The 57,671-nt window shown below is 70.0% G+C and carries 48 protein-coding genes (1 of these 48 cut by a window edge); 35 read left to right on the top strand and 13 right to left on the bottom strand.

What is annotated here, in order from left to right; genetic code table 11:
* The 5 genes from AOP78_RS02745 to AOP78_RS02765 form a co-directional block, all read left to right on the top strand.
* A protein-coding gene (locus AOP78_RS02745; protein WP_152659374.1) for an FUSC family protein crosses the window boundary here: on the top strand, positions 1 to 40 show its 3' portion. Its footprint begins 926 nt before the window's first position; 40 of the gene's 966 nt are visible here — the last part of the coding sequence; its start codon lies off the left edge, out of view; the stop codon is at positions 38 to 40.
* A 10-nt stretch (positions 41 to 50) separates the two neighbouring features.
* Complete coding sequence (locus AOP78_RS02750) at positions 51 to 668, top strand: GNAT family N-acetyltransferase (RefSeq protein WP_062201230.1); 618 nt, start codon at positions 51 to 53, stop codon at positions 666 to 668.
* Between the two features lie 110 nt (positions 669 to 778).
* Positions 779 to 1,387 carry a TetR/AcrR family transcriptional regulator gene (locus AOP78_RS02755; RefSeq protein ID WP_152659375.1) on the top strand — a complete coding sequence of 203 codons (609 nt, stop codon included), beginning with the start codon at positions 779 to 781 and terminating at the stop codon, positions 1,385 to 1,387.
* A gap of 4 nt (positions 1,388 to 1,391) precedes the next feature.
* The gene (locus AOP78_RS02760; protein WP_062201237.1) at positions 1,392 to 3,122 is read left to right on the top strand and encodes an ABC transporter ATP-binding protein; all 1,731 of its coding nucleotides are present in this window, start codon (positions 1,392 to 1,394) and stop codon (positions 3,120 to 3,122) included.
* Positions 3,119 to 5,104, top strand: coding sequence for an ABC transporter ATP-binding protein (locus AOP78_RS02765; protein ID WP_083979725.1), 1,986 nt, complete (start codon positions 3,119 to 3,121; stop codon positions 5,102 to 5,104). Before AOP78_RS02760 ends, AOP78_RS02765 begins: the two co-directional genes overlap by 4 nt.
* A 111-nt stretch (positions 5,105 to 5,215) precedes the next feature.
* Here AOP78_RS02765 and AOP78_RS02770 read toward each other — a convergent pair whose 3' ends face one another.
* From AOP78_RS02770 to AOP78_RS02780, 3 genes are all read right to left on the bottom strand, one after another.
* Positions 5,216 to 6,262 (bottom strand): DUF389 domain-containing protein, encoded by a 1,047-nt coding sequence (locus tag AOP78_RS02770; RefSeq protein WP_152659376.1) that lies wholly within the window; start codon positions 6,260 to 6,262, stop codon positions 5,216 to 5,218.
* Positions 6,263 to 6,347: 85 nt separating this feature from the next.
* On the bottom strand, positions 6,348 to 6,665 hold the full coding sequence (locus AOP78_RS02775) for an SHOCT domain-containing protein (RefSeq protein ID WP_062201238.1): 318 nt from the start codon (positions 6,663 to 6,665) through the stop codon (positions 6,348 to 6,350).
* A gap of 3 nt (positions 6,666 to 6,668) precedes the next feature.
* Positions 6,669 to 7,106, bottom strand: coding sequence for a DUF6325 family protein (locus AOP78_RS02780; RefSeq protein ID WP_062201239.1), 438 nt, complete (start codon positions 7,104 to 7,106; stop codon positions 6,669 to 6,671).
* A gap of 289 nt (positions 7,107 to 7,395) precedes the next feature.
* Here AOP78_RS02780 and rho point away from each other — a divergent pair, with 289 nt between their 5' ends.
* Positions 7,396 to 9,240, top strand: a complete 1,845-nt coding sequence (rho, locus tag AOP78_RS02785) for a transcription termination factor Rho (protein WP_062201240.1) — start codon at positions 7,396 to 7,398, stop codon at positions 9,238 to 9,240.
* A gap of 154 nt (positions 9,241 to 9,394) precedes the next feature.
* Here rho and AOP78_RS15165 read toward each other — a convergent pair whose 3' ends face one another.
* Positions 9,395 to 9,958 carry an endonuclease domain-containing protein gene (locus tag AOP78_RS15165; RefSeq protein WP_160297584.1) on the bottom strand — a complete coding sequence of 188 codons (564 nt, stop codon included), beginning with the start codon at positions 9,956 to 9,958 and terminating at the stop codon, positions 9,395 to 9,397.
* A gap of 699 nt (positions 9,959 to 10,657) precedes the next feature.
* Here AOP78_RS15165 and rpmE point away from each other — a divergent pair.
* From rpmE to AOP78_RS02895, 21 genes are all read left to right on the top strand, one after another.
* Positions 10,658 to 10,864, top strand: coding sequence for a 50S ribosomal protein L31 (gene rpmE, locus AOP78_RS02795; protein WP_062201244.1), 207 nt, complete (start codon positions 10,658 to 10,660; stop codon positions 10,862 to 10,864).
* Between the two features lie 19 nt (positions 10,865 to 10,883).
* Complete coding sequence (gene prfA / locus AOP78_RS02800; protein WP_062201248.1) at positions 10,884 to 11,969, top strand: peptide chain release factor 1; 1,086 nt, start codon at positions 10,884 to 10,886, stop codon at positions 11,967 to 11,969.
* A gap of 2 nt (positions 11,970 to 11,971) precedes the next feature.
* A complete protein-coding gene (prmC, locus tag AOP78_RS02805) occupies positions 11,972 to 12,868 on the top strand; it encodes a peptide chain release factor N(5)-glutamine methyltransferase (protein ID WP_062201253.1) in 897 nt (298 codons plus the stop codon).
* 29 nt (positions 12,869 to 12,897) lie between these two features.
* Positions 12,898 to 13,614: an L-threonylcarbamoyladenylate synthase gene (locus AOP78_RS02810; protein WP_062201256.1), complete on the top strand. Its 717-nt coding sequence runs from the start codon at positions 12,898 to 12,900 to the stop codon at positions 13,612 to 13,614.
* On the top strand, positions 13,611 to 14,903 hold the full coding sequence (locus AOP78_RS02815) for an MraY family glycosyltransferase (protein WP_083979729.1): 1,293 nt from the start codon (positions 13,611 to 13,613) through the stop codon (positions 14,901 to 14,903). Before AOP78_RS02810 ends, AOP78_RS02815 begins: the two co-directional genes overlap by 4 nt.
* Positions 14,900 to 15,331 (top strand): Cg1360 family ATP-synthase-associated protein, encoded by a 432-nt coding sequence (locus tag AOP78_RS02820; protein ID WP_062201259.1) that lies wholly within the window; start codon positions 14,900 to 14,902, stop codon positions 15,329 to 15,331. The genes AOP78_RS02815 and AOP78_RS02820 overlap by 4 nt, the downstream gene beginning before the upstream one ends.
* Before the next feature lie 75 nt (positions 15,332 to 15,406).
* Positions 15,407 to 16,204, top strand: coding sequence for a F0F1 ATP synthase subunit A (gene atpB, locus AOP78_RS02825; protein WP_062201265.1), 798 nt, complete (start codon positions 15,407 to 15,409; stop codon positions 16,202 to 16,204).
* A 39-nt stretch (positions 16,205 to 16,243) separates the two neighbouring features.
* Entirely contained in the window at positions 16,244 to 16,477 is a 234-nt protein-coding gene (gene atpE / locus AOP78_RS02830) for an ATP synthase F0 subunit C (protein WP_062201269.1), read from the top strand.
* 2 nt (positions 16,478 to 16,479) lie between these two features.
* Positions 16,480 to 17,037, top strand: coding sequence for a F0F1 ATP synthase subunit B (locus AOP78_RS02835; protein ID WP_066730227.1), 558 nt, complete (start codon positions 16,480 to 16,482; stop codon positions 17,035 to 17,037).
* A gap of 3 nt (positions 17,038 to 17,040) precedes the next feature.
* Positions 17,041 to 17,859, top strand: coding sequence for a F0F1 ATP synthase subunit delta (locus tag AOP78_RS02840; RefSeq protein ID WP_062201272.1), 819 nt, complete (start codon positions 17,041 to 17,043; stop codon positions 17,857 to 17,859).
* A gap of 44 nt (positions 17,860 to 17,903) precedes the next feature.
* On the top strand, positions 17,904 to 19,538 hold the full coding sequence (gene atpA, locus AOP78_RS02845; RefSeq protein WP_062201276.1) for a F0F1 ATP synthase subunit alpha: 1,635 nt from the start codon (positions 17,904 to 17,906) through the stop codon (positions 19,536 to 19,538).
* A gap of 5 nt (positions 19,539 to 19,543) precedes the next feature.
* The gene (locus AOP78_RS02850) at positions 19,544 to 20,440 is read left to right on the top strand and encodes a F0F1 ATP synthase subunit gamma (protein WP_062201280.1); all 897 of its coding nucleotides are present in this window, start codon (positions 19,544 to 19,546) and stop codon (positions 20,438 to 20,440) included.
* Between the two features lie 17 nt (positions 20,441 to 20,457).
* Entirely contained in the window at positions 20,458 to 21,963 is a 1,506-nt protein-coding gene (gene atpD / locus AOP78_RS02855) for a F0F1 ATP synthase subunit beta (RefSeq protein WP_062201284.1), read from the top strand.
* Positions 21,964 to 21,966: 3 nt separating this feature from the next.
* Positions 21,967 to 22,239, top strand: coding sequence for a F0F1 ATP synthase subunit epsilon (locus tag AOP78_RS02860; RefSeq protein ID WP_062201288.1), 273 nt, complete (start codon positions 21,967 to 21,969; stop codon positions 22,237 to 22,239).
* 5 nt (positions 22,240 to 22,244) lie between these two features.
* Entirely contained in the window at positions 22,245 to 22,940 is a 696-nt protein-coding gene (gene nucS / locus AOP78_RS02865; RefSeq protein ID WP_062201291.1) for an endonuclease NucS, read from the top strand.
* Between the two features lie 45 nt (positions 22,941 to 22,985).
* On the top strand, positions 22,986 to 24,275 hold the full coding sequence (locus AOP78_RS02870) for an MFS transporter (RefSeq protein WP_062201293.1): 1,290 nt from the start codon (positions 22,986 to 22,988) through the stop codon (positions 24,273 to 24,275).
* A gap of 59 nt (positions 24,276 to 24,334) precedes the next feature.
* A complete protein-coding gene (locus AOP78_RS02875) occupies positions 24,335 to 25,090 on the top strand; it encodes a MerR family transcriptional regulator (protein WP_160297585.1) in 756 nt (251 codons plus the stop codon).
* A gap of 57 nt (positions 25,091 to 25,147) precedes the next feature.
* Positions 25,148 to 26,596, top strand: coding sequence for a GH1 family beta-glucosidase (locus AOP78_RS02880; protein ID WP_062201299.1), 1,449 nt, complete (start codon positions 25,148 to 25,150; stop codon positions 26,594 to 26,596).
* A 30-nt stretch (positions 26,597 to 26,626) separates the two neighbouring features.
* Positions 26,627 to 26,938, top strand: a complete 312-nt coding sequence (locus tag AOP78_RS02885) for an Rv1322 family protein (protein ID WP_062201303.1) — start codon at positions 26,627 to 26,629, stop codon at positions 26,936 to 26,938.
* Entirely contained in the window at positions 26,919 to 27,695 is a 777-nt protein-coding gene (locus AOP78_RS02890) for an alpha/beta hydrolase (RefSeq protein ID WP_439645005.1), read from the top strand. The genes AOP78_RS02885 and AOP78_RS02890 overlap by 20 nt, the downstream gene beginning before the upstream one ends.
* Before the next feature lie 110 nt (positions 27,696 to 27,805).
* Positions 27,806 to 28,567 carry an alpha/beta fold hydrolase gene (locus AOP78_RS02895; protein WP_160297586.1) on the top strand — a complete coding sequence of 254 codons (762 nt, stop codon included), beginning with the start codon at positions 27,806 to 27,808 and terminating at the stop codon, positions 28,565 to 28,567.
* A gap of 89 nt (positions 28,568 to 28,656) precedes the next feature.
* Here the strand turns inward: AOP78_RS02895 and AOP78_RS02900 are convergent, their stop codons facing one another.
* Both AOP78_RS02900 and AOP78_RS02905 read right to left on the bottom strand, forming a co-directional pair.
* Positions 28,657 to 29,058: a hypothetical protein gene (locus AOP78_RS02900; protein ID WP_062201311.1), complete on the bottom strand. Its 402-nt coding sequence runs from the start codon at positions 29,056 to 29,058 to the stop codon at positions 28,657 to 28,659.
* 5 nt (positions 29,059 to 29,063) lie between these two features.
* The gene (locus AOP78_RS02905) at positions 29,064 to 31,931 is read right to left on the bottom strand and encodes an SPFH domain-containing protein (protein WP_062201317.1); all 2,868 of its coding nucleotides are present in this window, start codon (positions 31,929 to 31,931) and stop codon (positions 29,064 to 29,066) included.
* 167 nt (positions 31,932 to 32,098) lie between these two features.
* On the opposite strand from AOP78_RS02905, the gene AOP78_RS02910 reads away from it, so the two are divergent.
* The 3 genes from AOP78_RS02910 to AOP78_RS02920 are packed head-to-tail and all read left to right on the top strand — an operon-like array spanning position 32,099 to position 35,060.
* Positions 32,099 to 33,139 (top strand): hypothetical protein, encoded by a 1,041-nt coding sequence (locus tag AOP78_RS02910; RefSeq protein ID WP_062201321.1) that lies wholly within the window; start codon positions 32,099 to 32,101, stop codon positions 33,137 to 33,139.
* Positions 33,136 to 34,113, top strand: a complete 978-nt coding sequence (locus AOP78_RS02915; protein ID WP_062201323.1) for a DUF8094 domain-containing protein — start codon at positions 33,136 to 33,138, stop codon at positions 34,111 to 34,113. The genes AOP78_RS02910 and AOP78_RS02915 overlap by 4 nt, the downstream gene beginning before the upstream one ends.
* A gap of 17 nt (positions 34,114 to 34,130) precedes the next feature.
* Positions 34,131 to 35,060 carry a co-chaperone YbbN gene (locus tag AOP78_RS02920; RefSeq protein ID WP_062201327.1) on the top strand — a complete coding sequence of 310 codons (930 nt, stop codon included), beginning with the start codon at positions 34,131 to 34,133 and terminating at the stop codon, positions 35,058 to 35,060.
* A 78-nt stretch (positions 35,061 to 35,138) separates the two neighbouring features.
* Here AOP78_RS02920 and glgB read toward each other — a convergent pair whose 3' ends face one another.
* From glgB to AOP78_RS02935, 3 genes are all read right to left on the bottom strand, one after another.
* Complete coding sequence (gene glgB, locus AOP78_RS02925) at positions 35,139 to 37,304, bottom strand: 1,4-alpha-glucan branching protein GlgB (RefSeq protein ID WP_062201330.1); 2,166 nt, start codon at positions 37,302 to 37,304, stop codon at positions 35,139 to 35,141.
* A gap of 147 nt (positions 37,305 to 37,451) precedes the next feature.
* Positions 37,452 to 39,449, bottom strand: coding sequence for an alpha-1,4-glucan--maltose-1-phosphate maltosyltransferase (locus AOP78_RS02930; protein ID WP_062201334.1), 1,998 nt, complete (start codon positions 39,447 to 39,449; stop codon positions 37,452 to 37,454).
* A gap of 71 nt (positions 39,450 to 39,520) precedes the next feature.
* On the bottom strand, positions 39,521 to 40,537 hold the full coding sequence (locus AOP78_RS02935) for a LacI family DNA-binding transcriptional regulator (protein ID WP_062201338.1): 1,017 nt from the start codon (positions 40,535 to 40,537) through the stop codon (positions 39,521 to 39,523).
* 196 nt (positions 40,538 to 40,733) lie between these two features.
* Between AOP78_RS02935 and AOP78_RS02940 the strand changes: the two genes are divergently transcribed.
* From AOP78_RS02940 to AOP78_RS02960, 5 genes are all read left to right on the top strand, one after another.
* A complete protein-coding gene (locus AOP78_RS02940; RefSeq protein ID WP_062201342.1) occupies positions 40,734 to 42,758 on the top strand; it encodes a beta-galactosidase in 2,025 nt (674 codons plus the stop codon).
* A 152-nt stretch (positions 42,759 to 42,910) separates the two neighbouring features.
* Positions 42,911 to 44,188 (top strand): sugar ABC transporter substrate-binding protein, encoded by a 1,278-nt coding sequence (locus tag AOP78_RS02945; protein WP_062201345.1) that lies wholly within the window; start codon positions 42,911 to 42,913, stop codon positions 44,186 to 44,188.
* Between the two features lie 90 nt (positions 44,189 to 44,278).
* Entirely contained in the window at positions 44,279 to 45,877 is a 1,599-nt protein-coding gene (locus AOP78_RS02950) for an ABC transporter permease subunit (protein ID WP_152659378.1), read from the top strand.
* Entirely contained in the window at positions 45,877 to 46,770 is an 894-nt protein-coding gene (locus tag AOP78_RS02955; RefSeq protein ID WP_062201352.1) for a sugar ABC transporter permease, read from the top strand. The genes AOP78_RS02950 and AOP78_RS02955 overlap by 1 nt, the downstream gene beginning before the upstream one ends.
* Positions 46,771 to 46,863: 93 nt before the next feature.
* Entirely contained in the window at positions 46,864 to 49,338 is a 2,475-nt protein-coding gene (locus AOP78_RS02960; RefSeq protein WP_062201355.1) for a glycosyl hydrolase 53 family protein, read from the top strand.
* 91 nt (positions 49,339 to 49,429) lie between these two features.
* Here AOP78_RS02960 and glgX read toward each other — a convergent pair whose 3' ends face one another.
* From glgX to AOP78_RS02980, 4 genes are all read right to left on the bottom strand, one after another.
* A complete protein-coding gene (gene glgX, locus AOP78_RS02965; RefSeq protein ID WP_062201358.1) occupies positions 49,430 to 51,586 on the bottom strand; it encodes a glycogen debranching protein GlgX in 2,157 nt (718 codons plus the stop codon).
* Positions 51,587 to 51,669: 83 nt separating this feature from the next.
* Positions 51,670 to 53,886 (bottom strand): glycoside hydrolase family 3 C-terminal domain-containing protein, encoded by a 2,217-nt coding sequence (locus tag AOP78_RS02970; protein ID WP_062201361.1) that lies wholly within the window; start codon positions 53,884 to 53,886, stop codon positions 51,670 to 51,672.
* 95 nt (positions 53,887 to 53,981) lie between these two features.
* Positions 53,982 to 54,560 (bottom strand): TetR/AcrR family transcriptional regulator, encoded by a 579-nt coding sequence (locus AOP78_RS02975; protein WP_174442370.1) that lies wholly within the window; start codon positions 54,558 to 54,560, stop codon positions 53,982 to 53,984.
* A 64-nt stretch (positions 54,561 to 54,624) separates the two neighbouring features.
* Entirely contained in the window at positions 54,625 to 57,399 is a 2,775-nt protein-coding gene (locus AOP78_RS02980) for an alpha-L-rhamnosidase (RefSeq protein ID WP_062201364.1), read from the bottom strand.
* Positions 57,400 to 57,671: the final 272 nt, after the last annotated feature.

The raw sequence follows: 57,671 nt of genomic DNA on the forward strand, positions 1-57,671 counted from the left end.
CGACCGGCGTGAGGAGGCCGAGGAGCTCGCTCGCGAGTAGCGTCTGCCTCGTGGGCATCCGGCCGGTCTCCGACGGCGATCACGCACAGATCGCGCGCATCTGCCTGCTCACCGGGCGGCAGGGGGAGGATGCGACGGGCGTCTTCTGCGACGACACCGTGCTGTCGGACGTCTACGCGACGCCGTACCTTCACGGTCCAGGTGGGTTCTGCCTGGTGTGGGAGGCGGACGGTGCGGCAGGGGAGGCGGAGGCACGCGGCTACGTGCTCGGCACCTCGGACACCGAGTCGTTTCAGCGTTGGTTCGTGGAGGAGTGGTGGCCCGAGCGGGCGCCGCTGCATCAGCCGTGCCACGTTCCGGACGCCTGGCTGCTGTCCGCGGCGGCGGATCCCGAGCGGATGCTCGTGCCGCGGCTCGGCGAGTTCCCCGCGCACCTGCACATCGACCTCCTCCCGGACCAGCAGGGCAGGGGAGCAGGCCGCGCGCTCATCGAGGCCGCGTGCGGTCTGCTCACGATGAGGGACGTGCCCGGGGTGCACCTCGTGGCGGAGACCGCGAACGAGAACGCTCAGGCCTTCTACCCGCGTGTGGGCTTCGACGCGGTGGCCAGGGACGATGCGACGGTCACCTGGGGGCGCAGGCTGACGGACCTTCGATTTGCGAAGTGAGTGCTCACTCACTTAGTGTGAGCGGGTAGACGGCCTCAGGGCCGAGGGTGTTGCGACGGGGCGACGCGGCGCCGCGCCGCGCCGACCGGCAGGAAGGCGAGGTGAGCGGTGTGAACGACGCGTCAGCCCGGACCCCGACGTCGGGCCGTGCCCCTCGCATGTCGCCCGAGGCCCGCCGAGCCCAGATCCTCGACGCGGCGCTCCCGCTCGTCCTCGAGCGCGGCGGCGAGGTGACTACGCGCGAGATCGCCGACGCTGCCGGGATCGCCGAGGGCACGATCTTCCGGGTGTTCGACGACAAGAACGCTCTCATCGACGCCATGGTCGACAGGGTCATGGATCCGGCGGTGACGCTCGAGGCGCTCGACCACGTCGATCCGGAGGCGGCGCTCGCGGACAAGGTCGCTCAGATCGTGGCGCTCCTCCACGACCGCGTGAAGCGCGTCGTGTCCCTCATGACCGCGCTCGGACCGCGCGACCACGCGCGTCACCACGGCAAGGACGAGGGGCGAGGCCCGCTGGGGGAGGCCACGGGCGTCGTCGAGTCGCTCCTGGCGCCCCACGCGGACGAGCTTCGCGTCGATCCCGCGACAGCAGTCGACTATCTGCGCATCCTGGTGTTCGGGACCTCGATGCCGTTCATCCGTTCGGCCCGAGAGATCTCGGCCGACGAGCTCACGGACTTCATCCTCCGTGGGATCTCCCGGGAAGGGGAATGAGTACATGCTCTGGAAGCTGCTGAAGCAGTCGATACGGCCGTACCTGGGCCTGCTGACGGGAGTGATCCTGTTCCAGCTCGCCCAGTCGATCGCCAACCTGTACCTGCCGAGCCTCAACGCCGACATCATCGACAACGGCGTGGCCGTCGGGGACCTCGACCACATCTACAGCGTCGGCGGGATCATGCTCGCGCTGACGCTCGTGCAGGTGGCGTGCGCGATCAGCGCGACGTACTTCGGCGCGAAGCTCGCCATGCGCGTGGGCCGCGACCTGCGCCGCCGCATCTTCATGAGGGCCGGCGAGTTCTCCGAGGCCGAGGTCCAGCGATTCGGCGCGCCGTCGCTCATCACCCGCACGTCGAACGACGTCCAGCAGGTCCAGATGCTCGTGGTCATGGGCGCGACCATGCTGGTCAGCGCTCCCTTCATGGCGATCGGCGGCATCATCATGGCCGTCCACCAGGACGCGGGCCTGTCCTGGATCATGGTGGTCGCGATCCCCGTGCTGCTGATCGCGGTGATGGCGATCGTGACGCGCATGGTGCCGCATTTCCAGCGCATGCAGAAGCGCATCGACCGCGTGAACCAGGTGCTGCGCGAGCAGCTCACCGGCATCCGCGTCGTCCGCGCATTCGTGCGTGAGCCGGTCGAGACAAGGCGGTTCGCCGGCGCCAACGACGATGTCACCGAGTCCGCGCTCAAGGCCGGACGCCTCATGGCGGGCATGTTCCCGCTCGTGTTCGTGGTCCTGAACCTCAGCTCGGTCGCGGTGATCTGGTTCGGAGCGGACCGCGTGAACAGCGGCCAGATGGAGGTCGGCGCGCTCACCGCCTTCCTCACCTACCTCATCCAGATCCTCATGTCGGTGATGATGGCGACCTTCCTGTTCGTCATGCTGCCCCGCGCGACCGTGTCCGCGGACCGCATCGGCGAGGTGCTCGAGACGGAGTCGACAGTCGTGGAGCGGGACGATGCGGTGTCGGACTTCCCGACCCCGGGCGAGCTCGTCTTCGACGGCGTCGACTTCAAGTACCCGGGCGCGGAGCAGCCGGTCCTCGGCGGCATCACCTTCGTCGCCGAGCCCGGCACGACGACCGCGGTCATCGGCTCGACGGGCGCGGGCAAGTCGACGCTCGTCGGGCTCGTCCCGCGCCTCTACGACGCGACGGTCGGCACGGTGCGCGTGTCCGGCGTCGACGTGCGCGAGGCCGGGCTCGAGGCACTGTGGTCCAGGCTCGGCATCGTCCCGCAGCGGCCCTACCTGTTCTCCGGGACGGTCGCCTCGAACCTCCGCTACGGCGCGCCCGACGCGACTGACGAGGAGCTGTGGCACGCGCTCGAGGTGGCGCAGGGCGCCGACTTCGTGCGCGCGATGCCCGACGGGCTCGACACCGAGGTCGCGCAGGGCGGCACGTCCGTGTCCGGAGGTCAGCGACAGCGCCTCGCGATCGCGAGAGCCCTGGTGAGGAAGCCCGACATCCTCGTCTTCGACGACTCGTTCTCGGCGCTCGACACCGCGACGGACGCCAAGCTCAGGGCGGCGCTCGCGAAGGAGTTCGCCGACACCACGGTGCTCGTCGTCGCGCAGCGCGTGTCGTCGATCGTCGACGCCGACCAGATCCTCGTCCTCGAGGACGGGCGGATCATCGACCGCGGCACGCACTCCGAGCTCCTCGAGAGCTCGGAGACCTACCAGGAGATCGTCAGCACGCAGCTGCGAGTGGAGGCGGCATGAGCACCGAGACCAGGAACCGTCCCCCGCAGCGCCGGGGCGGCCCCGGCCCGATGGGCCACATGGGCGGCGGCGCTCCCGCCGAGAAGGCGAACGACTTCAAGGGATCCCTGCGGCGCGTCGCCGGGATGCTCAGCCCCGAGAAGGGCCTCGTCTACTTCGTGATCTTCCTCGGCGCGGCCTCCGTCGCGCTCAACGTCATGGGGCCCAAGATCCTGGGCAACGCGACGACCCTCGTCTTCGAGGGGCTCATGGGCGGCACTGGCGTCGACTTCGACCGCATCCACACGATCCTGACCTGGCTGATCGTCATCTACCTGTGCGCGGCGGCGCTCCAGTTCATCCAGGGCTACATCCTCAACGGCATCACGCAGCGCACCGTGTACCGCCTGCGCGAGCAGGTCGAGGCCAAGATCCACCGCCTGCCGCTCAGCTACGTTGACCGCCACCAGCGCGGCGAGCTGCTGTCGCGCGTGACCAACGACATCGACAACGTGTCGCAGACGCTCCAGCAGACGCTCAGCCAGCTGTTCACGTCGCTGCTCACCGTGGTCGGCGTGCTCGCGATGATGATCTACATCTCGCCGTGGCTCGCGCTCGTCGCGATCGTCTCGATCCCGCTCACGCTCGGCATCGTCATGCAGGTCGCGAAGCGCTCGCAGCCGAAGTTCGTCGAGCAGTGGAAGTACACGGGCGAGCTCAACGGTCAGATCGAGGAGGGCTACACGGGCCACGCGCTCGTCAAGGTCTTCGGCCGCCAGAAGGAGACGCAGGAGGAGTTCGCGCGCAAGAACGAGGAGCTGTACGAGGCGAGCTTCGGCGCGCAGTTCATCTCCGGCATCATCATGCCGTCGACGATGTTCGTCGGGAACCTGGTGTACGTGGCCGTCGCCGTCGTCGGTGGCGTCATGGTCACGAACGGCTCGCTGCCGCTGGGCGATGTCCAGGCCTTCATCCAGTACTCGCGACAGTTCCAGCAGCCGCTCACGCAGCTCGGGTCGATGGCCAACCTGCTCCAGTCGGGCGTGGCGAGCGCCGAGCGCGTGTTCGAGCTGCTCGACGCGGACGAGCAGAGCCCCGACGAGGACCCCGCGCTGTCGCCCGACGACAACCACGGGCGCCTCGTGTTCGAGGACGTCACGTTCCGCTACGTCGAGGACAAGCCGCTGATCGACAACCTGGACCTCACGGTCGAGCCGGGACGCACGGTCGCGATCGTCGGGCCCACGGGTGCCGGCAAGACGACGCTCGTGAACCTCATCATGCGGTTCTACGAGCTGAACGGCGGCCGCATCACGCTCGACGGCGTGGACATCGCGAAGATGACCCGCGACGACCTGCGCTCGCGCACCGGCATGGTGCTCCAGGACGCATGGCTGTTCGGCGGCACGATCCGCGACAACATCGCGTACGGGCGCGAGGGAGCGACCGAGGAGGAGATCCTCGACGCCGCCAAGGCCGCCTACGTGGACCGATTCGTGCACTCGCTGCCCGACGGCTATGACACGGTGCTCGACGACGACGCGACCAACGTGTCGGTCGGCGAGCGGCAGCTCATCACGATCGCCCGCGCGTTCGTGTCGCAGCCGCAGGTGCTGATCCTCGACGAGGCCACGAGCTCCGTCGACACCCGCACCGAGCTGCTCGTGCAGCACGCGATGGAGAAGCTGCGCCGCGACCGCACGGCCTTCGTCATCGCGCACCGCCTGTCCACCATCCGCGACGCCGACCTCATCCTGGTGATGGAGAACGGCTCGATCGTCGAGAAGGGCAGCCACGACGAGCTGCTCACGCTCAAGGGAGCCTACGCACGCCTGTACGAGGCGCAGTTCTCCGCGCCGATCGAGGATGTCGAGCCCCCGATCGACCCGATCAACCCCGAGACCGGCGAGCTCGCGACCGTGTTCGACGACGCGTCGGTGCCGCACCCGGAAGCGCCGCAGCACGCGGGCGAGGACCTGGACGATCCCGACGTCGACCGCTGAGCCGGTGACCAGGGACGCCGACGACGCGTGAGGCCCCGCCCCGATCGCAAGGTCGAGGCGGGGCCTCACGCGTTCCCGGCCCCCGCATCGTCCGGGTGCCGGGGCGCACCGCTAGAACGAGTCGCGCGCGCCGTCCGAGTCGAACGTGTAGGACGGCACGAACTCGAGGATGATCGTGTCGACGTCGAGCCCCGCGTCGGCCATGGCCGCGTAGACCGCGTCCACGTCCGGCAGCGGGGGAGTGCCCTTGACCAGCACGTGCACCATGCTGTTCTCCCGGGCGGTGACGGAGACGATCGTCCACTTGGAGTCGGCCGCGACGGCCTCCACGTACTGGCGGATCTGCGTGATCCGCGAGTTGTTCTGGATCGCGTGCGCCGTGGACCACGTGAGGGGACCGCTCACGACGAGCACGAGCGCGGCCATCGTCAGGTAGGTGCGCGCGCGGCGGCGGCGCTCCGCCTCCTTGTCCTCGGACGCCTCGAGCCTGAGCCGCGAGTACCCGAAGACGCCCATGATGAGCGCCCCTGTCGCGAGGATCGCGGCGACGTTCGTGCTGAACAGCAGCACCGCGCCGAAGGCCTGGGCGGGCTCGCCTGACTCGAGCGCGAGCCCCGCCGCGCACAGCGGCGGGACCAGGGAGATGGCGATCGCCACGCCGGGCAGGGTGTCGGAGATGTCGGAGCGGATCAGCGCGATCGAGCCGACGACGCCGACGGCGAGCGCCGCGAACAGATCGATGAGCCCCGGGGAGACGCGTCCCGCGATCTGCGCGTTGGTCTCCGCGGTCATCGGGGACTGCACGAGGAGCCCGAGCACGAAGCCGACGCCGAACGCCGCGGTCGCGCCGGCGATCATGATGACGACTGATCGGACCAGGTTGCGATGGTCGCCGAGGACCGTGGCCAGCATCGTCCCCTGGATGGGGCGCATCAACGGGGCCACGATCATCGCGCCGATGACGGTCGCCGTCGAGTCCGCGGCGATGCCCGCCGTGGCGATCGCGCTCGCGAGCAGCAGGAGAAGCCAGAAGCGCGTATGCATCGCGCGCACCTTGGCCGTCTCGCCGTCGAAGAACACGGCGTCCCGCATGTAATGGACGGTGTTGAGCCGCCCCGACCACTTCGTCTCACGCACCTGCTCGGCCCACGCGGTCATCGCGCCCCTCCGCGCCGGGACGCCTTCGTGGCGTCCCTCTCACGCGCGAGAATCAGCGTACTGCCACTGCCGCCGCGCGGGCGGGTCAGCCGAGCAGCTTGGCCTTCGCCGCAGCGAACTCCGCATCGTCGAGCAGCCCTGCCGACCTCATCTCCCCGAGCTTGGCCAGCTGGGTCATCATGTCGTCGCCGCCGGACGATGCCGCGGTCACCTGGGGTGCAGGCGCGGCCGCCTGCACGGGCTGGGCCTGCACGGGCTGCGCGTAGACCGGTGCGGCGCTCTGGCGCGCACGGTTCGCCTGCCGGCGCGCCACGTTGCCGGACACCGCTGTCGCGGTGCCCGAGATGACGGCGGTCCGTGCCATGGTCCCGATCAGTCCGGGACGTCCTCCACGCATCGGCATGTCCTACTCCTCACCTTCCGCCGCGGCGACCGCCGCGAGCACCTCGTCAGCCACGACGCCCGGGATGCGCATCGTGTCGAGCAGCACGCCGCCGGCGCCGGTGATGGCGTCGCGCAGCGGCACGACCCACGTGTGCTCGAAGCACAGGATCGCGGCGGCCGCTCCGGGCGGCAGCTCATCGACGAGCTCGTCCACGTCCTCGTCGGAGATCAGGCCGTCGATCTCGGAGACGATGCGGTGCAGGTCGGCGAGCGCCTCGTCGGGGGCCTCCTCGAGCTCGACGATGGTCGCGACGCCTTCGTCGTCCTTGCGGGCCAGCACCACGTCGACGATGCGGATGGTGCCGGTGCCGACGAGCCGCTCGAGCTCCGGGAGGATCGAGCCGTCGAACGTCCCGTGCTCGAAGCCGATGACGACGATCTCGATGGGTCCGAGTCCCATGACGTTCCCCTATCCGGGACGCTCTTCGCGGCATCCCCCTGTCTGCGAGGCTAGGACGCGCGGAGCGCGCCAGCAACAGATGTCGGACACGCAGGGGACAGAGTGATTGTGTGGGCCCGAAGTGGGTGCTAACCTGAGCGTGCTTCCCCCGGATCGGCGCGTATCGCCCCGGCGGACAGCAATCCACGTGTGAGGCGTCCGTCCTTCGTTGACGCATCCGTGTACGTACCCGCGTGGATCGTCTCGCACTCCCTGAGCCAAGCGTGCTCGTGCGAGGGAAGGAAAGTTTGTGACCGACACGACGACGGCCAGCGACAACACCGCGGCCCTCTCTGCGATGAAGCTTCCCCAGCTTCAGGCGCTCGCAGCCGAGCTCGGGGTCTCCGGTACCGCGCGCATGCGCAAGTCGGACCTCGTCGAGGCCATCCGCAACGGCGGCGTGGTGCCTGCCAAGGCCGAGAAGAAGGCCCCGGCCAAGAGCTCGGACGCCCCGACCTCCGAGGCCAAGGACGACGCGCCTAAGAAGACCTCCTCGCGCCGCGCGACCGCGAAGGCGGGCTCGCCCAAGGCCGAGGGTGACGCCCCCGCGAAGGACAGCGCGCAGCCGAAGGGCGAGTCGCCGTCCAAGGAGCAGGCGATCGCCGAGCTCAAGCTCGACCTGCCGACCCGCGACGCGGCCCCCGCATCGTCCGGCGACGCCGGCTCGGAGAGCGCCGACGAGCGCGCCCGCCGCGCCAAGGAGGCCGTCTCGCTCGCGGCCGGCAGCGAGGCCGAGGGCGGCGAGCGCCGCCAGCAGGGCGGCAACGGCGGCGGCAACCGCAACCAGCAGAACAACCAGGACGACGACGGCGAGCGCGGCAACCGCAGGCGCCGCGGCCGTGGACGTGGACGTGGCCGTGGTCGCGACCGCGAGGGCGGCGAGGTCAACGAGGGCGGAGGCAACGCCCCGCGTCAGCAGCAGGACGAGGACGCCCCGCGCGAGGGTGAGGAGATCACCCCGGTCGGCGGCATCGTCGACGTCCTCGACAGCTACGCGTTCATCCGCACCACCGGCTACCTTCCCGGCAAGGCCGACGTCTACGTCTCGCAGAACCAGGTCCGCAAGTACGGCCTGCGCCGCGGTGACGCCGTCGCCGGAACCGCGCGTCCGCCCCGCCCGGGCGAGCGCGGCCAGCGCCAGAAGTTCTCGGCGCTCGCGTCGATCACCCAGGTGAACGGCCAGACGCCCGAGGAGGCGAAGGGCCGTCCCGTGTTCGGCGACCTCACGCCGCTGTACCCGCAGCAGCGCCTGCACCTCGAGACCGAGCCGCGGAACATGACGAACCGCGTGATCGACCTCGTCGCGCCGATCGGCAAGGGCCAGCGAGGCCTCATCGTCTCGCCGCCCAAGGCCGGTAAGACCCTCGTGCTGCAGTCGATCGCCAATGCGATCTCCACGAACAACCCCGAGGTCCACCTCATGGTCGTGCTCGTCGACGAGCGCCCCGAGGAGGTCACGGACATGCAGCGCACGGTGCGCGGCGAGGTCATCGCCTCGACGTTCGACCGTCCCGCGTCCGACCACACGGCCGTCGCCGAGCTCGCGATCGAGCGCGCCAAGCGCCTGACCGAGATGGGCCAGGACGTCGTCGTGCTGCTCGACTCGATCACCCGCCTGGGCCGCGCGTACAACATCGCCGCCCCCGCGTCGGGCCGCATCCTCTCCGGTGGTGTCGACTCGTCGGCGCTCTACCCCCCGAAGCGCTTCTTCGGCGCCGCGCGCAACATCGAGCACGGCGGCTCCCTGACCATCCTGGCGACCGCGCTGGTCGAGACCGGCTCGAAGGCCGACGAGGTCATCTTCGAGGAGTTCAAGGGCACCGGAAACATGGAGCTCAAGCTCTCCCGCACGCTCGCCGACCGCCGCATCTTCCCGGCCGTCGACGTCAACGCGTCGGGCACGCGCCGCGAGGAGATCCTCATGAGCGCCGAGGAGCTGAAGATCATGTGGAAGCTGCGTCGCGTGCTCACCGCGCTCGAGCAGCAGCAGGCCATCGAGCTCCTCCTGGGCAAGCTCAAGGAGAACAAGACCAACACCGAGTTCCTCATGCAGGTCGCGAAGACCACGCCGGGGGCGGAGGACCACGAGAAGTAGCGCGTGGCGCGAGACGGGCCCCGGGAGCGAAGCTCCCGGGGCCCGTCTGCTTTCCCGGCCTCGGCTCCTCGCCCGGCCCCCGCATCGTCCCTGTCCGCGCCTTCCTCAGCGCCGTGGTGGGAACTGAGTGCTGGAAGTCGCGCAGATCCTGCGCTCACTTCCCACCGGGGCGCGTGAGCCTACCCGCGACCACGGTCAAGAGCCTCTCTCGGCACCACTCGGGCCGGTCGACGATGTCCCACCAGCCGAATCGCACGACCACGAAGCCCGCCGCGGCGAGGTCCGTCTGGCGGTTGCGATCCGCATCGCGGGCCGTGCGGGTGGAGTGGTAGATGTCGCCGTCCAGTTCGACGATCACCATCGCGCGCCGATGCAGCATGTCGACAGTGGGCCTCCGGGTGGGGAGCACGACCTCCGTCTGCCACTCGAACTCGGAGAACCTCGCGCCGGTGAAGACCTCATGCTTCGCGCGCACCTCGAGCGGCGAGGTCGCGCCCTCGGCGAACCACCCGAGCACGCGTTCCAGGTCCCGCCGACCGGAGACCCGCGGCGCGCGGTCGAGCTCTCGCTTCAGCTGTCGCCAGGTGCAGGCGCGGGCCCAGAGCGCCTCCCACAGCACCGCGCGCCGCTCGGCAGGCGCGGTGCATCTCCACGCGTCGAGCAGGGCGAGCTCCGGTACGACGCAGTTCACTCCGTCCGGTCCGCCGGAGGCTGTCACGGGTGCGCCTTGAACGCACGTCACCCACTCGGGGACCTGGGGTCGGTATCCCTTGGCCACGCGAAGATGGCATTGCGCGGGTGCTGGGAGGGAGTGCTGGTAGAGGTGGAGCGCAAGCGGGCCCGTCACGAGACCAGCCGGGTGCCACAAGTTCACCGCCTCGCCTCTCACCCGCGCCACGGCCCAGTTGTCCCGGCCGCAGTAGACCCCTGGCAGGATCCTGATGGCGGCGCCGGAACTGACTGCGTTCTCCAGTGCGGTCCTCGTTCCGAGGGTCAGGAGATCCGCGCGGCTGAACGCATGCGCATTCGCCGCCAGGAAGTCCGGCAGGGAAGCGCTGAGACGGACGAGTCCTGGAATCGCTCTCATGGTCCCCACCTCAGCCCCTGAGGGCTGCCGCGGCACTCATTGCGGGAGATTCTGTGGATGCAGGGGGATGGGCCTTGGGGTGGGGAGAGGACGATGGGTGTCCTAGTGGGAACTGGCTGCCGAAAACGCGACAGATCCTGCACTCAGTTCCCACCAGCGAGCGGGGCGGGAGCGGGGACACGGACGATGCAGGGGTAGGGCGCGCGGATTCGCCGCCCCTTGACAGGCATGGCAGAATAGTCCGTTGGCTCGGTCCATGAACCGGGTCCATGGCCTCCGGTTCACCGAAGCGAGATACGCAAGGACCCGGGAGCACATCTAAGGGAGATCATGAAGAAGGACATCCACCCCGAGTACGTGGCCACCACTGTCACGTGCACCTGCGGTAACACGTTCGAGACCAAGTCCACCGAGAAGGCCGGCACCATCAGTGTCGAGGTCTGCTCCGCCTGCCACCCGTTCTACACGGGCAAGCAGAAGATCATGGACACCGGTGGCCGTGTGGCCCGCTTCGAGAAGCGTTACGGCAAGAAGTAAGCCGGAAGCCCGCGACGACGTGGCCGAAGCCTTCGCAGCAGTCCAGCCCCTGCTGGACGAGTACACCGACATCGAGAATCAGCTCGCCGACCCCTCCGTTCATGCGGACGCGGGACGCGCGCGCACGCTCGGGCGTCGGTTCGCGGAGCTCGGCCGCGTCGTCGCGGCGCATCGCATCTGGAAGGCGGCCACCGACGACCTCGAGGCCGCCCAGGAGATGGCTGAGCTCGACCCCGAGCTCGCCGCAGAGGTCCCCGCGATGGAGCAGGCGGTCGAGGACGCGACCGAGACGCTCCGCCGCATCCTGATCCCGCGCGACCCCGACGACGCGCGCGACGTGATCATGGAGATCAAGTCCGGCGAGGGCGGCGAGGAGTCCGCGCTGTTCGCCGGCGACCTGCTGAAGATGTACCTCAAGTTCGCCGAGCACCAGGGCTGGAAGACGCAGATCCTCGAGGCCAACGAGACGGACATGGGCGGCTACAAGGACCTGTCGGTCGCGATCAAGGCCCCCGGCAGCGTCGACCCCGAGAACGGCGTGTGGGCGCACCTCAAGTACGAGGGCGGCGTCCACCGCGTCCAGCGCGTGCCCGCGACCGAGTCGCAGGGCCGCATCCACACCTCCGCCGCCGGCGTGCTCGTGTACCCCGAGGCCGAGGAGGTCGAGGACCTCGAGCTCGACATGAACGAGGTCCGCGTCGACGTCTACCGCTCGTCCGGCCCCGGCGGCCAGTCCGTCAACACGACCGACTCCGCCGTCCGCCTCACGCACCTGCCCACCGGCATCGTCGTGAGCTGCCAGAACGAGAAGAGCCAGCTCCAGAACAAGGAGTCGGCGATGCGCATCCTGCGCGCCCGCCTGCTCGCCGCCCAGAAGGAGGCGGCCGAGGCCGAGGCCCAGGACATGCGCAAGTCGCAGGTGCGCACCGTGGACCGCTCGGAGCGCATCCGCACCTACAACTTCCCCGAGAACCGGATCGCGGACCACCGCACCGGTTACAAGGCGTACAACCTCGACCACGTCCTCGGCGGCGATCTCGGCCCGGTCATCCAGTCCGCGATCGACGCCGATGAGGCCGCCCGCCTCGCCGCGCACGAGGACTGATCATGCCCACCGTGGGCGCGCGCCTGCGCGAGATCTCGCGCCGCCTCGCCGACGCCGGCGTCCCGTCGCCCCAGCACGATGCGGTCGTCCTCATGGCGCACACCTTCGGCTGGACGATGGCCGAGGTGCGCACGGCCGCCGCGCGTGACGACGAATGGACCGAGGATCCGCTCGACCACGACACGCTCGAGGCGCGGGTCACGCGCCGCGAGCAGCGCGAACCGCTCCAGCACATCACCGGCAAGGCGCCGTTCAGGAACCTCGAGCTCCAGGTGGGGCAGGGCGTCTTCGTCCCGCGCCCCGAGACCGAGGTCGTCGTCCAGGCCGCCCTGGACCTGGCCCGCGAGGCGAAGCCCGGCCGCGACGGCATCGTCCGCGTGATCGACCTGTGCGCCGGGTCGGGCGCCATCGGCCTGTCGATCGCGTCCGAGATGGACGATGCGCAGGTCGCCTTGGTCGAGGCGAGCGACGAGGCGAACGTCTACCTGCGTCTCAACACGCAGATGCTGCCGCCGGACGTGCGACGGAGGGTCCGTCCGATCCTCGGCGACGCGCGCGCGTGCATGCACCACTTCGACCGCTGCGCCCAGGTGGTCGTCAGCAACCCTCCGTACATCCCGCCGGGCGCGGTGCCGCGCGACCAGGAGGTGCGTGACTACGACCCGCCGCGGGCCCTCTACGGGCTCGGCGAGGATGGGCTCGAGGTGCCGCGCGCGATCATCGACGAGGCTGCTCGCCTGCTCGACCTGGGCGGCTGGCTCGTGATGGAGCACGGCGAGCTCCAGGGCGAGGCGCTGCGCGAGTACGCCGCCAGCTCGCAGTTCTGGGGCGACGTCCACACGCGCCAGGACCTCACGGGGCGCGACCGCATGCTCGTCGCCCGCCGCGTCGACGTCTGACTCCTCGCAGGTCTGAGACACTTGGGCTCATGATCTACCCGTGCTCCGACCCTCAGACCTGGGGGCCGTCGCTGGACGCCGCCGTCCACGCCGTCGAACGCGGCCAGGTGGTCGTGCTCCCGACCGACACCGTCTACGGCGTCGGCGCCGACGCCTTCCAGCCCGATGCAGTCGCCGCGGTCCTCGCGGCCAAGGGCCGCGGACGCCAGATGCCGCCTCCCGTGCTGATCCCCGACGTCCGCACGGTCGACGGGCTCGCGATCGACGTGCCCGAGCCCGCGCGCGCCCTCATGGACGCGTTCTGGCCGGGCGCGCTGACCGTCATCGTGATGGCGCAGCCGTCGCTCGCGTGGGACCTGGGGGACACTCACGGCACCGTCGCGCTGCGCATGCCCGATCACGACGCCGCCCTCGCGCTGCTGCGTCGCACCGGCCCGCTGGCCGTCACCAGCGCCAACCTCACCGGATCACCCGCGGCGACCACCGTCGCGGACGCCGAGCGCCAGCTCGGCGAGTCCGTCGCCGTGTACCTCGACGCGGGCGACAGCCCGCTCGGCCAGGCCTCCACGATCGTCGACGCGACCAACACGGCCGGCCTGCGCATCGTCCGGGCCGGGGGAGTGACCCGCGAGGCGATCATCGACGTCGTCGGCGAGGACGCGCTGCTGCGGTCCCCGGGCGCCGACCCCGCCGCGGCCGATCAGGAGCCCTCGGCCGACCCGTCACCGGAGGCCGACCCCGAGTGAAGGTCTACCTCACGCTGCTGCTCGTCTCCGCGCTGGTGGCGTACGCCGCCACCCCCGCGATGCGCCACCTCGCGCTTCGCGTCGGCGCGGTCACGGCCGTGCGCAAGCGTGACGTCCACTCGACCCCGACGGCACGCCTCGGAGGAGTCGCGATCTTCCTCGGGATCGCCGGCGGGATCGTGCTGTCCAGCACCATCCCGTTCCTGGACCCCGTGTTCGAGGCGAGCCACGCGCCCTGGGGAGTGCTCGCAGGCGCCGCGCTCGTGTGCGCGCTCGGCTTCGCGGACGACGTGTGGGACCTCGACTGGATGGCCAAGCTCGCGGGACAGATCCTCGCGGCGCTGCTCATGGCATGGGGCGGCGTGCAGCTCGTGACGGTGCCGATCGGCGGCCTCACGATCGGCAGCTCGTATCTCTCGCTGTCGGCGACCGTGCTGGTCGTCGTCGTCGCGATCAACGCGGTGAACTTCGTCGACGGCCTCGACGGTCTCGCCGCGGGCATGATCGCGATCGGCGGGCTCGCCTTCTTCACCTACACCTACCTGCTCGCGCGGTCGGCGACGCCCGGGGACTACTCCTCGATCGCGAGCCTCATCCTCGCCGTGCTCGTCGGCGCGAGCCTGGGCTTCCTGCCGCACAACATGAACCCCGCGCGCATCTTCATGGGGGACTCGGGCTCGATGGTGCTCGGCCTCACGATCGCCGCCGCCGCGATCGTGGTCACGGGGCAGATCGACCCGACCGTCGTGTCCGACCGCGAGAGCATCCCCGCCTTCATCCCGATCCTGCTGCCGCTCATGGTGGTCGCCGTGCCGCTGATCGACATGGGCGCGGCCGTCATCCGGCGCACCCTGCGAGGGCAGTCGCCGTTCACCCCCGACGCGCACCACCTGCATCACCTGCTGCTTCGCGCGGGTCACAGCCATCGCTGGGCGGTCGCGGTGCTGTACCTGTGGACGGCCGTGCTGTCTTTCGGCACGGTGTCCACGGTGTTCCTCCCGACGCCCAAGGCGATCGCCGTCGTGCTGTCCGGGATCATGCTCGCCGGCCTCATCACGTTCTCGCCAGGGCTGAGGATCGCCAGCTCCCGTGCCTGGCGATCGGCGGGCGCAGGAGTGGCGCCGATCAGGCATCGCGCGACGCCCGAGGGCAAGGTCGAGGTGATCCCGCGAGGACAGCGCCCCGGCGACGAGCAGTACGACGACGACGACCGCTCCGGAGACGACCAGGAGCCGCATGAGTACGCCGAGGCCCCCGTGGCGGGCCCGACGAAGGAGGACGACCGATGAGAGCCCATGAACGCGTATTCCTCAACGGACTGAGGTGGTCGGCGGCCGCGATCATCCTGATCGGCGTCATCGGCGCCGTGGTGGGCTGGTTCACCGCGGGGGCGGCGGGCATGTGGTCCGCGATCGGCGGATTCGCCGCCGCAGCCGTCTTCGGCCTCGGCACCCAGGCCGTCGCGTACCTCACCGTGCGCCGCCAGCCCGTGGTGTGGGTCGCCGCCGTGGGGTTCTCCACGATGATCAAGATCATCCTCGTGATGGTCGCCGCCGCGCTCGCGCAAGGCATCGATTCTCTCGTGAAGCCCGCGTTCGGCGCGGTGCTTGTGCTGGGCGCCGTGTCCGCCGTCGTGGTCGACGTCGTCGTGTTCGCGAGAGGGCGGATCCCCTATGTCGAACCCGGCGCGACGACGCCCGGCGATGGGGTAGGCTAAACGCGTTTCCGACCGGCGCTGGCGTGACTCCAGCCTGGTCCGGACCAAGGAGGGTGTGCTCTGAACTACGTGTCGATGAACCTCGTTGCGACTGAAAGCAGCGACGGGTTCCACGCGCCGTCCATCTCGGACTTCTACCCGGACGCCCTCTTCGGCGACGGGACGTTCTACGAGTTCAACCGCATCCTGCTGGTGCGCGTCATCGCCACGATCGCCCTGCTGGTGATCATGGGCCTCGTCGCCAAGCGCGCCAAGGTCGTCCCGGGCCGCGGTCAGAGCATCGTCGAGATGATCCTCGAGTACCTGCGCGAGAACGTCGTCTACGGCGTGCTCGGCGAGGCCGTGGGGAAGAAGTACGACAAGCTCCTCATCACGACGTTCTTCACGATCTTCGCGTTCAACATCACGGGAACGATCCCCGGCCTCAACATCGCCTCCACGGGTCTCATCGGCGTGACCCTCGTGCTCGCGGTGATCGTCTGGGTCGTCTATCTCACCTCGGGCATCATGAAGCACGGCTTCGTGGGCTACTGGAAGGTGTCGCTGTTCCCCTCGGGCGCGGCGCTGGCCGTCAAGCCGCTGATCGCGCTCGTCGACCTCCTCCAGATCGTGCTGATCCGCCCGGCCACGCTGGCGCTGCGACTCACGATCAACATGATCGTCGGCCACCTGCTGCTCGCGCTGACCTACTCGGCGACCCAGTACTTCTGGGTCGAGGCAGCCTCCAACTGGAACATCCTGTACGGATTCATCACCTTCTTCGGCATCTTCTTCATGACCGCATTGGAGATCTTCGTCGCCGTGCTTCAGGCGTTCATCTTCGTCATGCTGTCAGCGGTGTACATCAACATGGCTGTGTCGGAGGACCACTAACCGTTCGGGGGACCCTCCGAACGAACGAAAGGAATCACCATGGCAGACGTCACGACGCTTGCTGAGATCACGGGAAACATGAACACCGTGGGATACGGCCTCGCAGCGATCGGCCCGGCCATCGGCCTGGGCATCCTGATGGGCAAGGTCGTCGAGGGCACCGCGCGTCAGCCCGAGATGGCCGGTCGCCTCCAGGGCATCATGTGGATCGGCATCGGTCTGATCGAGGTGCTGGCCCTTATCGGTATCGCCACCCCGTTCTTCCTCCCGTGATTGTGACTCCGCAGGCAATCGCGATTCTCGCGGCCGCGGAGGAGGAGACTCACAACCCCCTCATCCCCGAGCCGTTCGAGATCTTCTGGTCCCTGATCCCGCTCGCGGTCGTCTTCTTCGTCTTCTTCAGGTACATCATGCCGAAGCTCGGCACTGTGCTTGACGAGCGCGCTGCGCTCATCGAGGGCGGCATCTCGAAGGCGGAGAAGGCTCAGGCCGAGGCTGCGGCTGCGCTTGAGGAGTACACGGCGCAGCTCACCGAGGCACGGGCCGAGGCCGCACGCATCCGTGAGGACGCGCGCGCCGAGGCTCAGCAGATCCTTGTGGAGACCCGTGACAAGGCGTCGCACGAGGCGGACCGCATCGTCGCGACCGCGAACAAGCAGATCGAGGCGGAGCGCCAGCAGGCGATTGTCTCGCTGCGCGGCGACGTCGGCGTGCTCGCCACCGAGCTCGCCTCGAAGATCGTGGGCGAGTCGCTCGCCGACGACGCACGTCAGCAGCGGGTCATCGACTCGTTCCTCGACGAGCTCGAGGCGAACGTGAAGGCGGAGGGCTAGCGGATGCGAGGCACGAGCGAGGCTTCACGGAAGGCGGTGCTGAAGGCCTTCGGGCCCGTGGCGAGCGCGTCCGGTGCCGACGGCATGAAGCTGGGCCGCGAGCTGTTCGTCGTGGTCGACGCGCTGGACGGCTCCGCCTCGCTGCGGCGTGCGCTCACCGACCCGGCTCGTGACGCCGACGCCAAGGCGGCGCTCGTGAAGCACCTCTTCGGTGGCCTCGACTCCCGTGTCACCGACGTGGTCGCGGACTTCGCGGCTCGCCGCTGGTCCGAGGACCTGGACCTCAGGGTCGCGGTCGAGGAGGCGGGCGTCGAGGCGATGCTCGCCGCGGCGCAGAACGCCGGCGTGATCGAGACCGTCGAGGAGGAGCTCTTCCAGGTGCAGCGCCTGCTCGAGGGCGAGCGCGACCTGCTGGTCGCGCTGTCGAACCGCTCGGTCTCGCGCGAGATCCGCCTCGAGCTGCTGGAGGGCGTCCTCAAAGGCCGTCTGAACGAGGTGACCCATGCGCTGCTTCGTCGGGCCGTCGAGAAGGTCCGCGGCCAGCGCCTGATCACCACGATCAAGTTGCTGGTGCAGGCGGCAGCGGACCGACGCGGCCGGCTGCTCGCGTCGGTGGTCTCCGCCGTCGAGCTCAGCGCCGCGCAGCGGACACGGCTCGTCACGATCCTGCAGTCCGCCTACGGGCACGAGATCCAGCTCAACGTCGCCGTCGACCCCGAGGTGCTCGGCGGCATCAAGGTTCAGGTCGGGACGGAGGTCGTGGACGGAACCGTCCTCGCCCGCCTCGACGAAGCACGACGACGACTCGTCAGCCAGCGCTGACACGACTAACCCGCATACGACGCGGAACCGACAGGAGACAGGTCATGACTGACGTGACGATCAGCCCCGAGGAGATCCGGGCTGCTCTCGACAACTACGTGAAGTCGTATGAGCCCAAGGGCGCGGTCGCCGACGAGGTCGGCACCGTCACCCTCGCGGCCGATGGCATCGCGCAGGTGGAGGGCCTCCCGGGCTGCATGGCGAACGAGCTGCTGCGCTTCGAGGACGGCACGCTCGGACTCGCGCTGAACCTCGACGTCCGCGAGATCGGTGTCGTCGTCCTCGGCGAGTTCACCGGCATCGAGGAGGGGCAGGCCGTGCAGCGCACGGGCGAGGTCCTCTCGGTCGCCGTCGGCGACGGCTACATGGGCCGCGTCGTGGACCCGCTGGGCAACCCGATCGACGGCCTGGGCGACATCGCGACCGAGGGCCGCCGTGCGCTCGAGCTGCAGGCGCCGGGCGTCATGGTCCGCAAGTCGGTCCACGAGCCGCTCCAGACCGGCCTCAAGGCCGTCGACGCGATGATCCCGATCGGCCGTGGCCAGCGTCAGCTGATCATCGGCGACCGCCAGACCGGCAAGACCGCGATCGCGATCGACACGATTATCAACCAGAAGGCGAACTGGGAGACCGGCGACCCCACGAAGCAGGTCCGCTGCATCTACGTCGCGATCGGTCAGAAGGGCTCGACCATCGCCTCGGTGCGTGGCGCGCTCGAGGACGCCGGCGCGCTCGAGTACACGACGATCGTCGCGGCTCCCGCCTCGGACCCTGCGGGCTTCAAGTACCTCGCGCCCTACACCGGCTCGGCCATCGGCCAGCACTGGATGTACGACGGCAAGCACGTTCTGATCGTCTTCGATGACCTGTCGAAGCAGGCGGAGGCCTACCGCGCGGTGTCGCTGCTCCTTCGTCGTCCCCCGGGCCGCGAGGCCTACCCTGGTGACGTCTTCTACCTGCACTCCCGTCTGCTGGAGCGTTGCGCGAAGCTGTCCGACGACATGGGCGCCGGCTCGATGACCGGCCTGCCCGTCATCGAGACCAAGGCGAACGACGTGTCGGCGTACATCCCGACCAACGTCATCTCCATCACCGACGGCCAGATCTTCCTCCAGTCGGACCTGTTCAACGCGAACCAGCGCCCCGCGATCGACGTCGGTATCTCGGTGTCCCGCGTCGGTGGCTCCGCGCAGGTCAAGGCCATGAAGAAGGTCTCCGGAACGCTCAAGATCGACCTGGCGCAGTACCGCTCGCTCGAGGCGTTCGCGATGTTCGCGTCCGACCTCGACGCCGCCTCGCGTCAGCAGCTCACCCGTGGTGCGCGACTCATGGAGCTGCTCAAGCAGCCCCAGTACTCGCCGTACCCCGTGGAGGAGCAGGTCGTCTCGATCTGGGCCGGCACGAAGGGCAAGCTCGACAAGATCGCGCTCGCCGACGTGCTGCGCTTCGAGCGTGAGCTGATCGACCACCTGCGTCGCAACACGTCGGTGCTCGACGACATCGCCTCCTCGGGCCAGCTGTCCGACGAGACCGAGGCCGCTCTCGCGTCCGCAGTCGACGACTACCTCTCGACGTTCCTCGAGACCGAGGGCACCGAGCTCACCACCACCGCCTCGATCGAGGGCGGCGGCGAGGCCGGAGTCGAGCAGGAGCAGATCGTCAAGAACGGGAAGAAGTAGGGTCGATGAGTGGCAAGCAGCGCGAGTACCGGGGGCGGATCCGGTCCACGCAGTCGCTGAAGAAGATCTTCCGCGCGATGGAGCTGATCGCTGCCTCGCGCATCGGGAAGGCTCGTCAGCGACTGGGTGAGGCCGCTCCCTACACCCGTGCCATCCAGCGCGCGATCAGCTCGGTCACCTACCACTCGAACACGGACCACCCGTTGACTTCCGAGCGCGACGACACCAACAGGGTCGCCGTGCTGGTCATCACCGCGGACCGTGGCATGGCGGGTGCCTACTCGGCGAACGTCCTGCGCGAGGCGGAGCGCCTGCGCGAGCGCCTCGAGTCCGAGGGCAAGGAGGTGGCGCAGTACGCCGCCGGCCGCAGGGCTGTGTCGTACTACAAGTTCCGCCACCGTGACCTCGTGGCCACGTGGGACGACGGCTCCGACTCGCCGACCTTCGACCGTGCGATCGAGATCGCGGACACGCTGCACGCAGCGTTCCTGGCCGACGCGGACAAGGGCGGGGTCTCCGAGATCCACGTCGTCTACACGCGCTTCAACTCGATGGTGAAGCAGGAGCCGTGGGTGCTCCGCATGCTCCCCATCGAGGTCGTCGAGGGTGTCGCGGAGACCACCGACGAGGTTCCTCCGCTGTACGACTTCGAGCCGGGCGCCGAAGAGGTGCTCGACGCGTTGTTCCCGCGGTACCTCCGTGCCCGCATCTTCACGTGTCTTCTGCAGGCCGCTGCGTCGGAGCTGGCGAACCGCCAGCGCGCGATGAACACCGCGGTCACCAACGCGGAGGACATCATCCGTCAGTACACCCGACTCGCCAACTCGGCGCGTCAGTCAGAGATTACCCAGGAAATCAGCGAGATCGTCTCGGGCGCGGATGCGCTCGCGGCGGGTTCGTGATCGGAAGCGAGAGAGTGATGACTCCTACTGCGAAGACCGCCTCCACCGTCGGCGACCAGGTCGACGAGGCCACCCCCGCGGCCCGCGGCCCGGTCACCGGTCGCGTCGCTCGAGTGATCGGCCCCGTGGTCGACATCGAGTTCCCCGCGGACGCGATCCCCGACATCTACCACGCGCTCACCACCGAGATCGACCTGTCGAGCCAGGGCGAGGACGAGGGCGTGCTGCACATGACCCTCGAGGTCGCCCAGCACCTCGGCGACAACATGGTCCGTGCGGTCGCGCTCAAGCCGACCGACGGTCTCGTGCGCGGCGCGACCGTGACCGACACGGGCAAGCCGATCTCGGTCCCGGTCGGCGACGTCACGAAGGGCCACGTGTTCAACGTGACCGGTGAGGTCCTGAACGCCGAGCCCGACGAGAAGCTCGAGATCACCGAGACCTGGCCCATCCACCGCAAGCCCCCGGCCTTCGACCAGCTCGAGTCGAAGACCTCCATGTTCGAGACGGGTATCAAGGTCATCGACCTCCTCACCCCGTACGTGCAGGGTGGAAAGATCGGCCTCTTCGGTGGTGCGGGCGTCGGCAAGACGGTCCTCATCCAGGAGATGATCTACCGCGTCGCCAACAACCACAACGGTGTCTCCGTGTTCGCCGGCGTCGGCGAGCGCACGCGTGAGGGCAACGACCTCATCCAGGAGATGACCGAGTCCGGCGTCATCAAGCAGACGGCCCTCGTGTTCGGCCAGATGGACGAGCCGCCGGGCACGCGTCTGCGCGTCGCGCTGTCCGCCCTGACCATGGCGGAGTACTTCCGCGACGTTCAGAAGCAGGACGTGCTGCTGTTCATCGACAACATCTTCCGCTTCACGCAGGCGGGCTCCGAGGTGTCGACCCTGCTCGGCCGCATGCCGTCCGCGGTGGGCTACCAGCCGAACCTCGCCGACGAGATGGGTCAGCTGCAGGAGCGCATCACCTCGACGCGTGGTCACTCGATCACGTCGCTCCAGGCGATCTACGTCCCTGCCGACGACTACACCGACCCGGCGCCTGCCACGACGTTCGCGCACCTCGACGCGACCACCGAGCTCAGCCGTGAGATCGCGTCGAAGGGTCTGTACCCTGCGGTCGACCCGCTGACCTCGACCTCGCGCATCCTCGACCCGCGCTACGTGGGCAAGGATCACTACGAGGTGGCCAACCAGGTCAAGTCGATCCTCCAGCGCAACAAGGAGCTGCAGGACATCATCGCGATCCTCGGTGTCGACGAGCTGTCCGAGGAGGACAAGGTCATCGTCGCCCGCGCTCGCAAGATCCAGCAGTTCCTGTCGCAGAACACCTACATGGCGACGCAGTTCACCGGCGTCGAGGGCTCGACCGTCCCGCTCAGCGAGACCATCGAGGCCTTCAAGGGCCTGTGCAGCGGCGAGTACGACCACATCGCCGAGCAGGCGTTCTTCAACATCGGTGGCCTCGAGGACCTGGACAAGGCCTGGACGCGCATCCAGAAGGAGATCGGCTGACCCATGGCCGCGACCATCACCGTTTTCATCGTCGCCCCGGACCAGACGCTCTGGTCCGGGGAGGCGCGGTCGGTGTCCGCTCCCACGGTGGAGGGGTACATCGGCCTCCTCCCCAGCCATGAGCCGGTGCTCGCGGTCCTGAACCCGGGCACGGTCGGCGTCGTCTCCGAGGACGGCAAGCGTGACGAGGTGGAGATCACCGGCGGCTTCCTGTCGTTCGACCAGGACGCGGTGACCATCGTCACCGATCCGCGTCCGGGCATCCCGCTCCCGTAAGGATCATGCGGGTCGTCATCGCCCGCTGTGCCGCCCGCTACACCGGGCGGCTCAGCGCGCACCTTCCTCTCGCCACGCGGGCCATCATGGTCAAGGCGGACGGCTCGGTGCTGCTGCATTCGGACGGTGGCTCCTACAAGCCGCTCAACTGGATGAGCCCGCCGTGCACGATGCGGGAGGTCGAGCCCGAGCCCGAGGCCGTGGAGCGCGGTGTCGACCGCGTGTGGGTCGTCCAGCATCAGAAGTCGGACGACCGTCTCGAGATCGACCTTCACGAGGTCCTGTCGGACACGGAGCACGAGCTCGGCGTCGACCCCGGGCTCGTCAAGGACGGAGTCGAGGCGCACCTTCAGGAGCTCCTCGCGGAGCAGGTCCACCTGCTGGGCGAGGGCCACACCCTCGTGCGGCGCGAGTACATGACCGCGATCGGCCCGGTGGACATCCTCGCTCGTGACTCGGCGGGCTCGGCCGTCGCCGTCGAGATCAAGCGACGGGGCGAGATCGACGGCGTCGAGCAGCTCACGCGCTACCTCGAGCTCATGAACCGTGACCCGCTGCTCGCGCCCGTCACCGGCGTCTTCGCGGCGCAGGAGATCAAGCCTCAGGCGCGCGTGCTCGCGGAGGATCGTGGGATCCGCTGCCTGCTGCTCGACTACGAGGGCATGCGTGGGGCCGAGGACCTCTCCACGAGGCTCTTCTGATCCACCGCTTGACCCTGACGTAGCGTCAGGGTTGATGCTCGTCGCATGAACCTCTCGACGACCGGCTATCTAGCGGCCTCCTTCCTGTCCGCGCTCGGCAACTCGGCGGCGGCGGTCGCCCTCCCTCTCGTGATCCTCACGACCACGGGCGACCCCCTGTCGACCGGCATCGTCGCGGCGGCGACCGCCGTGCCCACCATCGTGGTCGGCCTCGTCGCCGGGGTCGTCGTGGATCGCGCCAATCGGCGCGACGTGGCGGTGGTCTCCGACGTCGTCTCCGCGCTCGCCGTCGTCGCGATCCCCGTGGTCGACGGCGCGATCGGGCTGTCGCTCGGCTGGTTCATCGGGCTCGCGATCGCGGGGGCGGTCGGGGATGCCCCCGGCGCCTCCGCGCGCGAGGCCATGGCTCCCGCGATCGCCCGTGCGTCCGGCGCCGGGCTGGACCGGGTGCTCGGCTTCGTCCAGGGCGCCACGGCACTGGCCATGGTCGCCGGTCCCGCCCTCGCGGGAGGCGTGATCGCCGTCTCAGGGCCCACCGCGGTGCTGGGGGTGACGGCGGCTGCCTCGGCGCTCGCCGCGGGCGCGGGCCTCCTGGTGCCCCGGCACGCGGGGGCCGTGGACGATTCGCGGGGCGGGGACGATGCGGTAGCCAGGGACGATGCCTCGCCCCGCCTGGGCAGTGCGGACACGGCCTCGGGCGGGGGAGCGTGGGGGGCGATGCTCAGCCTGCGGGAGGGGTGGCGGGTGCTCGCGGGCAGCCCGACGCTCGCGTGGGCGACCGTCCTGTCGGCGGGCTCGGTCGCGGTGACCGGCTCGCTGCAGGGGCTCGTGCTGCCGGCCTACGCGCTCCGGATCGATCGCCCGGGTCTCGCGGGAGCGGTGCTCGCGGCGTTCGCCGGCGCGGCCATCGTCGGAGCACTCGCCTACGGGGCCCTGGCCGACGGCCGAACGCGGCGTGCGTGGTTCGTCGGGGGAGTGGCGGGGGCGCTCGTCGGCCTCGTCATCATCGCCCCGCTGAGCTCTCCGACGCTCGTGATCGCCGGCGCCGCGGTCCTGGGCCTGTCCGCGGGCCCGCTCAACTCGGCGATCGGCGCCGCCCTGGTCGACCTCACTCCCGACCGCGCGCGTGGCCGGGTGCTCGCGGTGCAGAACGCGTTCGTGCTCGCCGCGGTGCCGCTCGGCGTCCTCGGCGCCGGCCTCCTGGCAGGCAAGGCGGGGCTGAGCGCGGCGACCTGGGCCGGGGTCGCCATGTGGACAGGGATCACCCTGATCGCCGCCTTCGCGCCCGCGATGAGAGGCCTCGACGCGGGCGGGCGGGCGCGCGAGCGCGGGTGACGGGGACCGGGACGACGCCCCCGGCCCCCGCATCGTCCCTGCTGGATAGACTCATGCCCATGCGTTCCGCCGAGGCCGCGCGGCTCGCGGGGGTGACCCCGCGGACGCTCAGGCACTATCACCAGCTCGGGATCGTGGAGGAGCCGCCGCGGGCGGCGAACGGGTATCGCGAGTACTCGATCGAGCACGTCGCGCGCGTGATCCGGGTGCGGCGGCTCGCCGACCTCGGGGTACCTCTCGAGAGCACCCCTGATCTGCTCGACGGCGACGGCGGCGCGGAGGAGGCGCTCGAGCGGCTCGATGACACGCTCGCCGAGCAGATCGCGCTTCTCGAGCGGCGCCGCGCCGAGCTCGCCGAGATCCGCTCCTCCCGCAGGGCCCCGGACCTGGAGGCGGAGATCGCGCCCTTCGTCGAGGTCCTCACCGACGGCCTCACCGAGGAGCTCGCGGCGCTCGCGACCCACGAGATGGTGCTCGGATACCAGGTCACGCCTGAGGCGCAGCGTGGTGAGTATGCGCGCGTCATGGCGCCGCTGCTCTCGCCGGCGGTTCGCGCGCGGCTGCGGGCGCTCAACGTGCGCCTGAGCGAGATCCCCGACGACGCCGAGCCGGGGGTGGTCGACGCCCTGGCCCGTGACATCGTCCGCTTCAATCTGGACGACCTCCCGCGCACGGACCTGCGCGAGCAGACGGCCTCGCAGGCGCTCGCGCTCGAGGCGGTGGACGCCTACTGGGCGGCGCGGGTGCGCCCGGTGCAACGTCGGGTGATCGCGGCCGCGGGGGCCGCGGTGGCGGAGGCGATGCGCGAGGGGTGAGCGGGAAACCGGTTGGCTCAGGCCCGCGGATCGAAACGTTTCGGTAGAATCGTCGCCATGACTCAGCGCTTCCCCCAGGACTTCCTGCTCGGCGCCGCCACGGCGTCCTACCAGATCGAGGGAGGCGCGGCCGAGGGCGGCCGCGGCGTCTCCATCTGGGACACGTTCTCCCACACGCCCGGCAAGGTCGTCGGCGGCGACACCGGCGACGTCGCGTGCGACCACTTCCACCGCTGGGAGACGGACATCGACATGATGGCCGACCTCGGCCTCCAGGCGTACCGCTTCTCGATCGCGTGGCCGCGCGTCCAGCCGACCGGCACCGGCGCGTTCAACGAGGAGGGCATCGCGTTCTATCGCGGCATCGTCGACCGCCTCAAGGCCAAGGGCATCGCGCCGATGGTCACGCTCTACCACTGGGATCTCCCGCAGGCGCTCGAGGACAAGGGCGGCTGGCTCAGCCTCGACACGGTCGACGCGTTCGTCGCGTACGCGGTCCGCATGGTCGAGGAGCTCGGCGCGGACGTCGAGTTCTGGACGACGTTCAACGAGCCGTGGGTCGCGTCCTTCGTGGGCTACGGCGCGGGCGCGCACGCCCCCGGCCACGCAGACGACGTCGAGGCGCTCACGGCCGCGCATCACCTCAATCTCGCGCATGCCCGCGCCTACCGCGCGATGAAGGCTCTGCGTTCCGAGCTCCAGGTCGGGCTCGTCAACAACTGCCACACGCCCCGTCCCTGGGACCCGTCCAACCCGAAGGACCGGTGGGCCGCCGAGCACATCGACGCGCTCGCCAACACGATGTTCCACGAGCCGTTCATCGCCGGCACGTATCCCGCGGTGCTGAAGCCGAACACCGCGCACCTCACCGACTGGTCCTTCGTGCACGAGGGCGACCTCGACGAGATGAAGGGCGCCGTCGACTGGTTCGGCGTGAACTACTACGCCTCGCACCTGGTGCGGCACAACCCGCACAAGGCGGCCGCGGTCTCCGACGTCGCGACGCTCGCCGACGGGCACAAGGCCGGCGCGAACTCGCCCTGGCCCGGCGACGAGGAGATCGAGTTCCTCCAGCCGCTCGGCGACCAGACCGCGATGGGCTGGAACATCGACCCCGACGCGCTGCACGCGCACCTGCTCAAGATCCATCGCGAGACGGGCAAGCCGATCTACGTGACCGAGAACGGCTCCGCCTGGGACGATGCGGTGGGCGCCGACGGCCGGGTCAGGGACGATGCGCGCATCGCCTACTTCAGGTCCCACCTGGCGGCGGTGCTCGCGGCGGTCGACGAGGGCGCGGACGTGCGCGGCTACCTCGCGTGGTCGCTCATGGACAACTTCGAGTGGGCGCAGGGCTACGACAAGCGGTTCGGGCTCGTGCATGTCGACTACGACACGCTCGTGCGCACGTGGAAGGACTCGGCGTACTGGTACCGCGAGACGCTGCGGACGCGCGCGATCGCGCCCGCGTCCGTGGAGATCGAGGCGCCCGCGCGCACGTACTGAGGGGACGCGGCGCTTTCGTAGACTGGCCGCATGCCGTCCAAGCGTCGATCCTCCAAGCGCCCGTACGGACAGCCCCACGAGGAGCTGGACGTCGAGCGCCTCGCTGGATCCGTCGGCGCGAGGCGGGAGATCGGGCCAGGCGGCGAGGAGTACAAGGTCGCCGTGCCGCGACCCACGGACCGCACCTACATCTGCCCCGGCTGCGGCCAGGAGATCGACGGCGCGACGCAGCACATCGTCGCGTGGGCGGTGGACGGGCTGTTCGGGTCGGAGGCGGCCGCGGCCGCGCGGCGCCACTGGCACACGCACTGCTGGAACACCTATGGGAGGACCCGTGGCTGAGGCCGAGGGGGTCGCCGCGGCGGCGACCGACATGACCGAGATCCGCTCGATGACCGTGCTGCCCGCGCTCCGCGAGGAGATCGAGCTCCGCACGGCCGACGGTCTCACCCTCGTGGGTGAGCTCGCGCTGCCGGCGTCGGGGAACGTCGCCGCGACGCTCGTCACGATGCATCCCCTGCCCACGCACGGCGGCTTCATGGACTCGCACGTCTTCCGCAAGGCCGCCTGGCGACTTCCGTATCTGTCCGACATCGCGGTGCTGCGCTTCAACACGCGCGGCACCACGTCGCCGCGAGGCCGCTCCGAGGGCGAGTTCGACGGCGGCGTCGCCGAGGCGAACGACCTGCGCGCGGCGATCGCCTACGTCCACGAGCGGGGCCTTCCGAACGTGTGGGTCGTGGGCTGGAGCTTCGGCACCGAGGTCACGCTCATGCACGGCGCGGACCAGGACATCGCGGGCGCGATCCTCCTGTCGCCGCCCCTGCACCGCGCGCAGCCCGCCGACCTCGAGCGGTGGGCAGCGTCGGGCAAGCCCGTGGCGGCGCTCGTGCCGGAGCACGACGACTTCCTGAAGCCCGACGAGGCCCGCGCGCGCTTCGCGCCGCTCACGCAGCTCGAGCTCGTCGCCGTGCCGGACGCGAAGCACCTGTGGGTAGGGGAGAGGTTCGTGAGGATCGTGCTCGACGAGATCGTCTCGCGGGTCGCGCCGGGCCGCGCGCCATTGCCGACGCATGTGCCCTCGTCCGTGGTGCAATAGAAGCGTTCGTGCTCCTCGGTGCCGCCAGGTGCCGTCTCGCTGAAGCGGTGCCGTCCAGCATCGTCCCTCTGAAGCATCGTCCATCCGCAACGCTCGTGAAGGAGGAGACCGTGAGCGTGATCCCCGACGGCACCCCGGTGGTGCTGCTGAACGCCTTCCCCGTCGACAGGGCACAGTGGGACCCGCTGATCGACGCCCTCGCGGACATCGACGCATTCCCCGGCGACGTCATCTCCTTCGACATGCCCGGCATCGGCGAGATGCCGATCCCCGACGACGAGCCTTCTCTCGAGCTGATCGCCGACGCCGCGGTCGCGGCGATGCGCGAGACGACGGGGCACGATGCGGCCGTCTGGATCGGGTGCTCGATGGGCGGGTACGTCGCGATGGCCGTCGCGGAGCGTCACCCTGACGCCGTCGCCGGCCTGGGGCTCATCGCGACGCGGGCGACCGCGGACACCGAGGAGGCGCACGCGAAGCGCCTTGCGACCGCCGAGGCGGTCGAGGGAACGACCGGAGTCGACGACCCGCGTGGGATGGCCGAGGGGCTGATCGGCACCCACGGCGACCGTCGGGAGGGACTCGTCGCGTCGATCTCGACGAATATCGCGCAGCACAGCGGGGACGGCATCGCGTGGGGTCAGAGGGCCATGGCCGCGCGGCCGGATCGCGTCGAGGTCCTCAAGGAGATCGACGGGCCCGCAGCGGTCATCGGGGGAGCGCTCGACGGCCTTGTCGGAGCGGAGGAGCTCCAGCTGATGGCGGACGCGCTCGGCGTCGAGGTCACGATGGTCGACGGCGTCGGCCACCTGGCGGCCTTCGAGGCGCCGCTCGAGGTCGCGCGGCTGCTCGCGCCGCTCACGTCTGCCTGACTCCGCTCGCGTCGACCGGGGCCCTTGCGCGTCGGCCTCGATGTGTGGGGCCGCAACCGGACGGACGTCCCGGCTCGGGACGCCGCGCGCTACTCCTTGCCGAGCAGCCGGTCGAGCGCCACCGCGAGAGGGATCGACTCGCCGTCCCTGCCTCCGCGGCCGAGCTCGAGCGGCGGGTCGGACGGTTCCACGCGCGTGCCGCGCACGCGCTCCAGCAGCCCGCCCTGCACGGACATGACGTAGAACTCGCCGTCGGCGCCGACGGCCACCGAGCGGTCGCGCTTGAGGTACCAGCCCTCGACCTGCGTGCGGTACGTGCCGCGTCCGTCGTAGCCTCGCGCGGTGAGAGGCCCAGGCGTGAGCCCGGCCTCGCGCGCCTCGTCGATGAACCGGGCGAGCAGCGCGCGGGCCTGGGCGGCCTCGACCGCCCTGGCCCGCTCCAGGGCCGATGCGCGCAGCTGCGAGTCGTGCGGCTCGGCCCCTGTCGTCATGCGGCTCAGGCCTCGGTGGGCTTCGAGGCGCCGGCCTCCGCGGCCGCCGCCGCGCTGAGCTTCTGCGCGGCGGCGAGGTTCGAGACGGGGTCGGACCCGAGCAGCGACCGGAGGTCGTCGAGGTAGGTCGTGATCGACTCGCGCTGGCGGTTGAGCTCCTCGACCTCCTTGGCGGCCATGGTGCGCTCGCGCTCGGAGTCGGTGACGGCCTCGGACATGATCGTCTCGGCGTGCTCGCGCGCGCCGCTGACGATCTCGTCCGCATTGTTGCGGGCGTTGGTGAGGAGCGTGCCGGCGTGGGCCTCGGCCTCGCGGCGGACCACCTCGGCGCGCTCGAGGGCGGCGGACAGCCGCTCCTCGGCCTCCGCGGCGCGCACGTTGGCCTCCTCGACCATCGCCGCGTTCTCCGCGGTGGCCTCCTCGTGGAGCTGGTTGAGGGCCTGCTCCGCCGATTCGCGACGCTGGACGATCTCGATCTGCAGGTCCTCGCGGGTGCGGCGCGCCTCCTCGCGTGCGGACTCGACGTCGGCGTGGGCGACGCTGCGCAGCTGCTGGGCCTCGGCCTTGGCCTGCTCGACCATGAGGCGTGCCTCGGCGCGTGCCGACGCCAGCGCCGCAGCGCCCTCCTCCTCGGACCGCGCCCGCAGCGTGTTGGCCTCGTTCGTCGCCGCGGTGACGACGTCGCGCGCCTGCGACTGGCCGACGGCCAGCGCCTGCTCGGCCTCCTGCTCGGCCGCATCGAGCGCGGACTGCGCGCTCGCGCGGGTCGCGGCCGCGTACTGGTCCGCCTCGGAGCGCGTCAGGCGGTCGTAGGTCTCCGCCTCCTCGCGCGTCGCCTTGGCGTCGTCGGCAGCGGTCGCCCGCAGCTCGTCCGCGTACCGGTCGGCCGCGGTGCGCTGCGCCTGCGAGTACTTGTCGGCGCCCGCACGGGTGTCGCGGCTGTACGCGTCGGCCTCGGCCGCCATCGCCTGCCCCTGGGCGTCGGCGTCGGCGCGCACCGCCTTGGCGTAGCTGTCCGCGTCGGCGCGAGCCGCGTCGGTCTCGGCCGCGAGCGCCACGCGGGTGTCGCGGACGTAGCCGTCGGTCTCCGCACGGGTGGCGCGGCTGTAGTCGTTCGCCTCGGCGCGGAGCATCTCCCCGGCGGCCACCGCTGCCGCGCGGGTGTCGGCGCCGTAGACGTCTGCCTGCGCGCGGGTCGACTCGGAGTACTGGTCGGCCTCCGTGTGGGCGTCGCGGTTGTACGCGTCGGCCTGGAGGCGCACGGTCTCCGCGTACTGGTCGGCCTCGACGCGGGTGTCTCGACCGTACGCGTCGGCCTGGAGCCGCGTGTTCTCCGCGTAGGCGTCCGCGTCCTTGCGCGTCTCCTTCGCGTAGCCATCAGCCTGGGAGGACACGGTCTCGGCGTACTGGTCCGCCTCGGCGCGCGTGCCGCGCGTGTAGTCGTCGGCCTGGGTCTTCGACGTCTCGAGGTAGGTGTCGGCCTCGGCGCGCTTGTCGCGCGCGTAGGCGTCCGCCTGCGACTTCACGGAGTCGGCATAGGTGTCGCCCTCGGTGCGCTTGTCGCGGACGAATGCCTCTGCCTGGGCGCGCAGCGTGCTCGCGTACGAGTCGGCCTCGGTGCGCGCGTCGCGGCTGTAGCCGTCCGCCTGGGCCCGGGTCGAGTCCGAGTAGGTGTCGGCGTCGACCGTGACGCGGTCGGCGTGCTGGTCGGCCTCGGTCCTGGTGGTCTTCGCGTAGGCGTCCGTCTCCGCGGTGACGCGGTCGGCGTGCTGGTCGGCCTCGGTCCTGGTGGTCTTCGCGTAGGCGTCCGCGGCCTCGCGTGCGGCGGCGATCTCCGCGGCCAGCACGGCGCGGTTCTCCTTGACGTAGGTGTCGGCCTCGGCGCGCACCTCCTTGCCGTACGCCTCGGCCTCGGCGCGGAGCGCGGCGATCTCGCGGCTTCCGGCCTCGCGCATCGCGGCGACGTCGGCCTCGGCCTGCGAGAGGATCCCCGCGGCCTCCTCGTTCGCGGCGCGCACCGACGCCTGTCCCTCGGCCCGCAGCGCGGCGGCCTCGTTGTCCGCGGAGTTGCGGATGTCGGCGATCTCGGCGTCCGCGGTCGCGCGCAGCTCCGCGACCTCCGTCTCCTGACGCGTCCTGTCGGCGAGCGCCGACTCGAGGATCTGCTCGGCCTCGGCGCGCAGGCGCTCGGCCTCGGCGGCGGCGGACGCGGACGTGCTCTCGGCCTCGGCTCGCGCCGCCTCGACCATCTCGGTCGCCTCGCGCTGACTCGTCACGCGCTGCTCGGTGACCTCGCGCTCGACGGTCGCGCGAAGCGTGTGCAGCTCGCGGTCCACGGACGCCTTGCGCTCGGTCGCGTCGCTGTCCGCGGTGGCCACGATGCGCTCGGACTCCCGCTTGGCGCGCTCCGCGACCTCGGCGGCATGACGCTCCGCGGCCTCGCGGGTGGAGATCCCCTCGTTCTCGGCCTGCGTGCGGATCTCGTCGGCCTCGCGGCGGCTCTGCGCGAGGATCTCGGCGACCTCGTTGTCGGCACGGGCACGAATCTGCTGCGCGGCCACGTTTGCGCGCGCGACCGTGTCCTGCGCGTGGGTGTTCGCTCGGGCGACGACGTCCGACGACTGCTCCTCCGCGGAGCGCAGGAGCTGCTCGACGCGGGCACCGAGCCCCTTGTAGGTGGGCTGGTCCGCCTCGCGCAGGGACTTGTTCGCGTCCTCTGCGGCCTTGGCGGCCTTGGCCGCCTCGGCGCGGGCCGACTCGGCCTCCTTGCGTGCGGACGACGCCTCGTCCTCGAGCCGAGCGATGTGGGCCGCGACCGCCTCGCGGTCGAAACCGCGCATCGTGATCGGGAAGGGGAGGCTGTCCTCGGCCATGCTGGGGGTCTCCTTGTACAAGGGGGTCGGGCGCTGCGCGGGGGAGCGTCAGCGGCTCCCCCCAGGGTAGTGGGGCCCCCTCAGAACTGACAAAGCGGTCAGGGCCGATGTGCCACCTCCATGCGTTGTCTCCTACAGTGTTGTGTGGATATTTGGAGGTCTCACCCTTGAAGTTGCGTACAACCGCGCTGATCGCCGGGCTTCTCGGCGTCGTCGCGCTGGTCGTCGGACTGGTCGCTCAGACGCAGCGACCAGAGTCGGCGGTCACCGTGCCTGGCAGCGTCGACACCGCCGCCGTGGTCGTCCCGGCAGACATGCTCGCCTTCGCCGACGGCGGCCGCTACGCGGTCGACGGCGAGGGCACCGTGCTGGCGTTCTCCGTGCTTCCGGTCGACCTGGAGGCCTGGGCCTCGGACAAGGTGGTCACCTACGTCGAGGGCATGCCCACCTGGGACGGCCTCACGACGACGGTGGCGGACATGGCTCCCGAGCCGTCCGCGTCCCCCTCGGCGTCGGCTGAGGCCGCGGACGATGCGACGAGCGACTCGGGCGACGAGGCGAGCGCGAGCTCCTCGGCGTCGCCGGGCACCGACGAGGTCGAGTACGAGTCTCTCCTCGAGGGGTCGAGCGATCTCTGGCGCGACTCCTGGACGGGGACCGACCGGCTCTCGGTCGGCGCCGCCGACGTGGAGACGGGGCTCGATCTCGTGTTCGTGTCCGAGGACGGCTCCCCATTGACCTCGGTGGATCTGAAGATGTCGCGAGAGGTCAACGACGGCTGGATCACCCCGCTGATCGTGTGGGGCGGGATCCTCACCGCGGTCGGCCTCCTCGCGCTGCTCCTGCTCATCTTCGACGTCCGGCCGGTCCAGGCTCGCGCAGAGGAGTGGATGGCGCATCGCCAGCGCATCGGCGCGGGCGACGAGGGGCCGAAGCCCGGCTCTCGCCGCGCACGGAGGCTCCAGGGCGCGACGATCCCCGAGGCCGAGATCGAGTCCGAGGCCTCCGAGAGCGCGACCGGCGCGGAGGACGCGGCCGCAAGCGCGGATCCTGCCGAGCCCGAGCCCGCACCCGACGAAGGGCCTTCGGAGTCCGACTTCCTTCCGCCGGAGGAGTCGCATGGCGCGACCGACCTCGCCCAGGAGGAGGGCCCGCAGGACGGTGGCACCCACGACGGCGACACCCACGACGAGGAGGAGGACCGATGAGGCGCGCACTTGTCGCACTCGCCACCGCCGCGGCCGTGCTCGCGGTCTCAGGCTGCACCCCGGACGTCCCGGAGCCGGTGACCGCTCCCTCGGTCGAGGCCGGCGCGGCTCTCCAGGACGAGCAGGCCCAGAACGTGATCGACGCCACCTTCGAGGAGCTGGCCCAGGCCGACAAGAAGCTCGACGGCTCGTTGCTGGGCGACCGGGTGGCCGGTCAGGCCAAGCGCGCGCGCCAGGCGCAGTACAAGCTCAAGAAGGACGACAAGAAGTACGAGCTGACGGACATCCCGTCCGAGATGCAGGCCGTCTACCTGCCCGCGGCGGGCGAGTGGCCGCGCGTGATGGCCGCGGTGACGGAGCAGCCGGACGACGACCTCACGCCGCTCGTGCTCGTCTGGGTGCAGGAGTCGATCGACGACGACTACACGCTCGTGGGCTGGGCGCACATGGTCCCCGGCGCGACCCTCCCGTCGATGCCCGGATCGACGACCGGCACCTCGGTGCTCGAGCTCGACACGGACACCATCGACCCGACCCCGCAGAAGGCCTATGAGGACTACCTCAAGCTCCTGCGCTCGGGCGCGGGCTCGGATCTCGACGACAGCTTCGCGGACGACACCTATCGCCAGCGGCTCTTCGCCGCGCGCAAGGAGCTGACGAAGACCGCGAAGGAGTCCGACGGCGAGTTCGTGGACACGATCAACCCGGACATGGACGGGACCTTCGCGATCGGCACCGCGGACGGCGGGGCCATCGTCTTCGCGCCGCTCACCGTGCGGTCGTCCATCTCCGTGAAGGACGCGACCATCATCATCGCGGACGCCGACAAGCCCCTGGTCGATGGGAAGATCAAGCGCAAGGTGACCTACACCTACGCCGATTTCATCGTCATGTACGTGCCCGGCGCAGGCTCCGACACCCTTCCCGGTGTCGTCGCCGCCGACCACACCCTGATCAAGCTCAGCGCGAGCTGACACATGGAGGTTCCCGAGTGACCGACACACCCCTGCCCGACTCCGCTCTCCGCGGCGCGGTGGATCTCGCCGCGCTCGCGAAGGCCCGCGAGGCCGAGCGCGCGAGCGCACAGAGGAAGGCCTCGGGCGCGCCGACGGCGATCGCGGTGGGCGAGGCGAACCTCCAGGCGCTCGCCGAGCAGTCGATGACCGTGCCGATCGTGATCGTTTTCACGTCGTCGGCCGCGCCCGCGAGCGAGACCCTCGCGCTGGACGTCGAGCGGCTCGCGAGCGAGATGGGTGGCTTCCTGCCGGCCCGTTGCGACGTCGATGCCGAGCGTGGCATGGCGCAGGCGTTCCAGATCAACGCCGTTCCCGCGGCCATGGCGCTCATCGGCGCTCGACCCGCGCCGCTGTTCCAGGGATCGGCGTCAGAGGAGCAGCTCCGTGAGGTGCTCGGCCAGGTGCTCGAGGTCGCGGCGCAGGCCGGCATCCAGGGCCCCGGCGCCGCGGGCGCTCCCGGTGCCGCTGACGAGCCGGCCCCCGAGCCGCCGCTCCCTCCGCTCCATCAGGAGGCTTACGACGCGATCGAGCGCGGGGACATGGACGCGGCCGTGGCCGCGTATGACCAGGCGCTGACGGAGAACCCCAAGGACGCCGACGCGAAGGCCGGCCGCGCCCAGGTGCTGCTGCTCCAGCGCACGCAGGGCGCCGACCCGCAGGCCGTGCGGGCCGCGGCCGCGGCGGCCCCCGACGACGTGGCAGCGCAGCTCGCTGTCGGGGACATCGATGTGCTGGGAGGTCAGATCGAGGACGCCTTCGCTCGACTGCTCGAGATCGGTGCGCGCGTGTACGGCGACGACCGCGATGCGGTGCGCGAGCGGCTCGTGCAGCTCTTCGACGTGGTAGGCCCCCAGGACCCGCGCGTCGTCCAGGGGCGCCGCTCGCTCGCGATGCTCCTCAACTGACGGGACGACCTCGCCTCGAGACGTGGGAAGGGCCTCGCTCCAGCGATGGAGCGAGGCCCTTCCCGTCTCAGGAGCGCGTCAATATCCGGGGCGCAGGATCACCGCGCCGAGCGGCGGGACGCGAAGCGTCGCGGCGTGCTGCCAGCCGCGGTGCGGGACGTCGTCCGCGTGGACGCGGCCCAGATTGCCGACCCCGGAGCCGCCGTACGCCTCGGCGTCGGTGTTGAAGACCTCGTCCCACGCGCCGCCGCGGGGCAGACCCAGGCGGTAGCCCTCGTGCGGCACTCCCGCGAAGTTCACGATGACGGCCACCGGGTAGCCCGAGTCGTCGTAGCGCAGGAACGAGATGATGTTGTGGTCGGAGTCGTCGGCGTCGATCCACTGGAAGCCGGCCGACTCGCTGTCGCGCTGCCACAGCGCGGGGGTCGCGCGGTACAGGTGGTTGAGGTCGCGCAGCATCGCGTGGACGCCGCGGTGCAGCGGGTCGTCGAAGTGCCACCAGTCGAGCGAGCGGCTCTCCGACCACTCGGCCGCCTGGGCGAACTCGGTGCCCATGAAGATCAGCTGCTTGCCAGGGTGGGTCCACTGATACGCGAGCAGCGCGCGCACGCCCGCCGCCTTCTGCCAGTGGTCTCCTGGCATGCGCCCGTAGATCGAGCCCTTGCCGTGGACGACCTCGTCGTGGCTGAGCGGCAGCGTGAAGTGCTCCGAGAACGCGTACATGAGCGAGAACGTGAGCGTGTGGTGGTGGTAGGACCGGTGAACCGGCTCCTCCGACACGTACCTGAGGGTGTCGTTCATCCAGCCCATGTTCCACTTGAGGCCGAAGCCCAGTCCGCCCGCGCTGGTCGGGGCGGTGACGCCCGGCCACGCGGTCGACTCCTCGGCGATCATCACGACGCCGGGCGCGGTGCGGTACGCGGTCGCGTTCGCCTCCTGGAGGAACGCGATCGCATCGAGGTTCTCGCGGCCGCCGTGGATGTTCGGTCGCCACTGACCAGGCTGACGCGAGTAGTCGAGGTAGAGCATCGAGGCGACGGCGTCGACCCTGAGCCCGTCGGCGTGGAACTCGGTGAGCCAGTAGATCGCGTTCGCGACGAGGAAGTTGCGGACCTCGGCGCGACCGTAGTCGAAGATGAAGGTGCCCCAGTCGGGCTGCTCGCCTCGCAGCGGGTCCGGGTGCTCGTACAGCGGCGTGCCGTCGAAGCGGCCGAGGGCCCATTCGTCCTTGGGGAAGTGGCCCGGCACCCAGTCGAGCAGCACGCCGATGCCGGCCTGGTGGAGCGCGTCGATGAGATAGCGGAGGTCGTCGGGGTCGCCGAAGCGCGAGCTCGGGGCGTAGTAGCCCGTGACCTGGTAGCCCCACGAGCCTCCGAAGGGGTGCTCCATGACGGGCATCAGCTCGACGTGCGTGAAGCCGAGGTCGGTGACGTAGCCGACGAGCTCGTCGGCCATCTGCCGGTAGGACAGTCCCTGCCGCCAGGACCCGGGGTGGACCTCGTAGACGCTCATCGCGGACCTGTGCGGCTCCGAGGCGGAGCGCGAGGCCATCCAGGTGTCGTCACCCCACGAGTACTCGCTCGAGGTGACGATCGAGGCGGTGAGAGGGGGGACCTCGGTGCGCCGCGCCATCGGATCGGCCTTCTGGCGCCACTGGCCGTCCTTGCCGAGGATCTCGTACTTGTAGATCGTGCCCTCGGCGACGTCAGGGATGAAGAGCTCCCAGATGCCGGAGGACCCGAGCGAGCGCATCGCGTGGCCTCGGCCCTGCCAGTGGTTGAAGTCGCCGACCACCCTGACGGCGCGGGCGTTGGGGGCCCACACCGTGAACGACGCGCCGACCACGTCACCCAGCACGGAGGGGAAGCGGCGGAGGTTCGCGCCGAGCACGGTCCACAGCCGCTCGTGCCGTCCTTCGCGGATCAGGTGCAGGTCGAGCTCGCCGATCGTGGGGAGGAAGCGGTAGGGGTCGTCCTGCCTGACGGGGTCGCCGTCGTAGGCGACGTGGAGTCGGTAGTCGGGTGCCTCGGCGCCTGGGATGGTGACGGCCCACACGCCGTCCTGCTCATGGCGCGCCTCGAAGCGGCCGTCGAGCGTCTCGACCTCCACCGAGGCCGCGAAGGGCCTCAGCGCGCGGATCGTGACGCCGGCGTCGGACACATGCGGCCCGAGCAGCGAGTGAGGGGAGTGGTGTCGTCCCTGCGCGATATCGGCCATCAGCGCGGGGTCGTGGCCCTCAGGCATCCCTCGCCTCCCTCTCGTTGGCAAGGCGCGACCGCCTCGCGTGGCGGTGAGCGCCGCCGTCGTTGGTGGTCCCGTTCACCCGAGCGTAGGGCATCGTCCCGAGGTTGCGACAGGGGAGATGCGGCGCGTCGAAGGTGACGGGGGTCGTCATCGGCGCACCGCCGCGACGTGGGCCATCGCCCCTGCGGGGTCGAGGCGCACGTAGAAGTCGCGGCCCCAGGTGAAGGCCGCGCCCGACAGGACGTCGTCGACCAGGAGGCGGGCGTCGTCGTCCTGCCCGATCGCTGGCATGTCCAGGGTGACGATGCCGTCCTGGACGTTGTGCGGGTCGAAGGACACGGCGACGATGACGGTGTCGGGCTTCCCGGTCGGGGACTCGGCGGCGCTCAGGTGCCGTGAGAAGCACAGGATCTGGTCGTTGCTGGTCTTGTGGACCCTCAGGCCGCGCAGCCTGCGCAGGGCCGGGTGGGCCTTGCGGGCCGCGTTGAGCGTGGTGAGCAGCGTGGCGATGCCGTGCTCGTCCGCCCGGCCCCAGTCGCGCGGCTTGTACTCGTACTTCTCGTTGTCGATCTGCTCCTCGACGCCGGGGCGCGGGACGTTCTCCACGAACTCGTAGCCCGTGTAGATGCCGTACGACGGTGAGGCGGTCGCCGCGAGCACCGCCCGCGCCCGGTACAGCGGCGCGCCACCGCGCTGCATGTCGGGGGTGAGGATGTCGTGGGTCGTCGGCCAGAAGTTCGGGCGCATGTAGTACGACGCCTCGCCCGAGACCTCCTCGAGGTACTCGCCCATCTCCTTGGCCGTCGGCCGCCACGTGAAGTACGTGTAGCTCTGGTGGAAGCCGACCTTCGCGAGCGTGTGCATCATCGGCGGGCGCGTGAACGCCTCTGAGAGGAACACGACCTCGGGGTGGCGCTCCGAGAAGTCCGCCATGAGCCACTCCCAGAACTCGAGCGGCTTCGTGTGCGGGTTGTCGATGCGGAACAGCGTGACACCCGCGTCCACCCACACGTCGAGCACGTCGCGGATGGCCTCGCGCAGCCCCACCGGGTCGTTGTCGAAGAAGAGCGGGTGGATGTCCTCGTACTTCTTCGGCGGGTTCTCCGCGTAGGCGATCGTGCCGTCGGCGCGGACCTTGAACCACTCCGGGTGCTCCGCGACCCACGGGTGGTCGGGCGAGCACTGCAGCGCGACGTCGAGCGCGACCTCGAGACCCAGGTCATTCGCCTTCTTGACGAAGTTCCTGAACTGACGCATCGTCCCCAGGTCGGGGTGCACGGCGTCGTGCCCACCGTCCGCCGACCCGATCGCATACGGGCTCCCGGGGTCGCCCGGCAGCGCGGTGAGGGAGTTGTTGCGGCCCTTCCGATGCGTCGTGCCGATGGGGTGGATGGGGGTCAGGTAGACGACGTCGAAGCCCATGTCGGCGATCGCGGGAAGGCGCTTCGACGCCGTGAGGAAGGTTCCCGACCTCCACTCGCCCGTGCGCTTGTTGTGCCTCGCCCCCTCCGACCGCGGGAAGATCTCGTACCACGAGCTCACGAGCGCGCGCTCGCGCTGGACGAGGAGCGGGTACTCGGGCGATGAGGTCACGCCATCGCGCACCGGGTGGCTGCGCAGCACCTCCTTGAGGTCGTCCGTGAGGGCCGCCTCGAGAGTCCTGGTCGGGGCGAGCTCGCCTGAGACGAGCGTCTCCCTCGCGGCGACGAGCACCGCGCGCTGGCGCGCGCTGAGCGACCTGTCCCCGAGCGCGCGCTCGAGCAGCGCGACCCCGTCACCGAGCGTGAGCTCGACATCGACTCCCGCGGGGATCTTCTTGGAGGCGGTGTCCATCCATGTGCCGAACGGATCCGCCCAGCCCTCGATCCGGAAGGACCAGCGGCCCTCGACCTGGGGGAGCAGGATCGCCTCGAAGATCGCGAGGCCGTGGTTGACCTCGGTCATCGGCATGCGCGTGGTGCGACCGTTCGGCTGGGTGATGACAGCGGTCGCGGCGACCGCGTCATGTCCCTCGACGAAGACCGTCGCGCGCAGGGGGAGCGCCTCCGAGATCACCGCCTTGACCGGCCAGCGGCCCTGCTCGAGCGTGGGCTGGACATCGATCACGGGGATCCGTCCGATGGGCTTCTCACCTGGAAGGGCCATGTCTCGAACCTACCGTGAACGCGGGCCCGAGAGAACCTCGGAAGGTCCCGGCTCCAGGCGCGCGACGGCGTTCAGGCGCTCGCGCGGACGATGAGCTCGGCCGGAAGGGTGATCGACTTGCGCATGCCGCCCGCGACCACCTGCTGCAGGAGCGTGACCATCTCCTCGCTGATCTGCTCCCACGGCTGCCGCATCGTCGTGAGCGGCGGGTCGAGGCGCTCCGCGAGGCCCGAGTCGTCGAAGCCCGCGACCGCGACGTCCTCGGGGACGCGCAGCCCCGCCCGGCGCAGCGTCACGAGGGCGCCCGCTGCCATGAGGTCGGAGGCGGCGAAGACCGCGTCGACGTCAGAGGCGCGGTCGAGGATCCTGCGCATGGCCGCGGCGCCCGACTCCTCGCTGTAGTCGCCCTCCTCGACCAGCGCGGGGTCGAACTGGTCGCCGAGCGCGTCGGCGAAGCCCTCGAGGCGATACCGCCCGCCCGGGGTGTCGTGCGGGCCGGTGATCATCGCGATGCGCTTGTGTCCCTGACGTACCAGGTATTTCGCCATCGTGCGAGCCGATCCCGCCTCGTCGACGGACACGTGGGGGATCTCTCCTCTGAACCCGAGAGGGATGCCGCATGCGACGGTCGGGATGCTCGCGGTCACGAGGGTCTCGAGCATCGGATCGGCCTCGTGCGAGGAGATCAGCAGGACCCCGTCGACGTGTCCCGCTCGCACGTACTCGGCGACGTTCGCGCGCTCGGCGTCGTTGCCCGCGACGAGCAGGACGAGCGTCGCTCCGCGCCCGGCGGTGGACTCCGCGGCGCCGCGCAGCAGGATCGAGAAGGTCGGGTCCGCGAACAGCAGGTGCTGGGGCTCGGTGAGCAGGAACGCGATCGAGTTGGCGCGGCCCGTGGCGAGCGCCTGCGCATGGCGGTTCACGGTGTAGCCCGTCTTCGCGATCGCCTGCTCGACCGCCTCGCGAGCCTCGGGGGACACCCAGCGGCCGCCGTTGAGCACGCGGCTCACGGTGCCATGCGAGACGCCGGCGACGGTCGCGACGTCGCGGATCGTCGGCTTTCGCCCGCCGTTGGGAGTGGGTGCCACGGGCACAGCGTAACCGCCTCGTCATCCGTTTGCGACCCTGATAAGGTTTGCGAACTCAGAACGGTCACAGTTGCGTCACGGGCACGTTCCTGACTTGCGCGGCCGGGATTCGCCGAGTAAGACTGTGACCGGTCACAGTCGTCCAGGCTGTGAGAATGCAGTGCGGAAGTACCCCCGCCCGACCCGATGGAGTGTCATGGCAGACAGCAGCTGGCCGCGCGTCGACGCGATCGCGTACGGCGGCGACTACAACCCCGAGCAGTGGCCTCGCGAGGTCTGGCTCGAGGACGTGGCGCTCATGCGCGAGGCCGGCGTCAACCTCGTCAGCGTCGGGATCTTCTCCTGGGCGATGCTCGAGCCACGCGAGGGCGAGTACGACTTCGCCTGGCTCGACGACATCATCTCCCTGCTCCACGACAACGGGATCTCCGTGGACCTCGGCACGCCGAGCGTCTCGCCCCCGGCCTGGTTCTTCCACACCTACCCCGAGGCTCGCGTCACGGACGCCCGCGGCACCGTCATGGGCTTCGGCTCGCGGGGCATGGCCTCGCACGCCGCTCCCGAGTACCGCGAGGCCGTCGCGAGGATGGCGGGCGCGCTCGCGGAGCGCTACGGCGACCATCCCGCGGTGGTCCTGTGGCACATCCACAACGAGTACGGCGTGCCCGTGGCCGAGGACTTCGGGCCGCGCGCCGTCGCATCGTGGCAGCGTTGGCTCAAGGAGCGCTACGTCGACCTGGACGGCCTCAACGCCGCGTGGGGCACCGCGTTCTGGGGTCAGCGCTACGGCGAGTGGGAGCACGTCGTCGCCCCGGCCGCGACGCCGACCATCGCGAACCCCGCGATGAAGCTCGACTGGGCCCGCTTCACCGACGACCAGCTCCGCGAGTGCTTCCTCATCGAGAAGGACGCGATCCGCGAGCACGCGTCCCAGCCCGTCACCACCAACTTCATGGCGCACCAGTCCTGGAACGTGGACCTGTGGAAGTGGGCCGAGCTCGTCGACGTCGTCTCCGACGACCACTACCTGTGGTCGCCCGACCCCGACGCGCACGTCCTCCTGTCCCTCGCCGCCGACCTCACGCGCTCCGTCGCGGGCGGGAAGCCCTGGATGCTCATGGAGCACTCCACGTCGGCCGTGAACTGGCAGGGCCGCAACATCGCGAAGCGGCCCGGCGAGATGCGCAGGAACTCGCTCGCGCACCTCGGCCGCGGAGCCGACGCGATCATGTTCTTCCAGTGGCGAGCCTCCCGCTCGGGCGCCGAGAAGTTCCACTCGGCGATGCTCCCTCACGCCGGCACCGACTCACGCCTGTGGCGCGAGGTGGTCGAGCTCGGCGACGACCTCAAGAAGGTGGCATCCGTCAAGGGCTCGCTCGTCGAGGCCGACGTCGCCGTGCTCTACGACTGGGAGTCGATGTGGGCGCATGAGCTCGAGTGGCGGCCCTCCGACGACCTCCAGTTCAGGGAGCGCATCCGCGCGCACTACGAGCGGCTGTGGCGCGACAACGTCACCGTGGACTTCGCCCACCCGAGCCACGACCTGTCCCGCTACAAGCTCGTGGTCGCCCCGTCGTCGTACCTCATGACGGCCGAGTCCGCCGCGAACCTCACCCGTTACGTCGAGGGCGGCGGCGTCCTCCTCGTCGACGCGTTCGCGGCCGCGGTGGACGAGCACGATGCCGTGCATCCCGGCGGCTTCATGGCGCCCCTGAAGGACGCGCTCGGCGTCACGTGCGACGAGTACCTGCCGTTGCGCGAGGGCGGTTCGGCGGCGGTCGTCATGGACGACGGCACCGAGCTGCGGTTCACCGCGTGGGCAGAGGATCTCAAGCTCTCCGGCGCCGAGGTCGTCGCCACGTACGCGGGAGGTCCGGCCGACGGCGCCCCCGCGATCACGCGGAACGCGCGGGGTGAGGGACACGCCTGGTACCTCAGCGCGATGCTGAGCACCGAGGCGCTCGCGTCCGTCTACGAGCGCGTCTACGCCGACGCCTGGGTCGAGCCCGCCGGGCTCCCCGAGGGCGTCGAGGTCGTCACCCGCCGCGGTGACGAGGAGGACTTCGTCGTGGTGCTCAACCACGGCGACCACGAGGTCCGACTGCCGATGGCCGGCACGGACATGCTCACGGGTGGCGTGCCCGTGAGCGAGGTGACGGTCGCGGGCGGCGGAGCTGCCGTCGTGCGCGTACCCCTGACGGGGCAGGGGGGTGAGGCCTGACCGCACCGCCCGACGGGAATCTCGCGTGGACCAGACGCCTGAGACCGTCACCCCTCCCACCCGGACAACAGGGTCCGGACCCGAAACGCCCATCGCAACGGCGCGATCTCCTCGGAGGCGCGACTCGGGCACACACTGGAAGGAACCAAGACATGCGTACCAAGATCGGCATCGGCGCCGCGCTCGCGACGTCCGCACTGCTCCTGACCGCCTGCAGCGGCGGCGGCGACTCCACCACGAGCGAGTCGGCGTCGTCCTCGCCATCGGCATCCGCCTCCGCGTCGGAGACCTCCGAGGCGATCGACGCCACGGGCCAGACCCTCACCATCTGGGTCGACGAGAACCGTCAGCCCGCCGTCGAGGCCGCCGCGGCGACCTTCGAGGAGGAGACCGGCGCCACCGTGGAGCTCGTCCAGAAGAACTTCGAGGACATCCGCGCGGACTTCCTCGCCCAGGTCCCCACCGGTGAGGGCCCGGACATCACCATCGGCGCCCACGACTGGCTGGGCGCGCTCATCGAGGGCGGTGTCGTGAACACCGTCGACCTCGGCGACAACGCCGACATGTTCTCGCAGGTCGCGGTCGACGCCATGACCTACGACGGTCAGCTCTACGGCATGCCGTACTCGACCGAGGCGATCGCCCTCATCCAGAACACGGACCTCGTGGGCAGCGACGCGCCGGCCACCTGGGACGACATGATCCAGATGGGTGTCGACTCCGGCGCCGACCGTCCCTTCTGCATCAACACCAACGGCGAGACCGGTGACGGCTACACGGCCTACCCGCTCCAGATGTCGTTCGGTGCACCCGTCTTCGTCCAGGAGGGCGGCTCGTACACCTCCGAGGTCGGCATGGGCGGCGACGCGGGCGACGCGTTCGCGCAGTTCCTCTACGACAACGGCGAGAAGGGCACCGGCTACATCTCGACCACGATCGACTACGACACCAACAACCAGCTGTTCAACAGCGGTGAGTGCGCCTTCACCATCCAGGGCCCGTGGGCGCTGGGCTCGTACACCGACGTGAACTTCACCGTGAACCCGGTGCCGTCCGCCGGTGGCGAGGACGCCTCGCCGTTCGTGGGCGTCCAGGGCTTCTACGTCTCGTCGCAGTCGGAGAACGCGCTGCTCGCGAACATCTTCCTGAGCGACTACATCGCGACCCCCGACGCCATGCAGGCGCTGTACGACGCCGACCCGCGTCTGCCCGCATTCGAGGGCGTCGACACCGCCTCGGCCCCGTACCCGGACGCCATCGCCGGCTTCCAGGCCTCCGCCGAGATGGGCGTCCCGATGCCGTCGATCCCCGAGATGGGCTCCGTGTGGGACTTCTGGAACGCCGCTGAGTCGGCGATCATCAAGGGCTCCGACCCCACGGAGACCTGGGACAAGATGATCACGGATCTCACCGCGGCCCTCGAGGGCTGACACACCTCAACCGCGGGGTGGGGCGTGTGAGCGCCCCACCCCGCGCAGGCGGCTCGCGCCGCGCATGATGAACGTATGACAGGAGATCAGATGTCCACCGAGACCGAGGCACCGGCGCCTCCATCCGAGTCGCACGCCCGCCGCTGGAGCGGCATCGGATGGGGCTTCATCGTGAAGCTCGCGCTGATGATGCTCGTCAACGCGGTCGGGCTCGCGATCATCATGGCGGCGTGGGGCATCGAGCAGTGGACCATCCTCTGGGTCTCGGTCGGGCTGCTCGTGGTCGCGAACTGGGTCTACTTCGCGAGGCGCACGCTGCCGCTCAAGTACATCTTCCCCGGGCTCGTGTTCCTGCTCGTGTTCCAGGTCTTCGTCATGGGCTACACCGCCTACGTCGCGACCACCAACTACGGTGCGGGCCACAACGTCAACATGCAGCAGGCCGTCGACGCCGCGCTCATCCAGGACGAGCGCCAGGTCGAGGGCTCGCCCAGCTACCCGCTCGCCGTCGTGCGCGACGGAGACACTCTCGGCTTCGCGGTCGCCATCGACGGCGTGGTGCAGGTCGGCACCGAGGAGCAGCCGCTCGCGCCCGTGGACGGCGCGACCGCCGACGGCTCGGGGATGCCCACCGAGGTGCCCGGCTGGGAGATCGTCTCGGTCAACGAGCTGCTCGGCGATCAGGCGTTGGCCCAGGAGGTCACCGACATCCGGGTCCCGGTCTCCGACAACGCGGACGACGGCTCGCTGCGCACCAGGAACGCCTCGACCGCATCGATCTACAAGTCGACGCTCGTGTGGGACGAGGAGGCGACGACCCTCACCAACACGGAGACCGGCGTCGTCTACACGCCCAATGAGTACGGCACGTTCGTCGGCGACGACGGCAGCAAGCTCACGGTCGGCTTCTACGTCAACATCGGTCTCGAGAACTTCACCAAGGCGGTGACCGACGAGAACTACGCCGGACCGCTCCTCAAGGTGACGGCGTGGACGTTCGCGTTCGCGTTCCTCACCGTGGCCTCGAGCTTCCTGCTCGGCCTGTTCTTCGCGCTCGTCTTCAACGACGATCGCGTCAGGGGCAAGAAGGTCCTGCGCACCCTCTTCATCCTCCCGTACGCGTTCCCCGCCTTCATGTCCGCTCTGCTGTGGCGCGGCATGCTCAACGCGGAGTTCGGCGTCGTGAACCAGTGGTTCTTCTTCGGCGCGGACATCAACTGGCTCGGTGACCCGTGGCTCGCGCGCTTCGCGGTGCTGTTCGTCAACCTGTGGCTCAGCTACCCGTACTGGTTCCTCGTGTGCACGGGCGCGCTGCAGTCGCTGCCGAGCGAGACCACCGAGGCCGCGAAGATCGACGGCGCCGGCAAGTGGCGCATGTTCCGCTCGATCACGTTCCCGCTCCTCATGGTCTCGACGGCGCCGCTCGCGATCGCCTCGTTCGCGTTCAACTTCAACAACTTCACGATCATCTACATGCTCACCAACGGCGGTCCCCGGTTCACCGACGCCTCCGTGCCGCTCGGCAGCACCGACCTGCTGATCTCGGCGATCTACCAGATCTCCGGCATCGCGGGCGGCCGTGCCGACTACGGCCTCGCCTCCGCGCTGTCCGTCGTCGTGTTCGTCGTCGTCGGCATCGTCTCCGCGATCGCCTTCCGCCAGACCAAGAAGCTCGAGGAGATCCAGTGATGACTGCTGCAGCACACGTCGTGGACGAGAAGCAGAGCACCGGTGCCCGTCGTCGCCGCTGGTGGGCCGAGGTCGGCTGGAAGTACCCCCTCGCGGCCCTGATCATCTTCTACGCCGCGTTCCCGCTCGTGTTCGTGCTGTCCGCGTCGTTCGACCAGGGCGGCAACCTGCGTGGCACCGAGCGACTGTTCAGCTCGTTCACGCTCGACAACTACGCGGGGCTGAGCGACACGCTGTTCTGGACGTGGGTCGGCAACACCCTGGTGATCGGCTTCGCGGCGGCGATCGGCGCGGTGCTCATGGGCGCCGCCGCCGCGTACGCGTTCTCGCGCTTCCGCTTCAAGGGACGACGCACGTCGCTCACCGGCCTTCTCATCCTGCAGATGTTCCCGCAGACGGTCGCGTTCGTCGCGGTGTTCCTCCTCCTGCTGTCGCTCGGAGAGGTCGTGCCTGCGCTGGGCATCAACTCGAAGCTCGCGCTGATCTGCGTCTACCTGGGCACCGCGCTCGGCGCGAACACGTTCCTCATGTACGGCTTCTTCAACTCGATACCGACGGAGATGGACGAGGCCGCCAAGATCGACGGCGCGACGCACTCGCAGATCTACTGGCAGCTCATCATCCCGCTCGTGCGACCCGTCCTTGCGGTCGTGGGGCTGCTCGCCTTCATCTCCGCCTTCGGAGACTTCATCCTCGCGAAGATCGTCCTCGTCTCCAACGAGAACTGGACGCTCGCGGTGGGCATGTACCAGTGGGTCTCGGACCAGCTGACGGCACGATGGGGGATCTTCTCCGCGGGCACGGTGATCGCGGCGGTGCCCGTGCTGATCCTGTTCCTCGTGCTCCAGCGCTACATCGTCGGCGGCCTCACGGCAGGTTCCGTGAAGGGTTGACCGCGGGACCCACGGGCGGACCAGCGCCCGTGGGTTCGTCGGCGGGCAGGGGTGCGCGCCGGCACGATCGATGACGATCGGAAGGAACCATCCATGGCACAACGACGTGCGACGGCGGCTGCTGCCGCCCTGACGCTGGCGATCGCCGGCACAGCCCTGGCGGCTACGTCCGCCGCGGGCGACAAGCCCCCGGTGAAGGCCGGGGTCACGGTACACAAGGTGGAGGGGCTGTCGTCGGACTTCATGACCGGCGTCGATGTCTCCTCCGCAGTAGCGCTCGAGGACTCCGGGGTCGTCTTCCGCGATGCTCACGGCAAGGCGCGAGACCTGTTCGACCTCCTCGCCGACTCCGGCGTGACCGACGTGCGGGTGAGGGTCTGGAACGACCCCTACGACGCGGACGGCAACGGTTACGGGGGAGGCACCGTGGACGCCGACCGCGCGCTCGAGATCGGTGAGCGGGCGACCGCTGCGGGCATGGGCGTGGTGGTGGACTTCCACTATTCGGACTTCTGGGCGGACCCGAGCAGGCAGACCGCGCCCAAGGAATGGACCGCCTACACCGTCGCTCAGAAGGCCGATGCCGTCTACGCGTACACGGAGGAGACGCTCGCCGCGATGGCGGACGCCGGCGTCGACGTGACGATGGTGCAGGTGGGCAACGAGACGAACAACGCCATCGCGGGCGTCTCGCTGTGGGCCAGCGCGGACGGCATGGCCGACGCCGCCCAGCTCTTCAACGCGGGCAGCTCCGCCGTGCGGGCCGTGTACCCGGACGCGAAGGTCGCGCTTCACTTCACCGACCCGCAGGACGACGACTACGCCGAATACGCGGCCGCGCTCAAGGCGAACGATGTCGACTACGACGTGTTCGCATCGTCCTACTACCCCTTCTGGCATGGCACGACCGACAACCTCACGGCCGTGCTCAGCGAGATCGCGGCGGACTACGGCAAGGAGGTCATGGTCGCCGAGACCTCGTGGGCGTACACGCTCGAGGACGGGGACGGGTTCGAGAACACGATCGACCAGGCCTCCGAGGCGACGCAGTACTGGGTGAGCCAGCAGGGTCAGGCGGACGAGTATCGCGCCGTGGTCCAGGCGGTCGCCGACGTCGGCGACGCGGGCATCGGCGCCTTCTACTGGGAGCCCGCGTGGCTGCCGGTCGGGACGCCCGACGACCTTGAGGCCAACAAGGCGCTGTGGGAGGAGTTCGGCTCCGGATGGGCCACGAGCTTCGCGGCCGACTATGACGCCAACGTGGGCGAGTGGTACGGCGGCTCGTCGTGGGACAACCAGGCGCTCTTCGGCTTCGACGGCACCGCGCTCGACTCGCTCGGCATGTTCTCCTACGTGCGCACCGGCTCGATCGCGCCGCTCGCCATCGAGGATGTCGAGAACCCGACGGTCGAGCTGACGGTGGGCGACGACATCGTCCTGCCCGACACGGTGACCGTGTCCTACAACGACGGCACCACCGAGGAGCAGACGGTCGAGTGGGACGATGTGCTCGGATGGATCTCCGGCACGGGCACCTTCCCTGTGTCCGGAGTGACATCCGACGGGCACGCCACCACGGCGACCGTCTTCGTCTCGGCGGAGAGGCTCGTCAACGGCGACTTCGAGAACGGGGACACCTCCATCGACCCGTGGTGGGTCGAGAACTGGCCCCACACCTTCTGGCCGCAGTGGGTGAACGGGACTCAGAACGGCTTCGGTGACTGGGCGCTCAACGTCTGGGATGCGTCCGACTACACCTTCAACCTGAAGCAGGATGTCACCGGGCTTCCCGCCGGTGAGTACGTCCTGTCCGCGAAGGCGATGGGCGCGCCGGCGCTGAGCCTCCATCTGTATGCATGGACCGAGTCGGTCTCGTCGCCCGGCGATGACTCGGCGCTGACCGACTGGCCGAACTGGGACACCATGTCGCTCACGGTCTCGGTGAAGGACGGCGAGACGCTCCATGTCGGCATCTACGGCGAAGGTGCGGCGGGCGCGTGGGGCTGGATCGATGATGTCTCGCTCGTCGAGAAGGTGGCGCCGGGCGCGGACACGACCGACCTCGAGGCGCTGCTCGCCGACGCGGACTCGATCGACCGCAGCCTCTACGCCGACTGGTCGCTCGACGCGCTGGACCACGCGGCGGGCATCGCCCGTGTCGTGGCCGGCTCCGACGCTGCCGTGCAGGATGACGTCGACGCTGCGAGCGACATGCTGGCCGCGGCGCTCGAGTCGCTCGTGCCGGCGCCCGACGGCTCGTGCGCGATCGCGGCGAACCCGAACGGCGACGGCTTCCGGGCCGTGATCAAGGTCGCGAACCTCACGTCCGACCCGCTCGACCAGTGGACGCTGACCTGGGGTCTCGGTCCCGGTGACCAGGTCGACTCCGTCACCAACGCCGGCTTCGTCCAGGAGGGGCAGGACGTCACGGTGACGTCGCTCGAGAGGAGGTCGCCGCTTCGGCCCGGCAAGCAGGTGACGGTGACGGTTCGCGGAACGACCCCGACCGATGCGCCGACCTTCGCGGAGCCCGTTCTCAACGGGGTGGCGTGCGAGGTCGCCTCCTGAGGTCCACGCTGATCGCCTGACATGGGAGCGCCCCCGTCGGGTCCGAGAGGACTCGCGGGGGTGCTCCTGCGTCCGTGACGAGGCGGCGCGCTCAGTCCACCTTGGACAGGAACAGGCGCATCGCCAAGGGCTCCATCGAGAAGGTCTCCCCGGGCTGGAGCTCGTCGGGTTCGAGGTCGCTCACGTTGTCGAGCGCGCTGTCCCACGAGTAGATCCACGGCGTGCCCTCGTCGGGCGGGATCACGACGTCGGCGGGGCCGCGCGAGCCGTTGATCACGAGCAGCGCGTCGGGCTCGCGGGGGTCCTGGAGCGACCTCATGAACTGCACCGTGCGCGTGCCGGGGTCCTCCCACCAGTCGTCGTTCTCGTGCGTGCCGTCGGCCTGGAACCAGCCCGCCTCGGGCCGCAGCGGGCTGTCGAGCAGCACCTCCTCGACCGCCTCGTAGAACGCGCGGGGGCGCAGGACCCGGTGCGCGCGCCTCAGCGCGATGAGGTGCGCGATCGACTCCTTGAGCTCGAGCTGCCACGGTTCGAGCCGCCAGTCGAACCACGAGATGTCGTTGTCCTGGCAGTAGGCGTTGTTGTTGCCGCGCTGGGTGCGCCCGAGCTCGTCGCCTCCGAGCAGCATCGGCGTGCCCGCCGCGAGGAGGGTGGTGCCGAGGAGATTGCGCACCGAGCGGCGCCGCGAGGCGTTGACGGTGTCGTCCTCCGTGGGGCCCTCCATGCCGTGGTTGTAGGACCGGTTGTTGTCGGTCCCGTCCCTGTTGTCCTCGCCGTTGGCCTCGTTGTGCTTCCGGTCGAACGCCGTGAGGTCGTAGGCGGTGAAGCCGTCGTGGGCGGTGACGAAGTTGATCGAGGCGATGCAGCCGCGCATGCCGGGCGGGTCGCTGTGGCCGAACAGGTCGGACGAACCCGCGAGCCGGGTCGCGAGCTCGGGCGCGGTGGGATGGTGGCGGTTGCCGTGCGCGCCCGCGCCGGTGGTGAGCCAGAAGGATCGCACCGAGTCGCGGAAGCGGTCGTTCCACTCCGAGAACGGCTGCGGGAAGTTGCCGACCTGCCAGCCGCCCAGCCCGACGTCCCACGGCTCGGCGATGAGCTTGACCCCGCTGAGCACCGGGTCGGTGATGAGCCCGACGAGGAACGGGTGATCGGGCGTGAAGCCCTGGCCCGTGCGGCCAAGGGTCGCGGCGAGGTCGAAGCGGAAGCCGTCGACGCCCATCTCGCTCACCCAGTAGCGCAGCGAGTCGAGCGCCATCTGCGTGACGCGCGGGTGCGCGAAGTCCAGGGTGTTCCCGGTGCCCGTCACGTCGTCGTAGTGCTGAGGCGCGTGGGCCTGCGCGCGGTAGTAGGTGCGGTTGTCGAGCCCGCGCCAAGAGATCGTGCGATCGCCCCAGCCGCCCTCGGACGTGTGGTTGTAGACGACGTCGAGGATCACCTCGAGGCCCGCCTGGTGCAGCAGGTCGACCATGCCGCAGAACTCGTCCTGGACGGCCTGCGCGCCCTTCTCGCGCGCCTCGCGCGTCGCGTACGGAGCGTGCGGCGCGAAGAACGCCATGGTCGAGTAGCCCCAGTAGTTGGTCAGGCCGTCACGCTCGAGGTGCGGCTCGTCGGCGAAGGCCTGCACGGGCAGCAGCTCGATGCTCGTGACGCCCAGGTCCTTGAGGTGCTGGATCGCGGCCGGGTGGGCGAGCCCCGCGTAGGTGCCGCGCAGCTCCTCGGGCACGCCCGGCATCGTCTTGGTGAAGCCCTTGACGTGGACCTCGTAGATGACCGAGTCCTCGAAGGGGACGTGGGGGAGCGGCGTCTGCCATTCGCCCGAAGGCGGGGCGGTCACGACCGAGCGCGGCATGAACGGCGCGGTGTCGATGTCCGAGCGGTTGGACAGCAGCGCCTTGGCGCCCGGCTCCGGCGCCCTGGCCATCCGACCCTCCACGCCGCGGCCGTAGGGATCGAGCAGGAGCTTGTGCGGGTTGTAGCGGTGGCCCTTGCGAGGCTGCCACGGCCCGGTGGCGCGGAAGCCGTACTTCGCGCCTTGCTCGATGCCGGGGATGAACGCGTGCCACAGGCCGTTCTGAGGCCCGTTGAGCGCGTAGCGGGTCTCGGAACCGTCCTCGTGGAACACGCACAGATGCATCGCGGTCGCGTGCGCCGCCATGACTCCGACGGACACGCCGTCCTCGACCAGGTGCACCCCCAGCCTGTGCGGCGTCGGGGACGGTGCGGTCTGCGGGGGCGGCACGAGGGTCATGCCCTCATTGTGCCTGCCGCCCCCGACACGGCGCATATGACATGACGTACGGTGCCGCGCTCACGGCATATCCGGCCACTGTGCTATCTCGGGGCGTTGGCCTTGCTCAGGAGCCCCTCGATCTCATCGAGCGGGACTCCTCCCATGCTCGAAGCCTGCCGCAGGGGGATGCTGCGCAGCACGCGCGCGGGGTTCATGCCCAGCTCATCGACGCCGTCGGGGAGGTCGGGCCACGAGAGCAGGGCCCTGAACGCCTCGGACACCGAGGGGTCATCCATGACCTCGCCCATCGTGGAGTCGAGGGTCAGCGGCACCTGCACGTCATCGCCCTGCAGCTCCACGGTCGTGCGGGCCCGGAGATCCCGGCTCGATGAGCCGAGCGCGACGTCGTAGCGGCCCGACTCGAGCACGAACCTGTCCACCCGCACGTCCCAGTACTCGAGATCGCGGCGGTCGAGGACGATGCGCGCAGCGCGCTCCTCGCCCGCGGCGAGCTCGACCGAAGCGAAGCCTGCGAGAGCTTGCGGCACCCTGACCTGGGCCGAGTCGGGCACGGAGACGTAGGCCTGCACGACCTCGCGGCCCGCTCTGGTGCCCGTGTTCGTGACGCTCACGGAGACGATGATGGAGTCGCCGTCGATCTCGGCCGTCGCCTCGCCGTAAGCGAACGTCGTGTACGACAGGCCGTGCCCGAAGGGGAAGGCGACCTCCATGCATCGCGCGTCGTACCAGCGGTAGCCGACGAACAGGCCCTCAGCGTAGCGGGCATGCCGATGCTCGCCCGGGAAGTCGAGGAAGGCGGGGGTGTCCTCGAGTCGGAGCGGCACCGTCTCCGTGAGCTTGCCGGACGGATTCACGGTGCCCGTCAGCACGTCCGCCACGGCAGAGGCGCCCGCCTGACCGAGCAGGCCCGCGTCCAGCACTGCCCCGGCGTGCTCGGCGACCTCGTTGAGCAGCACTGTGCCGCCGTGGTGCACGACCGCGACGACGCGAGGCTGCTCCGCCGCGACCGCGGCGAGCAGTTCGAGCTGGTCCGCGGGGAGACCCAGGTGGTCCCGGTCGAAGCCCTCGGACTCCTGGCGCGCGTCGAGACCGACCATCACGACGGCGACGTCGGCCTCGCGAGCCTGCGCCACGGCCTCGGCTGCCAGCTCGGCGCCGTCGCGCGAGTCATCGAGGGTGAATCCCGGGGCGAACGTGACCTCGGAGTGGGGGGCGGCTCGGCGAATCTCATCGAGCGGAACGTCGAGGCGGGTGGGGTTTACATGCGAGCTCCCGCCGCCCTGGTAGCGCGGGGTGCGCGCGAACTCGCCGATGACCGCGATCCTGCCGTGGTCCGCGAGAGGCAGCAGTCCTCCTTCATTCTTGAGCAGCACGATGGCGCGTGTGGCGGCCTCTCGCGCGATCTCGTGGTGAAGGTCCACGCTGAACGTCGCGTCGGCGCGGCGTCCCTCACGCGCGCGCTGGACGAGCCTGGCCACGTGGCGCGCGGCGCGGTTCACGGACTGCTCGTCGAGACGGCCGGCCAGCGCGGCGTCGAGGGCCTTGGCGTTGGAGGCTCCTCCATCGCCGGGCATCTGGAGGTCGAGTCCGGCGACGACCGACGCGACACGGTCCTTGACCGCGCCCCAGTCCGACACGACGACGCCGTCGTACCCCCATTCGTCGCGCAGGACGCGGGTGAGCAGGAACGGGTCATGGGAGACGGGGACGCCGTTGACGCGGTTGTAGGAGCACATGACCGTCCAGGGATCTGCGTCCTCGACCACCCTGCGGAAGGGGCGCAGGTAGACCTCGCGCATCGGGCGCGGATCGATGTCCGCGCTGACACGCATGCGGTCGTTCTCCTGGTTGTTGAGAGCGAAGTGCTTGAGGGACGCGCCGACGCCGCGGCTCTGCACGGCGCGCACCCAGGCGGTGCCGAGTGCTCCTGAGACGTGCGGGTCCTCGGAGAGGTACTCGAAGTTGCGTCCACCGAGCGGGCTTCGCCTGATGTTGACCCCGGGGCCCAGCAGCACCTGCACGTCGAGCGCCTGGCACTCCTCTGCGAGCGCCTGGCCCACGCGTTCGACCGTCTCGGGGTCCCAGGTCTGTGCTAGCGCGGCGAGCGTGGGGAAGCAGGTCGAGGGAAGGCTCGCCTCGGCTCCGAGGTGGTCCTCGGCGCCCGTCTGCCTGCGGACGCCGTGCGGGCCGTCGCTGAGGCGGATCGACTCGAGGCCGTCGACGGAGGCCGTGGTCCAGAAGCTGCTTCCGGCTCCGAGCGCGATGCGCTGCTCAAGGGGAAGATCCGCGGGATCCATGGAGTGTCCTCTCGTCGGGAACGGCGATGTTCGCGAAAACCTTATAACACTCGCGTTTAGTCGCCAAACCATCCCCCGGAGGGACGCGGCCGGGGTCAGTCGTTCCGGCCGGAGACGATGGAGAAGAAGGTCCGCAGCACCGCGGTCATGTCGATCGACTCGGGGTCGTAGAGCCACTGCATCTGCAGCCCGTCGATCAGTGCGAAGATCATGATGGCCAGCTGGTCCGGGTCGAGGTCCGGTGCGATCTCGCCCGAGCGCTGGGCCTCGCGCACTCCCTTCGCAGCGAAGTCGCGCAGGAACGCATAGCGTTGGCCGAAGAACTCGTGCGAGGGGTGCGCGGACTCGGTGGCCGCCGCGGCGAAGCTGATGAAGAGCTGCACCAGGCCGGGCTCGGCCGCGTTCCGCTCGACGGCGCCGATCACCCCGATCTCGGGGCCGATCTCCTGGGGATCCACGGAGTCCACCTCGTCTCGGCGGCGGATCACCTCGGTGAACAGCGCCTCCTTGGTGCCGAAGTAGTGCAGCAGCCCCGGCTGACTGAGCCCCACGGCCTCCGCGAGCTCCTTGACGGTCGCTCCGCTGTAGCCGTTGCGCGCGATGATCCTCAGCGCGGTGTCGAGGATCTCGGCGCGCTTGGCGATCCCCTTCGCGTAGGGGCCTCGTGCTGACATGCGGCCATGCTAGGCGAGGCGAGCCGCGCTTCGGGCCAACGCGCGGCCCGAAGCGCGGCTGCCTTCACAGCCTCGCGAGCGCCTCGTCGAGGCTTGCGACGGCGTGCGGCGGCATGCCGAACAGCACGTTGCCGATCTCGCAGCCCTCGGTCCACGCGGTACGTGCGAAGAAGCCGTGCATGTAGCCCTCCGAGAAGGCTCCGAGCTCCTGACGGATCACCTCGACGGCGCGCGGGTCGTCGATGAGCGTCGAGAGATGCGTCTTGACGGAGTACGGGCCGGAGGGGGCGGCGGGTGAGGCGTAGGGAGCCACGAACGCGTGCTCCCCGGGGCCGACCTCGACCGGTGCGGATCCGGGCAGATCGACCACCGCCGTCGTCGCGGGCGGGACCATCGCCGTGACGCGCAGCTCGCCGTCGACCAGCTCCCAGCTGACCTCCGCGCGGCCATACGGGGTGACCTGCGCCGAGCGCGCGGAGTCGATCCCCGCGATGGGCGTGGGGGCGACGCGCAGGCGAGAGCCGCCGGGCGAGGCGTAGGAGAGGCCTGCGAGCGAGCGGTGCAGCCAGTCGGCGACGGCGCCAAGCGCATAGTGGTTGAAGCTCGTCATCTCGCCCGGGTTGATCGATCCGTCGGGCAGCATCGAGTCCCAGCGCTCCCAGATCGTGGTCGCGCCCATCGAGACGGTGTAGAGCCATGAGGGGTTGTCCGTCTGGAGGAGCAGGCGGCCGGCGGCCTCCGCGTTCCCGGTCGTGGAGAGTGCCTCGAGGATGAGCGGCGTTCCGACGAATCCCGTCGAGATCCGGTAGCCCTTGGCCCGCACGCGCTCGGCGAGGCGGTCGCCGAGGAGCTGACGCATCTCGGGGTCGGTGACCAGGTCGAAGCCGATCGCGAGGGCGTAGGCGGTCGGCGCATCGGACATCATGCGGCCTGCCGGCGTCACGTAGGTCGCACGGAAGGCCTCGGCGACCTCGTCGGCGACGATGCCGTACGACTCGGCGTCGTCGTCGTAGCCCAGGAGCGAGGCCGCCTGGGAGACGATCCGGGCGGAGCGGAACACATAGGCGCTCGCGACGATGTCGCGGGACACCTTGGCGGCACCAGGCTGATCGGACGGGGCGTCCGGATCGAGCCAGTCCCCGAACTGCATCGACCCCTCCCACAGGCGGTCCTCGCCCGCGTAGTCGATGAGTCGGTCAGCCCAGGTGCGCATCGACGCGTACTGGTCCTTGAGAACGTCCAGGTCGGCGTAGCGCTCCCAGAGCGTCCAGGGCACGACGGTCGCCGCGTCGCCCCACGCCGCCGCGGCGTGAACCTCGCCGCCGAGCGCGTTCGGCACGACGAACGGGACGAGCCCGTCGGCCGCCTCCTGCTCGAGTCGCACGTCGACGAGCCAGTCGGCCAGGAACGCGTCGACGTCGTGCAGGGTCGATGCGGTGGGGGAGAAGACCTGGATGTCACCGGTCCAGCCGAGTCGCTCGTCGCGCTGCGGGCAGTCCGTGGGGATCGACAGGAAGTTGCCGCGCATCCCCCACACGACGTTCTCGTGGAGGCGGCTGACGAGCGGATGCGAGCACTCGAACTCGGCGGTGCGCGCCATGTCGCTGTGCATGACCCGTGCGGTGAAGGACGTCGGGTCGAGCTCGCCCGGCCAGCCGGAGATCTCGGCGTAGCGGAAGCCATGGAAGGTGAAGGTCGGCTCCAGGGTCACGGGTCCGCCGGGAAGGGTGAACGTGTCGGTCTGGGTAGCGAGCCGCAGCGGGCGCATGCCCATCTCGCCGTTCTCGAGGACCTCGGCGTGACGGACCGTGATCACGGTCCCCTCGGGGCCGTCGGCCTCGATGCGGAGGCGTCCGACGAGGTTCTGCCCGAAGTCGAGCACGGTCGCGCCGGACGGGGTGGTGATGACGTCCGCGACGGCCACCTCCTGGGTGACGCGGACGGGAGGGGAGACCTTCTGCGAGACAGCGAGATCGGCGTCCTCGACCGCGACCGGCGCCCAGCCGTCGTCCGCCGCCTCGGCAAGGTTCCAGCCGGGCATCGTGCGGCGCAGGTCCACGGCCTCGCCACGGTAGAGGGAGGAGTCCGTGATCGGGCCGTCGCCTCGCGCGAGCCACTCGGGTCCTGTGGCGAGCACCTCGGAGGATCCGTCGGCGTAGCGGACGTGGAGCTGCGCGGCGTACGAGGGCTGATCGCCGTAGATCCGCTCAGGGCGACCGAAGAACCCGTACGCCTCGGTGCGCCAGGCGCCGCCGAGCTGAGCCCCGATGGCGTTCTCGCCCTCGGTGAGGAGACCGGTGACGTCATGCGTGTCGACGACGACGCGCTTGTCGTACGCGGTCCAGCCCGGCGCCATCTCGTGGTCGCCGACGCGCGCGCCGTTGATGGAGGTCACGTGGACGCCGAGGGAGGTGACATGGAGCACCGCGTCGACCGGCGCCTCGCGGAGCGTGAAGCGGTGGCGCAGCAGCGCGGGCTGTCCCTCGCGATCGGGGGAGGCGAGACCGATGAAGGATGCCAACCACTCGCTCGGGTCAAGGAGCCCGGCGCGGACGACGAGGGGATCGCTCCAGTCGGTGACCGTGTTGTCCGAGAGGAAGGCGCGCACCTGCACCGTGCGGTGCTCGCGCGAGGCGAGGGGCGCGAAGGGCCACGGCACCCGATGGGTGGCGGCGCCGTCGACGCGCTGGACTGCGCCCGAGCCATCGCGAAGCTCGACGGAGGTCTGGGCGGCGCTGTCGGCGGAGAGCCTCCAGGTGAGATGCGGTTCGTGCGAAGTCGCGATCTCAGCGCCCTCGCGGGAGAGCTGAAGCGATGCGATGCGGTGCGGGTGGTTCATCGTCGTCCTCTCATGGCTGCGCGCGTCGCTGCGGCGCCTGACCGCCCACGGTACGTGAGCGTGTGAAAATCTTCAACTCTGAAGATTTTGGCTCGATGCGAGGGTCGCATCCCCTCGGCCTGCGCCGCCGCGGGGAGGTTCGAGGATCGAGGCTGAACTTGTCGGCATGCGGAGATTTCTCGCCGATGGCTGATCGTGAAGGCAGTGCCCTTCGCGACATCAAGTGTCGCTTTCTGGTGGGGTTGTAGTGACATGTTGCCTGGTAGATCGGA

This window comes from Demequina salsinemoris, assembly GCF_000974805.1.
Lineage (GTDB): Bacteria > Actinomycetota > Actinomycetes > Actinomycetales > Demequinaceae > Demequina > Demequina salsinemoris.

What these genes read in the sequence shown, in the direction of transcription:
- AOP78_RS02760 (WP_062201237.1), top strand. Translation starts at nt 1,392, where the DNA reads ATGCTCTGGAAGCTGCTGAAGCAGTCGATACGGCCGTACCTGGGCCTG.
- AOP78_RS02765 (WP_083979725.1), top strand. Translation starts at nt 3,119, where the DNA reads ATGAGCACCGAGACCAGGAACCGTCCCCCGCAGCGCCGGGGCGGCCCC.
- AOP78_RS02770 (WP_152659376.1), bottom strand. Translation starts at nt 6,262, where the DNA reads ATGACCGCGTGGGCCGAGCAGGTGCGTGAGACGAAGTGGTCGGGGCGG.
- AOP78_RS02775 (WP_062201238.1), bottom strand. Translation starts at nt 6,665, where the DNA reads ATGCCGATGCGTGGAGGACGTCCCGGACTGATCGGGACCATGGCACGG.
- AOP78_RS02780 (WP_062201239.1), bottom strand. Translation starts at nt 7,106, where the DNA reads ATGGGACTCGGACCCATCGAGATCGTCGTCATCGGCTTCGAGCACGGG.
- rpmE (WP_062201244.1), top strand. Translation starts at nt 10,658, where the DNA reads ATGAAGAAGGACATCCACCCCGAGTACGTGGCCACCACTGTCACGTGC.
- prmC (WP_062201253.1), top strand. Translation starts at nt 11,972, where the DNA reads ATGCCCACCGTGGGCGCGCGCCTGCGCGAGATCTCGCGCCGCCTCGCC.
- AOP78_RS02810 (WP_062201256.1), top strand. Translation starts at nt 12,898, where the DNA reads ATGATCTACCCGTGCTCCGACCCTCAGACCTGGGGGCCGTCGCTGGAC.
- AOP78_RS02820 (WP_062201259.1), top strand. Translation starts at nt 14,900, where the DNA reads ATGAGAGCCCATGAACGCGTATTCCTCAACGGACTGAGGTGGTCGGCG.
- atpB (WP_062201265.1), top strand. Translation starts at nt 15,407, where the DNA reads ATGAACCTCGTTGCGACTGAAAGCAGCGACGGGTTCCACGCGCCGTCC.
- atpE (WP_062201269.1), top strand. Translation starts at nt 16,244, where the DNA reads ATGGCAGACGTCACGACGCTTGCTGAGATCACGGGAAACATGAACACC.
- AOP78_RS02840 (WP_062201272.1), top strand. Translation starts at nt 17,041, where the DNA reads ATGCGAGGCACGAGCGAGGCTTCACGGAAGGCGGTGCTGAAGGCCTTC.
- atpA (WP_062201276.1), top strand. Translation starts at nt 17,904, where the DNA reads ATGACTGACGTGACGATCAGCCCCGAGGAGATCCGGGCTGCTCTCGAC.
- AOP78_RS02850 (WP_062201280.1), top strand. Translation starts at nt 19,544, where the DNA reads ATGAGTGGCAAGCAGCGCGAGTACCGGGGGCGGATCCGGTCCACGCAG.
- atpD (WP_062201284.1), top strand. Translation starts at nt 20,458, where the DNA reads ATGACTCCTACTGCGAAGACCGCCTCCACCGTCGGCGACCAGGTCGAC.
- AOP78_RS02860 (WP_062201288.1), top strand. Translation starts at nt 21,967, where the DNA reads ATGGCCGCGACCATCACCGTTTTCATCGTCGCCCCGGACCAGACGCTC.
- nucS (WP_062201291.1), top strand. Translation starts at nt 22,245, where the DNA reads ATGCGGGTCGTCATCGCCCGCTGTGCCGCCCGCTACACCGGGCGGCTC.
- AOP78_RS02870 (WP_062201293.1), top strand. Translation starts at nt 22,986, where the DNA reads ATGAACCTCTCGACGACCGGCTATCTAGCGGCCTCCTTCCTGTCCGCG.
- AOP78_RS02875 (WP_160297585.1), top strand. Translation starts at nt 24,335, where the DNA reads ATGCGTTCCGCCGAGGCCGCGCGGCTCGCGGGGGTGACCCCGCGGACG.
- AOP78_RS02880 (WP_062201299.1), top strand. Translation starts at nt 25,148, where the DNA reads ATGACTCAGCGCTTCCCCCAGGACTTCCTGCTCGGCGCCGCCACGGCG.
- AOP78_RS02885 (WP_062201303.1), top strand. Translation starts at nt 26,627, where the DNA reads ATGCCGTCCAAGCGTCGATCCTCCAAGCGCCCGTACGGACAGCCCCAC.
- AOP78_RS02890 (WP_439645005.1), top strand. Translation starts at nt 26,919, where the DNA reads ATGGGAGGACCCGTGGCTGAGGCCGAGGGGGTCGCCGCGGCGGCGACC.
- AOP78_RS02900 (WP_062201311.1), bottom strand. Translation starts at nt 29,058, where the DNA reads ATGACGACAGGGGCCGAGCCGCACGACTCGCAGCTGCGCGCATCGGCC.
- AOP78_RS02905 (WP_062201317.1), bottom strand. Translation starts at nt 31,931, where the DNA reads ATGGCCGAGGACAGCCTCCCCTTCCCGATCACGATGCGCGGTTTCGAC.
- AOP78_RS02915 (WP_062201323.1), top strand. Translation starts at nt 33,136, where the DNA reads ATGAGGCGCGCACTTGTCGCACTCGCCACCGCCGCGGCCGTGCTCGCG.
- glgB (WP_062201330.1), bottom strand. Translation starts at nt 37,304, where the DNA reads ATGCCTGAGGGCCACGACCCCGCGCTGATGGCCGATATCGCGCAGGGA.
- AOP78_RS02930 (WP_062201334.1), bottom strand. Translation starts at nt 39,449, where the DNA reads ATGGCCCTTCCAGGTGAGAAGCCCATCGGACGGATCCCCGTGATCGAT.
- AOP78_RS02940 (WP_062201342.1), top strand. Translation starts at nt 40,734, where the DNA reads ATGGCAGACAGCAGCTGGCCGCGCGTCGACGCGATCGCGTACGGCGGC.
- AOP78_RS02945 (WP_062201345.1), top strand. Translation starts at nt 42,911, where the DNA reads ATGCGTACCAAGATCGGCATCGGCGCCGCGCTCGCGACGTCCGCACTG.
- AOP78_RS02950 (WP_152659378.1), top strand. Translation starts at nt 44,279, where the DNA reads ATGTCCACCGAGACCGAGGCACCGGCGCCTCCATCCGAGTCGCACGCC.
- AOP78_RS02955 (WP_062201352.1), top strand. Translation starts at nt 45,877, where the DNA reads ATGACTGCTGCAGCACACGTCGTGGACGAGAAGCAGAGCACCGGTGCC.
- AOP78_RS02960 (WP_062201355.1), top strand. Translation starts at nt 46,864, where the DNA reads ATGGCACAACGACGTGCGACGGCGGCTGCTGCCGCCCTGACGCTGGCG.
- glgX (WP_062201358.1), bottom strand. Translation starts at nt 51,586, where the DNA reads ATGACCCTCGTGCCGCCCCCGCAGACCGCACCGTCCCCGACGCCGCAC.
- AOP78_RS02970 (WP_062201361.1), bottom strand. Translation starts at nt 53,886, where the DNA reads ATGGATCCCGCGGATCTTCCCCTTGAGCAGCGCATCGCGCTCGGAGCC.
- AOP78_RS02975 (WP_174442370.1), bottom strand. Translation starts at nt 54,560, where the DNA reads ATGTCAGCACGAGGCCCCTACGCGAAGGGGATCGCCAAGCGCGCCGAG.
- AOP78_RS02980 (WP_062201364.1), bottom strand. Translation starts at nt 57,399, where the DNA reads ATGAACCACCCGCACCGCATCGCATCGCTTCAGCTCTCCCGCGAGGGC.